The 57,671-nt window shown below is 68.0% G+C and carries 42 protein-coding genes and 1 riboswitch (1 of these 43 running past the window's edge); of the genes, 21 read left to right on the top strand and 21 right to left on the bottom strand.

Going from position 1 to position 57,671, the window contains the following annotated elements:
* Positions 1-600 carry the 3' portion of a TetR/AcrR family transcriptional regulator gene (locus tag NQ204_RS12715; RefSeq protein WP_079222832.1) on the top strand. Its footprint begins 3 nt before the window's first position, so 600 of the gene's 603 nt are visible here — the last part of the coding sequence; its start codon lies off the left edge, out of view; the stop codon is at positions 598-600.
* A gap of 159 nt (positions 601-759) precedes the next feature.
* Here the strand turns inward: NQ204_RS12715 and NQ204_RS12710 are convergent, their stop codons facing one another.
* The 3 genes from NQ204_RS12710 to hslO form a co-directional block, all read right to left on the bottom strand.
* On the bottom strand, positions 760-3,630 hold the full coding sequence (locus NQ204_RS12710; protein WP_116864695.1) for a TonB-dependent receptor plug domain-containing protein: 2,871 nt from the start codon (positions 3,628-3,630) through the stop codon (positions 760-762).
* A gap of 379 nt (positions 3,631-4,009) precedes the next feature.
* Positions 4,010-4,867, bottom strand: a complete 858-nt coding sequence (locus NQ204_RS12705) for an XOO1806 family protein (RefSeq protein WP_150455380.1) — start codon at positions 4,865-4,867, stop codon at positions 4,010-4,012.
* Between the two features lie 119 nt (positions 4,868-4,986).
* On the bottom strand, positions 4,987-5,880 hold the full coding sequence (gene hslO, locus NQ204_RS12700; protein WP_116864693.1) for an Hsp33 family molecular chaperone HslO: 894 nt from the start codon (positions 5,878-5,880) through the stop codon (positions 4,987-4,989).
* A gap of 77 nt (positions 5,881-5,957) precedes the next feature.
* On the opposite strand from hslO, the gene mtgA reads away from it, so the two are divergent.
* From mtgA to NQ204_RS12685, 3 genes are all read left to right on the top strand, one after another.
* Positions 5,958-6,713: a monofunctional biosynthetic peptidoglycan transglycosylase gene (gene mtgA / locus NQ204_RS12695; protein WP_256644042.1), complete on the top strand. Its 756-nt coding sequence runs from the start codon at positions 5,958-5,960 to the stop codon at positions 6,711-6,713.
* A 404-nt stretch (positions 6,714-7,117) separates the two neighbouring features.
* A complete protein-coding gene (locus NQ204_RS12690; protein ID WP_116865462.1) occupies positions 7,118-8,137 on the top strand; it encodes a glycosyltransferase family 2 protein in 1,020 nt (339 codons plus the stop codon).
* The gene (locus NQ204_RS12685; protein WP_116865463.1) at positions 8,097-8,528 is read left to right on the top strand and encodes a CBS domain-containing protein; all 432 of its coding nucleotides are present in this window, start codon (positions 8,097-8,099) and stop codon (positions 8,526-8,528) included. Before NQ204_RS12690 ends, NQ204_RS12685 begins: the two co-directional genes overlap by 41 nt.
* 484 nt (positions 8,529-9,012) lie before the next feature.
* Here the strand turns inward: NQ204_RS12685 and NQ204_RS12680 are convergent, their stop codons facing one another.
* The 4 genes from NQ204_RS12680 to NQ204_RS12665 form a co-directional block, all read right to left on the bottom strand.
* Complete coding sequence (locus NQ204_RS12680; protein WP_256644041.1) at positions 9,013-11,001, bottom strand: AsmA family protein; 1,989 nt, start codon at positions 10,999-11,001, stop codon at positions 9,013-9,015.
* Between the two features lie 83 nt (positions 11,002-11,084).
* Complete coding sequence (gene trhA / locus NQ204_RS12675; protein ID WP_256644040.1) at positions 11,085-11,723, bottom strand: PAQR family membrane homeostasis protein TrhA; 639 nt, start codon at positions 11,721-11,723, stop codon at positions 11,085-11,087.
* A gap of 161 nt (positions 11,724-11,884) precedes the next feature.
* A complete protein-coding gene (locus NQ204_RS12670) occupies positions 11,885-13,489 on the bottom strand; it encodes a peptide chain release factor 3 (protein ID WP_108769659.1) in 1,605 nt (534 codons plus the stop codon).
* 66 nt (positions 13,490-13,555) lie between these two features.
* Complete coding sequence (locus NQ204_RS12665) at positions 13,556-14,440, bottom strand: M23 family metallopeptidase (protein WP_305888397.1); 885 nt, start codon at positions 14,438-14,440, stop codon at positions 13,556-13,558.
* Between the two features lie 148 nt (positions 14,441-14,588).
* A riboswitch (SAM riboswitch) is annotated at positions 14,589-14,707 on the top strand.
* Between the two features lie 77 nt (positions 14,708-14,784).
* Here NQ204_RS12665 and metX point away from each other — a divergent pair.
* From metX to NQ204_RS12650, 3 genes are read left to right on the top strand one after another with little or no spacing between them, the layout of a single operon-like run.
* Entirely contained in the window at positions 14,785-15,816 is a 1,032-nt protein-coding gene (metX, locus tag NQ204_RS12660; protein WP_256644039.1) for a homoserine O-succinyltransferase MetX, read from the top strand.
* The gene (locus tag NQ204_RS12655) at positions 15,813-17,048 is read left to right on the top strand and encodes an O-succinylhomoserine (thiol)-lyase (RefSeq protein ID WP_079222820.1); all 1,236 of its coding nucleotides are present in this window, start codon (positions 15,813-15,815) and stop codon (positions 17,046-17,048) included. Before metX ends, NQ204_RS12655 begins: the two co-directional genes overlap by 4 nt.
* Positions 17,045-18,112 (top strand): homoserine dehydrogenase family protein, encoded by a 1,068-nt coding sequence (locus tag NQ204_RS12650; protein ID WP_256644038.1) that lies wholly within the window; start codon positions 17,045-17,047, stop codon positions 18,110-18,112. The genes NQ204_RS12655 and NQ204_RS12650 overlap by 4 nt, the downstream gene beginning before the upstream one ends.
* A gap of 156 nt (positions 18,113-18,268) precedes the next feature.
* Here the strand turns inward: NQ204_RS12650 and NQ204_RS12645 are convergent, their stop codons facing one another.
* Together NQ204_RS12645 and NQ204_RS12640 are read right to left on the bottom strand one after the other, a co-directional pair.
* The gene (locus NQ204_RS12645; protein WP_256644037.1) at positions 18,269-19,270 is read right to left on the bottom strand and encodes an alpha/beta fold hydrolase; all 1,002 of its coding nucleotides are present in this window, start codon (positions 19,268-19,270) and stop codon (positions 18,269-18,271) included.
* A gap of 110 nt (positions 19,271-19,380) precedes the next feature.
* Positions 19,381-20,763 (bottom strand): L-serine ammonia-lyase, encoded by a 1,383-nt coding sequence (locus NQ204_RS12640; RefSeq protein ID WP_010482751.1) that lies wholly within the window; start codon positions 20,761-20,763, stop codon positions 19,381-19,383.
* Between the two features lie 100 nt (positions 20,764-20,863).
* Between NQ204_RS12640 and NQ204_RS12635 the strand changes: the two genes are divergently transcribed.
* Positions 20,864-21,091 (top strand): glutaredoxin family protein, encoded by a 228-nt coding sequence (locus NQ204_RS12635; RefSeq protein WP_116864509.1) that lies wholly within the window; start codon positions 20,864-20,866, stop codon positions 21,089-21,091.
* 105 nt (positions 21,092-21,196) lie between these two features.
* Here the strand turns inward: NQ204_RS12635 and NQ204_RS12630 are convergent, their stop codons facing one another.
* From NQ204_RS12630 to NQ204_RS12620, 3 genes are read right to left on the bottom strand one after another with little or no spacing between them, the layout of a single operon-like run.
* Entirely contained in the window at positions 21,197-21,769 is a 573-nt protein-coding gene (locus NQ204_RS12630) for a YceI family protein (RefSeq protein WP_079222816.1), read from the bottom strand.
* A 3-nt stretch (positions 21,770-21,772) separates the two neighbouring features.
* Positions 21,773-22,345, bottom strand: a complete 573-nt coding sequence (locus NQ204_RS12625; RefSeq protein ID WP_256644036.1) for a cytochrome b — start codon at positions 22,343-22,345, stop codon at positions 21,773-21,775.
* The gene (locus NQ204_RS12620) at positions 22,342-22,986 is read right to left on the bottom strand and encodes a YceI family protein (protein WP_116864514.1); all 645 of its coding nucleotides are present in this window, start codon (positions 22,984-22,986) and stop codon (positions 22,342-22,344) included. Before NQ204_RS12620 ends, NQ204_RS12625 begins: the two co-directional genes overlap by 4 nt.
* 162 nt (positions 22,987-23,148) lie before the next feature.
* Here NQ204_RS12620 and NQ204_RS12615 point away from each other — a divergent pair, with 162 nt between their 5' ends.
* Positions 23,149-26,688 carry a hybrid sensor histidine kinase/response regulator gene (locus NQ204_RS12615; RefSeq protein ID WP_256644035.1) on the top strand — a complete coding sequence of 1,180 codons (3,540 nt, stop codon included), beginning with the start codon at positions 23,149-23,151 and terminating at the stop codon, positions 26,686-26,688.
* 98 nt (positions 26,689-26,786) lie between these two features.
* Positions 26,787-30,317, top strand: a complete 3,531-nt coding sequence (locus NQ204_RS12610; protein WP_256644034.1) for a hybrid sensor histidine kinase/response regulator — start codon at positions 26,787-26,789, stop codon at positions 30,315-30,317.
* 633 nt (positions 30,318-30,950) lie between these two features.
* Here NQ204_RS12610 and mdtD read toward each other — a convergent pair.
* The 6 genes from mdtD to NQ204_RS12580 form a co-directional block, all read right to left on the bottom strand.
* On the bottom strand, positions 30,951-32,399 hold the full coding sequence (gene mdtD / locus NQ204_RS12605) for a multidrug transporter subunit MdtD (RefSeq protein WP_488192362.1): 1,449 nt from the start codon (positions 32,397-32,399) through the stop codon (positions 30,951-30,953).
* 90 nt (positions 32,400-32,489) lie between these two features.
* Positions 32,490-33,572: a uroporphyrinogen decarboxylase gene (gene hemE / locus NQ204_RS12600; RefSeq protein WP_256644032.1), complete on the bottom strand. Its 1,083-nt coding sequence runs from the start codon at positions 33,570-33,572 to the stop codon at positions 32,490-32,492.
* A 26-nt stretch (positions 33,573-33,598) separates the two neighbouring features.
* The gene (locus tag NQ204_RS12595) at positions 33,599-33,838 is read right to left on the bottom strand and encodes a WGR domain-containing protein (RefSeq protein ID WP_106468857.1); all 240 of its coding nucleotides are present in this window, start codon (positions 33,836-33,838) and stop codon (positions 33,599-33,601) included.
* A gap of 120 nt (positions 33,839-33,958) precedes the next feature.
* The gene (aroB, locus tag NQ204_RS12590) at positions 33,959-35,071 is read right to left on the bottom strand and encodes a 3-dehydroquinate synthase (RefSeq protein WP_256644031.1); all 1,113 of its coding nucleotides are present in this window, start codon (positions 35,069-35,071) and stop codon (positions 33,959-33,961) included.
* The gene (locus tag NQ204_RS12585; RefSeq protein WP_116865309.1) at positions 35,068-35,610 is read right to left on the bottom strand and encodes a shikimate kinase; all 543 of its coding nucleotides are present in this window, start codon (positions 35,608-35,610) and stop codon (positions 35,068-35,070) included. The genes aroB and NQ204_RS12585 overlap by 4 nt, the downstream gene beginning before the upstream one ends.
* 83 nt (positions 35,611-35,693) lie before the next feature.
* On the bottom strand, positions 35,694-36,521 hold the full coding sequence (locus NQ204_RS12580) for a kinase (protein ID WP_256644030.1): 828 nt from the start codon (positions 36,519-36,521) through the stop codon (positions 35,694-35,696).
* Positions 36,522-36,561: 40 nt separating this feature from the next.
* Between NQ204_RS12580 and pdxH the strand changes: the two genes are divergently transcribed.
* Together pdxH and NQ204_RS12570 are read left to right on the top strand one after the other, a co-directional pair.
* Positions 36,562-37,161, top strand: a complete 600-nt coding sequence (pdxH, locus tag NQ204_RS12575; protein WP_256644029.1) for a pyridoxamine 5'-phosphate oxidase — start codon at positions 36,562-36,564, stop codon at positions 37,159-37,161.
* Positions 37,162-37,370: 209 nt separating this feature from the next.
* On the top strand, positions 37,371-37,529 hold the full coding sequence (locus NQ204_RS12570; protein ID WP_256644028.1) for a hypothetical protein: 159 nt from the start codon (positions 37,371-37,373) through the stop codon (positions 37,527-37,529).
* A 57-nt stretch (positions 37,530-37,586) separates the two neighbouring features.
* On the opposite strand, the gene prpR is transcribed toward NQ204_RS12570, so the two are convergent.
* Positions 37,587-39,170, bottom strand: a complete 1,584-nt coding sequence (gene prpR / locus NQ204_RS12565; RefSeq protein ID WP_256644027.1) for a propionate catabolism operon regulatory protein PrpR — start codon at positions 39,168-39,170, stop codon at positions 37,587-37,589.
* A gap of 153 nt (positions 39,171-39,323) precedes the next feature.
* Here prpR and prpB point away from each other — a divergent pair, with 153 nt between their 5' ends.
* The 8 genes from prpB (at position 39,324) to pbpC (ending at position 55,194) form a co-directional block, all read left to right on the top strand.
* Complete coding sequence (gene prpB / locus NQ204_RS12560) at positions 39,324-40,217, top strand: methylisocitrate lyase (protein ID WP_256644026.1); 894 nt, start codon at positions 39,324-39,326, stop codon at positions 40,215-40,217.
* A 36-nt stretch (positions 40,218-40,253) separates the two neighbouring features.
* Positions 40,254-41,411, top strand: a complete 1,158-nt coding sequence (gene prpC, locus NQ204_RS12555) for a bifunctional 2-methylcitrate synthase/citrate synthase (protein WP_256644025.1) — start codon at positions 40,254-40,256, stop codon at positions 41,409-41,411.
* A gap of 97 nt (positions 41,412-41,508) precedes the next feature.
* Positions 41,509-44,127 (top strand): Fe/S-dependent 2-methylisocitrate dehydratase AcnD, encoded by a 2,619-nt coding sequence (gene acnD / locus NQ204_RS12550; protein ID WP_256644024.1) that lies wholly within the window; start codon positions 41,509-41,511, stop codon positions 44,125-44,127.
* A gap of 94 nt (positions 44,128-44,221) precedes the next feature.
* Positions 44,222-44,926: a hypothetical protein gene (locus tag NQ204_RS12545; protein ID WP_256644023.1), complete on the top strand. Its 705-nt coding sequence runs from the start codon at positions 44,222-44,224 to the stop codon at positions 44,924-44,926.
* Positions 44,927-44,957: 31 nt separating this feature from the next.
* Positions 44,958-46,136: a 2-methylaconitate cis-trans isomerase PrpF gene (prpF, locus tag NQ204_RS12540; protein ID WP_256644022.1), complete on the top strand. Its 1,179-nt coding sequence runs from the start codon at positions 44,958-44,960 to the stop codon at positions 46,134-46,136.
* 71 nt (positions 46,137-46,207) lie between these two features.
* On the top strand, positions 46,208-47,668 hold the full coding sequence (locus tag NQ204_RS12535) for a bifunctional 2-methylcitrate dehydratase/aconitate hydratase (protein WP_256644021.1): 1,461 nt from the start codon (positions 46,208-46,210) through the stop codon (positions 47,666-47,668).
* Positions 47,669-47,825: 157 nt separating this feature from the next.
* A complete protein-coding gene (locus NQ204_RS12530) occupies positions 47,826-52,733 on the top strand; it encodes an alpha-2-macroglobulin family protein (RefSeq protein ID WP_256644020.1) in 4,908 nt (1,635 codons plus the stop codon).
* Positions 52,734-52,812: 79 nt separating this feature from the next.
* The gene (gene pbpC / locus NQ204_RS12525; RefSeq protein ID WP_256644019.1) at positions 52,813-55,194 is read left to right on the top strand and encodes a penicillin-binding protein 1C; all 2,382 of its coding nucleotides are present in this window, start codon (positions 52,813-52,815) and stop codon (positions 55,192-55,194) included.
* 45 nt (positions 55,195-55,239) lie between these two features.
* Here the strand turns inward: pbpC and NQ204_RS12520 are convergent, their stop codons facing one another.
* Both NQ204_RS12520 and NQ204_RS12515 read right to left on the bottom strand, forming a co-directional pair.
* Positions 55,240-55,812: a ferritin-like domain-containing protein gene (locus NQ204_RS12520; protein WP_150455411.1), complete on the bottom strand. Its 573-nt coding sequence runs from the start codon at positions 55,810-55,812 to the stop codon at positions 55,240-55,242.
* Positions 55,813-55,858: 46 nt separating this feature from the next.
* On the bottom strand, positions 55,859-56,341 hold the full coding sequence (locus NQ204_RS12515; protein WP_116864652.1) for a peroxiredoxin: 483 nt from the start codon (positions 56,339-56,341) through the stop codon (positions 55,859-55,861).
* A gap of 226 nt (positions 56,342-56,567) precedes the next feature.
* Between NQ204_RS12515 and NQ204_RS12510 the strand changes: the two genes are divergently transcribed.
* Entirely contained in the window at positions 56,568-57,461 is an 894-nt protein-coding gene (locus tag NQ204_RS12510) for a DnaJ C-terminal domain-containing protein (RefSeq protein WP_116864651.1), read from the top strand.
* The last annotated feature ends 210 nt before the right edge of the window (positions 57,462-57,671 follow it).

The following is a 57,671-nucleotide window of genomic DNA, read 5'->3' as shown; positions in this document are numbered from 1 at the left end:
AATCAACCTGACGCTTCTGCCGGCGAACCGCGTGCCGGCCGCAACAGCCGCCTCAGTGCCGAAGACTGGGCACAGGCGGCCCTCGATCTGATCGCTGAACAAGGTGTGGGCGCCGTCGCCGTGGAGCCGCTGGCGCGCCGCCTGGGCGTGACCAAGGGCAGCTTCTACTGGCACTTCCCCTCGCGCGATGCACTGCTGCAGGCCGCGCTTGAACGCTGGGAACTGTTCGAACAGGAGCAGGTCTTCGGCAGCCTCGAAGACGTGCCTGATCCGCGTGCGCGCCTGCGCCAGCTGTTCCAGATGGTGGCGCACGAAGTGCAGCCGCACATCATCTACAGCGAGCTGCTGAAGGCGCTGGACCACCCGATGGTGCGGCCGGTGATCGACCGGGTCTCGCAGCGGCGCCTGGATTACCTGGTGGCCTCGTTCCGCCAGGCCGGGCTCAGTTCGACCGATGCACGCCATCGCGCCCGGCTGGCCTACGCTGCCTATGTCGGCTTCCTGCAGCTGTCGCTGCAGCTGCAGCAGCCGAAGCAGGCACGCGAGGATTTCGAAGCCTACGTCGAGCACCTGATCGAGACGCTGATCCCGAACGGCTGAGTCGGGCGCGCCGGGTACCCGCACGAGGCCGCAGTTCCGCTGCGGCCTTTTTCGTGCCTGTCGTTTCTGCCACGTGTCCTGCGTGGCCGGGGCCCCCCAACAGAAACAGGGCCCCGAAGGGCCCCGTCCTGGTGTTTTACTACGCTTGCCCGGCCTTGATCAGAAGCGCTGGGTGTACTGCATGAACAGGTAACGGTCGTAGTCCAGCATCGGGTCGATCGACGACGAGCTGTTGTTGGTCAGCGAGATGGTGATCGGCGGCTGCTTGTTCCAGATGTTGCGGGCACCGACGGTGACCGAACCATTCCAGGGGGCAGCCCAGGTCAGCGAAACGTCCTGGAAGCTGATCGAACCCTTCTTGTTGGCGCCCACGCCACCGCCCCAACCGTTGTTCGGGGTGCGGTAATCCGGGTCGTTGCACGAGTCATCGTCGTAGCAGAAGTCGCGGTAGCCGCCGTAGTAGCGCAGGTTCCAGCTGGCCGACAGGTCGCCCTTGGCCCAGTTGACGCCGAGGGTGGCGCGCACGCGCGGCGAGTTCCAGTAGCCGGCGTACTCATCCCACGGTGCGCCGTTGTCGGACTGCTGGCGCAGCGAGACCAGGTAGTTGCTGTCCAGGCGGAGCGAGAACTGGCCGGCTGCGAACTCCGGCAGGCGGTAGTTGGCGACGAAGTTGTAGCCTTCGGTTTCCAGGGCGCCCAGGTTCGCGTTGCCGCGGCTCAGGGTCACGATCTGGCCGGTGGTGGCATCACGGCTGTAGTTACAGAACGAGGTCACGCCGTTGTAGCACTGGTTCAGCACGTAGGTCGCGCTGACCGCAGTGATCACATTGGAGATGCTGATCTTGTACCAGTCCAGCGAGAAGTCCAAGCCCTGCACCCAGCGCGGGCTGAAGACCAGGCCCACGGTACGGGTCTTGCTGTATTCCGGCTCGAGGTCGGCGTTGCCGACGCCGGCCTGGAACGGCGCATTGCCCTGGGTTTCACGCGCGGCAACCGGCACGCCAGCGTTGTCGGTCTGGCGGAAGGTCGGTGCCAGGCCTTCGCCGGCGCAGCGGGCAGCTGCAACCGGGTTGTCCAACTGCCCGAAGCGGGCATCGCACGGATCGGTCAGGTCATCGAAGGTCTGCGAGCCGCCACCGAAGGTGTCATCCAGGGTCGGGGCACGGAAACCCTTGCCGTAGGTGGCACGGACCAGCAGGTCTTCAACCGGCTTCCAGGTCAGGCTGAACTTGCTGTTGGTGGTGTCGCCGAAGCGGTCGTAGTCCGAATAGCGGGAAGCGACGTCGAACGACAGCTCCTTGGCGAATGGAACGTCCTTCAGCAGCGGGATCATCAGCTCCAGGTACACCTCGTCGGTCTTGTACTTGCCGGACGTGGCACCTGCAGCCAGATCGGTGGTGTAACCGGCGGCCGACAGCTGGTCCGGGTTGTCGTAACCGGACACTTCACGGTGCTCGACGCCTGCCGCGAAGGCGAACTCGCCTGCGTCGCCCGGCATGTCGAACAGACCACCGGTGATGTTGGCGAAGTACTGCTTGCTGACGCTCTGCTGGGTCGCCTGGCCGAGCGTGTTGATGTACTTCAGCGCGTCGGCGGTGGAGGCCGACGGGCCGCCCAGCACGTCGAACGGGGTGCACTGGCCGGCCGACAGGCTGGTGCCCAGCGCGATCGGGTTTGCAGCGGTACCGCACTGGACCACGCCCTGTGCATTGAGGAACGACGGGCCCAAGGCCTTTTCCAGTGCCAGCAGGTTGAGATTGCCGGTGCTGATCTGGGTGACATCGAACTTGTTGTAGTTGATGCCTGCATCCCAGTTCCAGCCGTGGGTGCCCACATCGAACGCGCCTTCCAAGGCGGCATCGAAGTGGTAGCTCTTCACGTCGTTGCGCGAGATGCGCGGGATTTCGATCGTGCGGCGGAACCAGTTGGTGATGTCCTGGCCGACCGGGTTGTAGTAGCTCTGGCCGCTGATGTAGACCGGATAGGTCGGCTGCGCGTTGGCGCTCATCGGGTAGCCGGCGACCTGGCGCTCGGAGTTGCGCTCGGAGTACATGACCGTGGACTTGAAGGTCACGTAGTCATTGATCTCGAAGCTGCCGGCGGTGAAGATCGACTTCGTTTCGGTCTCCTGGGCCAGCATCATCTGCTGGGTGGAGTTGAAACGGTCGTCAACCGTCACGGCGTTGTGGTAGTTCGCAAGATCGCGCGAATCAGCGCCCACGCCCTGGCCGTCATACGAGCCGGTGTGGTTCAGGATGTAGGTATTGCCACCGAACGTGAAGCGGCCCCACGGGCCGGTGGCGCTGAGCGCATCCAGCGGATGATCCGGACCGTAGGTGGTGCGGGTCAGCGCACGGTCCTTGGAGAAGACCGGGTCTTCCTTGGTGTAGCTGGCGCCTAACAGGATCGAAGCGCGATCGCTGGAGGCACCCATGGTGAAGGAGTAGGCTTCCTTCTGACCGTCGCCACGGCCGTTCTGGCCGATCAGGGCCGAGACTTCCGCACCTTCGAAATTGGTGCGCAGGATGATGTTGACCACACCGGCGATGGCGTCGGAGCCGTAGATCGCCGAGGCGCCGTCCTTCAGCACTTCGATGCGCTCGATGAGCGAGGCTGGGATGGTGGACATGTCGGTGAAGCCAGCCAGGCTGGACGTCCAACGCTTGCCGTTGACCAGCACCAGGGTGCGCTGCTCGCCCAGGTTGTACAGGTTCACGTACTGGCCGCCCTGTTCCGGGTTGGAGGTCAGCACGGCGGCCTTGCTGAAGGTCTGGGTGCCGGAGACGGTGAGGTTCTGCAGGATGTCGCCGACGCTGACCAGACCGGACTTCTTGATGTCCTCGGAGGACACCGTGAAGATCGGCTGGGCGGTTTCGACGTCAACCGAGCGGATGCGCGAACCGGTGACCTGGATGCGATCCAGGTTGGTCGCACCCGAGGTGGCCTCCTGCGCCTGTGCGGTCGCGACGGATGCACCGGCGACCAGCGCGATGACGACCGCATCACGCAGCTTGTTGGACTTGAAGTTCATTGGCTCTCTCTCTCCAAGGAAATCTTGGCTGGGTTATTGCCTGCGTGCGGAACGCAAAATGTCGTTCCAAAAAAACGCGAGGCTGAATCGATAGTAACGGCGCCCTCCAGAAAATTAAAGCTACGTTAACTTCAGCTGTGCCAGTCCGTGTCAATGCCCGGGAATCTTTACGATTCAATGACTTGTGGTACATGACTGGGACACTCGGCTCATTTGAGTATCGTTTAGTCTGAAAAAATGTTTGTGTTGATACATTTCGTAATATTTCGATATGTAACGACGTGCGGGCGTTTAACGAACACGTTACCTGCGGAAACAGGAAGGGCGCCCGCAGGCGCCCCTTCTTTCATCCAGTCGATGTCGTACGACGTTGGACCGCTTACAGGTCCTGCTCGTAGCGAACGTACGGCACGGTGCCGTCGTCGTTGCTTTCGTTGCGCGGGGAGAACGGATTCTTGCCGCGGCTGACCACGTTCTCGGCGCCGACGGTCAGCTGGCCCGACCACGGAGTACGCCAGGTGAGGCCGATGCCCAGGCCTTCCCACTTGCCCGGCTTGCCGGGAACGTCGACCACGCGGCCGATGATGCTGCCGGTGAAATTGCCGTAGCCGGCACCCAGGCTCAGGCTCTTGCTGTCCCAGCGGTCGACCAGGGCGGGCGATGCATCGGAGATCGGCACCAGGCGCGCCTTGGCGTAGGTACCGGCGATGGACACGAAGCCTTCGCGGCCGATGTTGCGCTGGGCGAACACGGTCAGGTCGTTCTGTTCGCCACGCAGGGCCGGGGTCTTGTTCGGCGAGGCCAGCCAGGCCGGCAGGGTCTCGCGGCTGGTACCGGCGGTGATTCCCAGGCGGTTGTTGCCGCGGTTGAGTGCGGCGGTACCGGTCAGGCGGCGGTTGTTGGCACCGATTGCGTCATCGTCATCGCCCAGACTGGCCAGCATGCAGTGGCTGGCCAACCCGCTGATGCTGCTGCCGCTGCTGTTGCTGCACAGCAGGCCCAGCGAATCGCCGGAGGACAGGCCGAAGGCAGCGTCCAGCGAGTTGCGGCCGAAGTGCCAGCGGGCACCTGCGGCCTGTTCGCCGGTCGGTTCCAGGTACAGCAGGGCCTCGACCTTGCCGCTGCCCTTGTTCCAGACCGGCAGCACGGTGCGGGTGTCCTTGCTCTGCGCATGCGCGCCCGTGATCGCGCCAAGGGCGATCAGCAGGGCCAGCGGTAGACGCAGGAAAGTACGCATCGGACCAGTTCAGACAGTGACGGACAACGGAAGTTCCCGCTGGGGCGGGAACTCGATCCTAGGGTGTTTATGAAATCTTAACAAGCCTTGATCCTCCCCAGAACACAAGACCTGCCCATTCATTGAAGTCGTTCAGGTGCCGGTACAGTCCCCTCGGCACCGTGGAACAGTATGCCGAACTCCGTCAACGGAAAGTGATACTCCCGTCCGCAGAATTCGCAGCGGACTTCCACCGCGCCGGTGTCTTCGGCGGCCGCGCGGGCTTCTTCCTCGCCCAGGGAGACCAGCATCGAGGCGACCCGCTCGTGCGAGCAGGAGCAGCCGAAGGCCAGCGGCTTGCTGCCCATCAGTTCCGGCTTCTCCTCGTGGAACAGGCGGTGCAGCATCTGCTCGGCCGGGGTGGCCAGCAGTTCGGCCTTGCCCAGCGTGTCGAACAGGGCGCTGGCGCGAGCCCAGCCGTCGTCGTCGCCTTCGTCGCCGGGCAGCTTCTGCAGCAGCAGGCCCACGGCGCCGTTGCGGTCAGCGGCCAGCAGCAGGCGGGTCGGCAGCTGTTCGGACTGGCGGAAGTAGTCCTCGAAGGCCTCATCCAGCGCTGGCGCGGTCAGGCCGACCAAACTCTGGTAGCGCTGCGGTTCGCGCGGGTCCAGGCCGGGGTTCTCGATGGTGATCGCCAGCAGGGCGTCGCTGCCCAGGCTGGACAGGTCGCGCGGCGCGTCGGCGCCTTCGGCCAGCTGGGCGATGCCGCGCAGGGTACCGACGGCGGTGCACTCGGCGAACAGGGTGCGCAGGCCGGTGTTGCTGCGCAGCTGGATGGACAGGCGGCCGTCCACCTTCGTGTGGCCGGTGAACAGGGCCGAGGCCACGCAGGCCTCGCCGAGCAGTTCGGCGGCATTGTCCGGGTATACGGCGTGGGACAGGATTTCCTGCCAAGTGGCCTTCAGTTGCACGTGCACGCCACGGACGCCGGCGTCGGGCAGCAGGAAGCGGATCAGGGAATCGGTTTGGGCGGTCATCGGCTCACATCGCGCGTAAACAGGGGCGGTTGCCGGATAATGCGCCGACAACCAGGCATGAGAAGGATGCACCAGTAATGGGGGCAGGGGGAGAGCAGGACAAGGTGGAGGCCGTGCAGGCCGTGGTGACCACGCCGGCCCGCCGACGCTGGCGCTGGAAGCGGCTGCTGTGGCTGCCGGTACTGTTCGTGGGCTTCAGCTGCCTGCAGGTGCTGGTGCTGCGCTTCATCGACCCGCCGCTGTCCACGGTGATGCTGTGGCGCTATGGCGAGGCACTGGGCGAGGGCGACTGGTCCTACCGGCTGCATTACCAGTGGCGCGACCTGGGCCAGATGGCGCCGAGCCTGCCGATCTCGCTGGTAGCCGCCGAGGACCAGCGCTTCCCCGAGCACAACGGGTTCGACCTGCAGGCCATCGAAAAGGCGCGTGACCACAACGCCAAGGGCGGGCGGCTGCGCGGGGCCAGCACGATCAGCCAGCAGGTGGCCAAGAACCTGTTCCTCTGGCAGGGCCGCAGCTGGATCCGCAAGGGACTGGAGGTCTGGTACACGGTGCTGATCGAGGCGTTCTGGCCGAAGGAACGCATCCTGGAGATGTACGCCAACATCGCCGAGTTCGGTGATGGCGTGTATGGCGCGCAGGCGGCGGCGCAGAAATTCTGGGGCAAGGACGCGGCGCGGCTGGCACCAAGCGAAAGTGCCCGCTTGGCGGCGGTGCTGCCGGCGCCGCGGCGGTACAACGCGGCCAAGCCGGGGCCGTACGTGCAGCGGCGGGCGACGTGGATACAGCGGCAGGCCCGGCAGCTGGGTGGGGCGGGGTATCTGGAGGAGTAACGGTTGATCGTTACGCGGCGCCTACGGTCCTGCCTGCGGTAGCCCTCCGCCTCCGGACAGTTTCCTGCGCGCGCGGAACGAGAGCGGAAATTCAAAAGAAAGAAGCAAAAAGCAGAATCAAAAGCTGTGCCAACCAAGGTTGGCAGCTACCAGGGGCGGGTGATCGGCGCTGAAGCGCACCGCGCTCGCGGGAATATGTCCAGAGGCGGAGGGCATGGCCGTGCAGGACCGTAGGCGCCACGGACGGCGCCTACGAGCTACATGGACGTATTTACCGCGTGTCCTGCACGGCCATGCCCTCCGCCTCCCCCCGTATCAGGAAGGCGCTGCAGTTGCTCTCGATTTGGCCGTTGCCTTTAGCGGGCCGGCGGGCTGCAAGCCCGCCAGCGACGTACAATCCAGGCATGAGCCGCCAACGCCTGACCTTCGTCATCGCCGCCCACAACGAGGAACTGGCGCTGCCCCAGCTGCACCCGCGCCTGTGCGCGGTGCTCGACGCGCTGGACGATGTCGACGGCCACATCCTGTATGTCGATGACGGCAGCACCGACGCCACCTGGGCGGTGATCGAACACCTCGCCCATCCCGACCCGCGTGTCTCGGCCCTGCGGCTGTCGCGCAACTTCGGCAAGGAGGCCGCGTTGACCGCCGGCCTGGACCAGGTGCGCGAGGGCGCTGCGATGATCCTCGATGCCGATGGCCAGGATCCGCCGGAACTGGTGCCGACCTTCGTCGCGCACTGGAAAGAGGGCTATGACAACGTCTACGGCACGCGCAAGGTGCGCGACGGCGAAAGCTGGAGCAAGCGGGCCACGGCGGCCATGTTCTACCGGGTGATCGGCCGCCTGTCGCGCACGCCGATCCCCGCCGACACCGGTGATTTCCGCCTGCTGTCGCCGCGGGCGCTGAGTGCGTTGCGCGAGATGCGCGAGCGCCATCGCTTCATGAAAGGCCTTTTCAGCTGGGTCGGCTTCCGCCGCGTGGCCGTGCCCTACCACCGCCACGCGCGGTTGGCCGGCAACAGCAAGTTCAGCCTCTGGAACCTGTGGAACTTCGCACTGGAAGGCATCACCGGGTTCTCGACCGTGCCGCTGCGGGCGGCCACCTACCTGGGCCTGGCGACCGCGGCGGCGGCGTTCGTGTTCGGCGTCTGGGTGATCATCAAGGCAGCGCTGTACGGCGACCGCGTGGCGGGCTGGCCGACGATGATGGCGGTGATCCTGTTCCTGGGCGGCGTGCAGCTGATCGCGCTGGGGCTGATCGGTGAGTATCTGGGCCGCCTGTACGAGGAGTCCAAGCAGCGGCCCCTGTACCTGGTTGACGCGTGGCTAGCACCTTCCGTGGCAGACTCGGCCCTGCAACCCACCCTGGGAGGGCAGGCAGATGACGTCGGTACGGCAACTGTTGGACGGCAAGTCCCCTGAAGTACACGCGGTCGCGCCCGGCGCGGCGGTGATCGATGCGATCCGGCTGATGGCCCAGAAGGGCATCGGCGCGGTGCTGGTGATGGACGGGCCGCGACTGGTCGGCATCCTGTCCGAGCGCGATTACGCGCGCAAGATCGTGCTGCACGATCGTTCCTCGCGCGATACGGCGGTGTCCGAGATCATGACGGCGAAGGTGGTGACGGTGTCGCCGGGTGAGCAGGTGGAACATTGCCTGCAGCTGGTGACCGACTACCGCATCCGCCACCTGCCGGTGGTGGAAAGTGGGTCGGTGCTGGGGGTGATCTCCATCGGCGACCTGGTGAAGGCGGTGATCGACGCGCAGCGGCGGGAGTTGGATCAACTGCAGCAGTACATCGTGGCCGGGTGAGTTTTTCGCTGGCGGGCTTGCAGCCCGCCGGCCCGCCTAAAGCAACGGCAACGGCAACTGCAGAAGCAGCGCCTTCCTGACATGGGGGGAGGCGGAGGGCATGGCCGTGCAGGACACGCGGTAAATACGTCCATGTAGCTCGTAGGCGCCATCCTTGGCGCCTACGGTCCTGCACGGCCATGCCCTCCGCCTCTGGACGCGTTCCTGCGAGCGCGGTGCGTATCAGCGCCGATCCTCCGCTTCTGGTAGGTGCCAACCTTGGTTGGCACAGCTTTTGATTCTGCTTTTTCTTTTGATTTTGAATTCCTGCTCTCGTTCCGCGCGCGCAGGAAACTGTCGGGAGTGGGACGGGTGGGCCAGGCAGGACCGTTGGCGCCATGGATGGCGCCATCGAGCCCCCATGGACGGGTTTACGGCGTGTCCTGACTGGCCCACCCGTCCCACTCAAACCAGGATCAACAGAGGCGCCGCAGAACAACCGCTTTTACTTCGCGTACTGCCCACCGCAATTGGCATCCTTGCCCGGCCCCAGCTCAATCGTGGCCAGCAGCGCTGCCGGCGGGGCGATGCTCCCCAGTGCCAGGGCCACCGCGCCGCGCAGGCCGAGCGCCTTGAAGTCCGGTCGGAACGACGGATCCTTGAATGTGCCGCCGATGCGCAGTGGCGAGCGCAGCACCAGGATGCTCTTGTCTTTCGGTCGCGGCTTCAGCAGCAGGTCCATCTGCTCATCGCGCAGGCTCACCGCGCCTTCGCCGATGATGATCGTGTCGGTGGTATCCACCGCCAACGCACGGCTGGTCATCAGGCCATCGCGCACGCCGAAATCAGCGAAGGCGCAGCGCAGCGGAATCTGCCGGTCACCGGTGAACAGGAATTTCAGCGACTCGGTGATGTCCAAGCCGGCCAGCTCCATCACCAGGTTGCCAACATGGCCACGGCCCATCGCCACGCCGACGTCGCCGCTGCTGCCGCCGAGCATGGCGGCAATGGAGTTGCCGCGGCCGGTCAGGTCGATCTGGCCGCTGATGCCACCCTTGGCCTGCTTGGCCAGATTCGCATCCGGGAACAGCTGGCCCAGCTGCACGCCGCGCACGCTGGCTTTCAGCGCCGTGGAAATCTGCGGCTGGCGTGCGTCCATGCGGATGGTGCTGCGGATGTCACCGCCGGCCACGCCGAAGTTCAGCGGATCCAGGCGCAGCACGCCGTCGTCCAGCAGCAGGTGCGCGTCCATGTCATCCAGCGGCAGCGAGGGCGCGTTGATGCGGTGGGCCTTCCAGCGGACGTCGGCATCCATCGCGCGCAGCTTGCCCAGGTTGTACGGGGTGTCCGGCAGTACGTGCGGGCTGGCGGCGACCTGTGCGGCCTGGGCTTTCTGCTCGGCATTGGCAGTCTCGCCGCCGCCGGTCTTCGGCGGGGCGCCAACGAAGCCCGCGAGGTCGTCGAAATCGAGTCGGCGTGATTCCAGCGTGGCGGTCAGGCGCGGACGGTCGCGGCCCACCTCGAACTGCAGGTTGCCGCCCAGGTCGCTGTCGCCGACCTTGCCGGTGAACCCTTCGTAGCGCCACACGTTGTGGTCGCGCTTGAGCCGGCCATCGAGGGCGTACGGCGGCGAGGGCGGGATGGCGATGCCCAGCAGCGGGTAGAGGTCGGCGAGGTCCTGGCCACTGAGTGCGAACTGCAGATCGAACACCTGCAGCGCGAACGGGTTGGTCAGTGTACCGGTGGCCACGGCATGGGTACTGCCGGCACGGCCATCGAGGTGGATGCGGAAGGGATGCGCGCTGTCGGTCAGCTGCAGGGGTGATTCGGTGCCACCGCTGAGGGTGAACGGATTGCCCTGCCAGCGGCCCTGTCCCTTCACCAGCAGCGGCGGGGCGGTGTCGGCCTGTTTGTGAGCAGTGGTGGTCGCTTCGCCACTGCGCACGCCGACGCGGATGTCGGTGCGGCCCAGGGCATCCAAGTACTGCAGGCGCCCGTCATCGATGCGCAGGCCCTTCAGCTGCAGCGAGCTTTTGCCATCGCTGGCCGGCAGGAAATTCCAGTTGCCGGCCTCGCCCTTGCGCGGGGCGGCTTCCAGAAGCACGTCGGGGCGGGTCAGGCGTACTTCGGGCAACTGGATGCTGCCACGGAGCAGGGGCCAGACGCGGACGTCGATTTCCACGCGGTCGGCATTGGCCATGGTGGCCTGCTTCGACCACGACGCATTGGCGAAGGTGATCGCATCGGCGCGGATCGTGCTGGTCCGGCCGAGGTCGACATCCAGGTGGCCGATGTGCAGGGCGCGGCCGGTGCGGGCCTGCACCGCGCGTTCCACCGGCCCCTTGAACCAGTTCCAGTCCCACAGTGCGATGAGGATGAGCAGTGCGGCCAGCAGGAACACCAGCACGGCCAGCCAGCGCTGGCCACGTGGACCGGGGCGGCGGAGGCGCCAGCGCGAAGCGCGCGGTGCAGCAGGGGCAGGGGCAGCATTCACACTGCCATGGTTGCCCCAATCCGGGTGGACGGGGCGCGAAGCGCTCATGTGCATGGTGTGCACATGGGCGTCCGGCGGCAGGGTTACAGGACCTGCATGGTTACCGCGACGAAGTGGCAGACGCTGCCGCCGATGACGAACAGGTGCCAGATCGCGTGCGAATAGGGGATCGATTCGCGATGGTAGAAGTAGGTGCCCAGCGTGTAGGACAGGCCGCCGGCGAACAGCCAGGCCAGGGTCCCGCCGTCGATGGAGGCCCACATCGGCTTGATCGCCACGACCACCAGCCAGCCCATCGCGATGTAGATGCCGGTGGAGAGCGCCTTGAAGCGGCCGGTATAGAACAGCTTGAACACCACGCCGCCCAGGGCCAGCGCCCAGATGGCGGTGAACAGGCCCCAACCCCAGGGCCCGCGCAGGCCGATCAGGGTGAACGGCGTGTAGGTGCCGGCAATCAGCACGTAGATTGCGCAGTGGTCGAAGACCTTCAGCCGGCCCTTGGCCGTGGGGTGCTGGATGGCGTGGTACAGAGTGGAGGCGGTGTACAGCAGCAGCAGGGCGATACCGAACACGATGGCGCTGGCAAGCTGCCAGCCGTCGCCGTAGATGGCGGCCAGGGTGATCAGGACGGCGCTGGCGGCCAGCGCGAACACGGCGCCGAGCCCGTGGGTCAGGGCGCTGGCGATTTCTTCACGGATGGAGGCAGCAGTCGTGGAGGACATGGTGATGACGTGGTTAGCGGGGAGGGGGACCCGCAGCCCCCCTATCATCGCCGCGATGGCGGGCGCTTGCACCCCCGTCACCGTATGGGGGATGAATCCGGCCGCCTCCAAGCGACGGGGTCAGAGCCCTTTCCTGCGGAAAGGGATCCGACCCCTGGCTTTCAACCCGCCGGGACGGTGTGCGCTGCTTCGCGGGTGGCCGAGAAGCGCACGTCCGGCGAGCGTTCCTGGGCCAGCTGCAGGTTCACCCGGGTCGGGGCCAGGTAGACCAGGTGGCCGGCGGCGTCCAGGGCCAGGTTCAGCGCGTTCTTCTCGCGGAACTCTTCCAGCTTCTTCTCGTTGCTGCAGTGGACCCAGCGTGCGGTGGAGACGCTGACCTGCTCGAAGGTCGCTTCCACGCCGTACTCGTCCTTCAGGCGGTAGGCAGCCACGTCGAACTGCAGCACACCCACCGCACCCAGGATCAGGTCGTTGCTGGTGAGCGGGCGGAAGAACTGGGTCGCACCTTCCTCGGACAGCTGGGCCAGGCCCTTCTGCAGCTGCTTGAGCTTGAGCGGATCGCGCAGGCGCGCGCGGCGGAACAGTTCCGGGGCGAAGTTGGGGATGCCGGTGAAGGTGACCGCTTCGCCTTCGGTGAAGGTATCGCCGATGGAGATGGTGCCGTGGTTGTGGATGCCGATGACATCGCCCGGCCACGCTTCGGCCGCGATCTCGCGGTCGCTGGCCATGAAGGTCAGTGCGTTGGCCAGTTTCATGTCCTTGCCAGTGCGCACGTGGAAGGTCTTCATGCCGGCGCTGAAGCGGCCCGAGCAGATGCGCATGAACGCCACGCGGTCGCGGTGCTGCGGATCCATGTTGGCCTGGATCTTGAACACGAAGCCGCTGAGCTTGTTCTCTTCCGGCGCGATGATGCGACCGGTGGTGGTGCGCGCCTGCGGCGGCGGTGCATGCTCGACGAAGAAGTCCAGCAGCGGCTGCACGCCGAAGTTGTTCACGCCCGAGCCGAAGAACACCGGGGTCTGCTTGCCGGCGCGGTAGGCGTCGAGGTCGAACGGGTGGCTGGCGCCCTGCACCAGCTCCAGTTCGTCGCGCAGTTCGGCCAGCATCTGTGCGCCGATCTTCTCGGCCAGGCCGGGCGCATCGATGGACGGGAAGATGGTCGAATCCTGGCGGGTGAAGTTGCGGCCCGGTTCGTACAGGTGCACTTCGCCGGTCAGCAGGTGGACCACGCCCTTCAGGCGCTGGCCCATGCCGATCGGCCAGGTGACCGGGGCGCACTGGATGCCCAGCACGGTCTCCACTTCATCCAGCAGCTCGATCGGGTCCTTGCCCTCGCGGTCGAGCTTGTTGATGAAGGTCATGATCGGGGTGTCGCGCAGGCGGCAGACTTCCATCAGCTTGATGGTGCGCTCTTCCACGCCCTTGGCCACGTCGATCACCATCAGCGCCGAGTCCACCGCGGTCAGCACGCGGTAGGTGTCCTCGCCGAAGTCAGCGTGGCCGGGGGTGTCGAGCAGATTGACGATCTTGCCTTCGTACGGGAACTGCATCACCGAGGAGGTGACGGAGATGCCGCGCTCCTTTTCCAGCGCCATCCAGTCGGACGTCGCGTGGCGGGCGGCCTTGCGGCCCTTCACCGAACCGGCCATCTGGATCGCACCGCCGAACAGCAGCAGCTTTTCGGTCAGCGTGGTCTTGCCGGCGTCAGGGTGGGAAATGATGGCGAAGGTGCGGCGACGCGACGCTTCGTTGGCGACTTCGGACATGGCAGTGGCGCCCGCCCGGGGCGCTTTTCAAAGAGATAAGCGCCTGATTATACCGGCCGGGGCCGGTCAGCGCCCGATGCCACCGTCGGCGTCGCCCTGGCGGGCGAACTGCAGCTGGCCCTGCGCGGTGAAAATGCGCACCGGCACCGAGCGCAGGCCCATGCCGCGGTTGACCTGGACCACGAAGTGCAGGTGCGGGGCGGTGCTGTAGCCGCTGTTGCCGGACAGGCCGATCGGCTGCCCGGCCTGCACCGCCTGGCCCGGACGCACGCGCATGCCGCCGGCCTGCAGGTGGCCATACAGCGCCATGCTGCCGTCGCTGTGCAGGATGCGGATGAAGTTGGCGCGACCGGCATCGCGTTCGCGGTCCTGGCCATTGGCCTTGAAGCCATCCTGCACCTGCATCACGGTGCCCTCGCGCGCGGCCATCACCAGGGTGGCCTCGGGCAGGGCGAAATCCACCGCGTCGCGGTTCTCTTCGTCCTCGTGGCTGAAGCGGCCGTTCGGGGCCTGGTCCACGCGCAGGTGCGGTGCTTCGAACGGCAGCCGGTAGGCGACGTCATCGGCCTGCGCGGCAGGATTGCCCGGCACCGACTGCAAGCGCACGTCCAGGCTGCGTCCCTCGGCGGGGGCCGGCAGGTGGCCGATCACCAGGCTGCCACCGCCCTGGACCAGTGAACGCACCGGCAGGCCCTCGATGGCGCCACCAGGCGCCGACCGCAGTTCGATCTGCACCGGGCCGGCCAAGGGATTGTCGATGCGTGCCTGCCATTGCCCGCCCATCGCCTGCAGTCGCAGCTGGGTCGTCGGCGCGGCCTGCGGGGCGTCGTCGCCGGCCGCAGCGGAGCCGGACTTCGGCACCAGTCCCCAGCCCTGGCGCCAGTCGCTGGCGTGGACGGTTGCGCTGGCCAGCAGCGGCAGCAGCAGGCAGGACAGGGGCAGGCGGGGCATTGATGAATCCAGCGGAAAGGGCGCTGGGGACTGTAGCGGATCCTGAACACGGGGACCGGGCGCAGTTCGCGGAATGGCGGTTCAGTTATTCCATCGCTTTATCCGCATGAAGGGATTGACAGTGGCGAAAAGGGCTGGCATCGTGGCTCTACCATCGAGACCGGCAGAGGGACAGGCCCTTTGAAGCCGGGGCAGCCCGCAGACGCGAAAGCGTCTGCGTAGGTGCCAAATCCTGCGGGGACCGTGGCGTCCACCGAAAGATGGTTCGAACCATGCACCGCACGTGCATCTCGAACGCGAGCCCCGCGAAGGCTCGATGGCCGATTCCCCACACGGATCCCGCCATGAGCTTCGCCCCCAGCACCGCCGCCCGTCCCGAATCCTTTGTCCCCGTCAGCGTGCCGGTCGATGACCGCGTGCATGCCGAGCGCGGCGAGTTCGCCGCCGTGCTGTCGATGCGCCACGCCGGGGCCAGCCCGGTGCGCCTGCGCTACGAGTGGGTGGGGCCGGCCAACGCGCCGGTGGTGGTGCTGGCCGGTGGCATCTCCGCCCATCGCCACGTCGCCTCCAATGCACAGTTCAGCGAAAAGGGCTGGGCCGAAGGCCTGGTCGGCAGCGGACGCGCGCTGGATCCGCAGCGGCTGCGCGTGCTGGCCTTCGATTTCATCGGTGCCGATGGCGCGCTGGACGTGCCGATCGATACCGCCGACCAGGCCGATGCGCTGGCGCTGCTGCTGGACCATCTCGGCATCCGCGTGCTGAAGGCCTTCGTCGGCTATTCCTATGGCGCGCTGGTCGGCCAGCAGTTCGCGATCCGCCACCGCAGCCGCGTGCGCCAGCTGGTGCTGGCCAGCGGCGCCCACCGCCCGCATCCGTATGCCGCCGCCTGGCGCGCGCTGCAGCGCCGTGCCGTTGCGCTGGGCCAGCTGCAGTGCGGCGAAGACCACGGCCTGGCCCTGGCCCGCCAGTTCGCCATGCTCAGCTACCGCACCCCGGAAGAGTTTGGTGAGCGCTTCGACGCGGCGCCGGAAGTGGTCAACGGCCGCGTGCGCGTGGCCGCCGAAGACTACCTCGATGCCGCCGGTGCACAGTACGTGGCGCGCACGCCGGTGACCGCCTACCTGCGCCTGTCCGAATCGATCGACCTGCACCGCGTGGACCCCGCCGCCATCCTGCCGCCCACCGTGGTGGTGGCCGTGGAAGGTGACCGCCTGGTGCCGCTGGCCGACCTGGTCGGCCTGGTCGAAGGGCTGGGCCCGCGCGGCAGCCTGCGCGTGCTGCGCTCGCCCTACGGCCACGACGCCTTCCTCAAAGAAACCGATCGCATCGACGCGATCCTTGCTACCGCCTTCCGCACTTCTGGAGAGTCCGCATGAGCCTGTACGCCAACGAGCCGTCCTGTAGCCGCACCACTGCCGCTGTCCGCGCCGGCATCGACCGCGACACCGCCCACGGTGCGGTCACCCCGCCGATCGTTCTGTCGTCCAACTTCAGTTTCGATGGCTTCGGCAACAAGCGGCAGTACGACTACACGCGCAGCGGCAACCCGACCCGCGACCTGCTGGGCGAAGCACTGGCCGAACTGGAAGGCGGCGCTGGCGGCGTCATCACCGCCACCGGCATGGGCGCGATCAACCTGGTGCTGAACGCACTGCTGGAGCCGGGCGACACCCTGGTGGTGCCGCACGATGCGTACGGCGGCAGCTGGCGCCTGTTCAATGCACTGGCCAAGAAGGGCCACTTCACCCTGGTTACCGCCGACCTCACCGACCCACGTGCGCTGGCCCAGGCGCTGGCCAGCCAGCCGAAGCTGGTGCTGGTGGAAACGCCGTCCAACCCTCTGCTGCGCATCACCGACCTGCGCTTCGTCATCGATGCCGCGCACAAGGCCGGTGCGCTTGTCGTGGTGGACAACACCTTCCTGTCGCCGGCCCTGCAGCAGCCGCTGTCGTTCGGTGCCGACGTGGTGCTGCATTCGACCACCAAGTACATCAACGGCCACAGTGACGTGGTCGGCGGCGCGGTGATCGCGCGCGACCCGGCGGTGCACGAGCAGCTGGTGTGGTGGGGCAACGCGCTGGGCCTGACCGGTTCGCCGTTCGATGCCTTCCTGACCCTGCGCGGCCTGCGCACGCTGGATGCACGCCTGCGCGCGCACCAGGAGAACACCGCCTCGATCGTGGCCCTGCTGGATGCGCATCCGGCCGTGGCACGCGTCTACTATCCGGGCCTGGCCGACCATCCCGGCCACGCCATCGCCGCGCGCCAGCAGAGCGGTTTCGGCGCCATGCTGTCCTTCGAACTGGCGGCCTGCGAGGGCGAGGATCCGCACGCGGCGGTGCGCGCCTTCGTCGATGGCCTTCGCTACTTCACCCTGGCCGAATCGCTGGGCGGCGTCGAAAGCCTGGTCGCGCACCCGGCCACCATGACCCATGCGGCGATGACCGCCGAAGCACGTGCCGCGGCCGGTATCAGCGAAGGCCTGCTGCGCCTGTCGGTGGGCATCGAAGCCGAGCGTGACCTGCTGGCCGATCTCGACGCCGCGCTGCAGCGCGCCGAAGCGGTGATCGGCGCTGCGGTGCGCCGCAAACAGGTGGTGGATGCATGAGCGCGCTGGCTGCTGACATTCCCGCGCTCGGCGGTGGCCGCCTGGCCCTGCTCGGCACCGGCACGGTGGGCACGGCCTTCGTGCAGCGCTACCAGACGCTGCAGGCGCGCGGGCTGGACCTGCCCAGCGTGCAGTGGCTGGCCAACTCGCGCACGGCGCTGGCCATCGACCGCGACCTGGCGCTGCCGCTGGAACTGGCCCGACGCGCGCCACGTGATGGCCAGAGCTCGCCGCCGTGGGCCAGCGCCGAAGGGCTGGAGCGCGGCGACGTGGTGGTCGATGCCACCGCAAGCGAGGACGTGGCCGCGCGCCACGTGCAGTGGCTGGCCCGTGGCGTGCACGTGGTGACCGCCAACAAGCTGGGCCGCGGTGCGCAGCTGGCACGCGCGCAGGCCATCGCCGAAAGCTGTGCCGACAGCGGTGCGCGCTACGGTGACAGCGCCACCGTGGGTGCCGGCCTGCCGCTGCTGAGCAGCCTGCGCGCGCTGGTGTCCGGTGGTGACCACATCCATGCAATCGAAGGCGTGCTGTCCGGATCGCTGACCTGGCTGTTCCATCGCTACGACGGACGCTCACCGTTTTCGCTGGCGGTGCGCGAAGCTCTGGACGCTGGCTATACCGAGCCCGATCCGCGCGTGGACCTGTCCGGCGAGGACGTGCGGCGCAAGCTGCTGATCCTCGCCCGCAGCAGTGGGCTGGCGCTGGACGCCGCGCAGGTGCAGGTGGGGTCGCTGGTGCCGGCGGCGCTGGCAGACGTGCCGCTGGCTGAAGCATTGGCCGCGCTGGAACAACTGGACGCGCCGCTGCAGGCGCGCTGGCAGCAGGCGCACGCGCAGGGCCGGGTGCTGCGCTTCGTCGGTCGTGTCGATGCAGATGGTGCACAGGTGGGACTGCGTGAACTGCCAGCCGATCATCCGCTGGCACAGGGGGCGGGTACGGATAACCGCGTGGCCATCCACAGCGATCGCTACCGCCAGCAACCGCTGCTGATCCAGGGCCCGGGCGCCGGTGCGGAAGTCACCGCTGCGGCGCTGCTGGATGACGTGCTGCGGATCGCGGGCTGACGGCCTGCCGCTGCGCTCGCCGGGCATGGCCCGGCGCTACCGCCCGTAGATCTACAGCTTCGTAGAGCCGAGCCCATGCTCGGCTGCGTATTGCCTGACCGGCCCTGCGCGATGAGCCGAGCATGGGCTCGGCCCTACAAAGTGGAACCCGGCAGGTCAACGCGTCTTCAATACCTTCAACAGCGCCGCGTTGAACTGCTTCGGGTCCTGCACCTGCGGCGAGTGCCCGAGTTCGGCGAACTCGACCAGAGTTGCACCGGGAATCGCCTGCGCGGCGGCCTTGCCCAGTGCGGGGTAGTTGCCCAGCGTGGCCTTCAGTTCCGGTGAGGCGCGGTCGCGGCCGATAGCGGTGCGATCCTTCTGGCCGATGAACAATGCGGTCGGTACCTGCAGGTGTTTCAGTTCGTAGACCACCGGCTGGTTGAACACCATGTCCGAGGTCAGTGCCTGGCTCCAGGCCACCGCCTGCTTGCCGGCGCCTTCGTACATGCCCGACTGCATGCGTGCCCAGTGCTCGTAAGCGGTCTTCCACTGGCCGTCGTAGTACACGTCCAGCTGGTAACGGCGGATGCTGTCATAGCTGGTCTTCAGTTCGCCGGCATACCACTCATCGACGCTGCGCCACGGCACGCCCAAAGCCTTCCAGTCTTCCAGACCGATCGGATTGACCAGCGACAGGCTGCGCAGCGCCTGCGGGTACATCAGCGCGTAGCGGATCGCGAGCATGCCGCCCATCGAATGGCCGACCAGGTGCACCGGCTGGTCGCCGAGCTGCAGCTGCTGCAGCAGGGCGTGGGTGTTGGCGGCCAGCTGGCCGAACGAATACTGGTAGCGCTCGGGCTTGCTGGCCTTGCAGAAGCCCACTTGGTCCGGTGCGATCACCCGGTAACCCGCGGCCACCAGCGGCGCGATGGTCTGCTGCCAGGTGGCCGCGCAGAAGTTCTTGCCGTGCAGCAGCACGACCACGCCAATTGCCTTCTTCTTCGGCGTGACGTCCAGGTAGGTCATTTCCAGCGGCTGGCCCTGCGATTGCAGGGCGAAGGTCTTCACCGGATAGCCGTAATCAAAGCCTTCCAGGCGCGCGCCGTAGTTCGGTGGCGGCACGGCGAGGGCGGACAACGGCAGGCAGGCAAAAAGGGCGGCGGCAATCACGCGCATGGGACAGTCCGGGGCAGGGGAACCCCGAGCCTAACCGGAACACGATGACGATGTCGTCCGGCGCGGTCGCGTCGGACGGCACCATCGCGCCGGCCGCGCCGCCGAAGCACTCAGCACTCGATGACGTTCACCGCCAGGCCGCCACGGCTGGTTTCCTTGTACTTGTCCTGCATGTCGCGGCCGGTATCGCGCATGGTCTTGATGACCTTGTCCAGTGAGACCTTGTGCTTGCCGTCGCCGCGCATGGCCATGCGCGAGGCGTTGATCGCCTTCACCGCGCCCATCGCGTTGCGCTCGATGCACGGAATCTGCACCAGCCCGCCGATCGGGTCGCAGGTCAGGCCGAGGTTGTGTTCCATGCCGATTTCCGCGGCGTTCTCGATCTGGCTGGGGTTGCCGCCCAGCGCTGCCACCAGGCCACCGGCAGCCATCGAGCAGGCCACGCCCACTTCGCCCTGGCAGCCCACTTCGGCGCCGGAGATCGAGGCGTTTTCCTTGTACAGGATGCCGATCGCCGCCGAGGTCAGCAGGAAGTCAAACACGCGCTGCTCGTTCGCCCCCGGGCAGAAGCGGTCGAAGTAATGCAGCACCGCCGGCAGCACGCCGGCCGCACCGTTGGTCGGCGCGGTGACCACGCGGCCACCCGCAGCGTTCTCTTCGTTCACCGCCAGTGCGTACAGGTTGACCCAGTCAAGCGTGGTCAGCGGGTCGCGCATCGCGGCTTCCGGTTTGGAGGACAGCTCGCGGTACAGCGCCGGTGCGCGGCGGCCGACCTTCAGGCCACCCGGCAGCACGCCTTCCTCGCGGATGCCACGCGCCACGCACGACTGCATCGCGCTCCAGATCTCGCGCAGCTGGGCACGGATCTCGTCCTCGCTGCGCCAGCACTTCTCGTTCTCGAACATCAGCTGGGCGATGCTCAGGCCGCTGCGCGCGGTCTGCGCCAGCAACTCGTCGCCGCTCTTGAACGGGTAGGGCAGCGGGGTTTCATCGGGCACGATGCGGTCATCGGCCGCGTCGTCCTGGTTGACCACGAAGCCGCCGCCCACCGAGTAGTAATCGCGGGTGGCGATCACTTCGTCCTCGGCGTTGTAGGCGGTGAAGCGCATGCCGTTGGTGTGGTACGGCAGCTTCTGGCGCTTGTTCATGCCGAGGTCGCGCTTCTCGTCGAAGGCGATCTCGTGCTGGCCCATCAGCTGGATGCGCTTGCTGCTGCGGATGCGCTCCAGGGTGGCCGGGATGATGTCCGGGTCGATCAGGTTCGGGCGCTGGCCCTCCAGGCCGAGCAGGATCGCCTTGTCGGTACCGTGGCCGCGGCCGGTCAATGCCAGCGAGCCGTAGACGTCGGCGCGGATGCGCGCCACTTCGTGCAACCGGCCCGGGTCGAGCAGCCAGCGGTGGATGAAGCGCTCGGCGGCCTTCATCGGCCCGACGGTGTGCGAGGAACTCGGACCAATGCCGATCTTGAAAACGTCGAACGTGCTGACAGCCATGGTTGCCGTACTGCGGGTACCGGAAGAGACCGCTATTCTAGCGGTTCATTGCCGCAACCCATGGCTGCGGCGCAGCATTTCCAGCAAGGGGCCCGAACCGGTGTTGACCCTGTTCCAGCGTGACGACTGCCACCTGTGCGACATGGCCCTGGCCGAGCTGGCCAAGGCGCAGGCGCCGGAGTTCGAATCAGTGTTTCTGGACGACCAGCCCGGGCTGGAAGCGCGCTATGGCGCGCGGGTGCCGGTGCTGCGTGATGAGGCCGGCGGCCGCGAGCTGGACTGGCCGTTCGATGCGGCCGGTGTGCGGGCCTGGCTGGCTGCGGGGTGAATCCGCCGGGCATGGCCCGGCGGCAGATTCGGTCGCGGCGCGCGCAGCAGCCGAGCATGGCTCGGCTCTACAGAATGCGGCCGGGGCGGTGCCCCGGCCCATTGCTCATTTCGCGTCGAACTTCACGATCGTGCTGATCGAGGTCTCGTCCGGGATGGTCTTGGTGTCGGCCCAGTCGCCGCCGCCCACGCCGAAGTCCAGGCGCTTGACCGTCGCCTTGCCGGTCAGCACCGGCTGGGTGCCTGGCTTCCAGGTGAAGGTGAGGGTGACCGGCTTGCTGACGCCGCGCAGTTCCAGCGTGCCGTCGGCGGCGTACTGGTCGTTGCCCACGGCGCGGAAGCCCTTGGCGGTGTAGTGCGCGGTGGCGAACTTGCCGACGTTGAAGAAGTCCGCGCCCTGCAGGGTCGAGTCACGGTCGCTGTTGCCGCTCTTGGCGCCGGCCAGCGGAATCACCACGTCCAGCGAACCGGCGGCCGGGTTGGCCGGGTCGAAGCTGAGTTTGGTGGCAAAGCCCGGGAAACTGCCGGTGAACACTTCGCCGTCGTACTTGGTGGCGAACACAAGGATCGAGCCGGCACCGGGGGCCTGCGCGTAATCGGCGGCCAGCACCGGGGCGGTGGCAAGCATGCCGGCCAGGGCGGCGGCCACGGCGGCCGGGGTGGTCAGTTTCAGGGTCATCGGTCAGTCCTTCTGGGGGGAGGCGAGCCAGCCGCGCGGCAACATCCGCGAGAGGGTGGCATCACGCTGGAACAGGTGGTGGTAGAAGGCAGCGCCGGCATGGGCCAGCACCACCGCGATCAACAGCCAGAAACCGTATTCGTGGATGGCATGGGACACCGCGACGGTCTGCGGGTCTGGGCCGCTCAGCTTGGGCACGTCGACCAGGCCGAACCAGCGGAACGGACGCAGGCCACTGGCCGAGTCGTACAGCCAGCCGGACAGCGGGATGGCGAACATCAGCACGTAGAGCAGCACGTGGGTGGCGCCGGCGATGCGTTCCTGCCAGCTGGGCACGCCCGGCACCGGCTTCGGTGCGCCGGCATACAGGCGCCATCCGAGGCGGAACAGCACCAGGGCCAGCACGGTGATGCCGATCGACTTGTGCGCGGTGTAGACCCAGAAGTATTTCGGGGTCTTCGGCAGTTCACCCATGGTCAGGCCGACGATGCCCAAGGCGAGGATCAGCAGGGCGATCAACCAGTGCAGGGTCTGGCTGACACTGCCCCAGGCGGCGGGCGTGTTCTTGGCGGTCATCGGGAATCCTTGGGGGCCGTCGTGCTGTCGGAGTGGGAATCAGGGGCGGGAGTTCCCGGGGCATCGCTGCGGTCGAACGCCGCTTCGGCCTCGATCCTCACCTGTACGGCATCACCGATCACGCCCGGCCAGGCCGTGATGCCGAAGGCACGGCGGCTCAGCATGGTGGTGGCCGAGAAGCCGACGGTGCGGCGGAACGGCGGCAGCGGATAGCGCTTGACCGCGTTGAGGGTGACGTCGAGTACCACCGGCTGGCTGACCCCGCGCAGGGTCAGGGTGCCGGCAACCTGTGCATGCTTCTCATCGATCGGCTCCACGTGGGTGGAGACGAAGCGTGCAGTGGGGAAGCGTTCCCCATCGAGCAGGCTGCGGGCGAGGGTGGCCTGGTTCCATTTGTCATCACCCAGGTCCAATCGCGACACGGGAATCTCGACGTCCAGGGTCGCTTCCCGCCAGTTGTCGGGATCGAACCGCAGCTGTCCCGCACTGCCGGAAATCGTGCCCATCGCCTGCGAGTAACCAGCGTGGTCGATCGAGAACAGCACGCGGGTATGCACCGGATCTATGCGCCACGCATCGTTGCCGGCCCAGGCCGGGACGGCGGCGAGCAGCAGGGGCAGCAGGGCCAGGCAGGAACGCATCGGCAGGGCTCGGCGGAAAGGTGCCTCGATCATACGCACAGGCCCTGTGCTGCGCTGTGTGCACGGCTGCAACAGTTCGTGGCGGCAATGCGGCTGGAAACAGCCTGTTGCAGCGATGACCCCGGCCCTGTGTGACAATCGGCGCAGGACAGGGGGTTCAGGATGAAGAGCGGCTGGCGCCGGTACTGGCGGTGCATCGCAGGGGCAGGTCTGTTGCTGGTGGCGTTGGCCACCTCCGCGGCGACCTTGGACATGGCAGGTGAAACACCGCGCCTGCGCCGTTTCGGTGCGGCCGAAGGCTTGCCCTCGCGCATGGTGCTGGCCCTGGCTGAAGACCGCACCGGGCACATCTGGGCGGCCACCGATGGCGGCCTGGCACGCTATGACGGCGGCACCCTGCGGGTCTGGCAGCATGATCCGGAACAGCCCGGCTCGCTGCCCGGCAACGAGATCGAAACGCTGATGGTCGATCCGCTCGACCGCGTCTGGGTCGGCATCAACGGCAAGGGCGTGGCACGACTGGATGCCGACCGCGAGCGCTTCAAATCCTTCGACGCACTCAACAACGAATGCCAGGGCCAGGCCTGGACCCTGGCCTATGCCCAGGATGCGCTGTGGGTCGGCAGCAGCACCCATGGCGTCTGCCGCATGGGCGAGGACGGCAGCCTGCGCTTCTTCCGGCAGTCGGCGGGCGGGCTGCCCAGCGACACCATCTACAGCAGCCTGGTCGACGCGCAGGGCCGCCTGTGGCTGGGCACCGAGGCGGGCCTGGCACGCTGGAACGGCACGGCCTTCGAAGCGGTGGCCGCGCGCGAACTGGGCGCGGTAAGCGTGCTGCGGCTGAGCCGTGACGCCGAGGGCGCGATCTGGATCGGCACCCAGAACGATGGCCTGTACCGGATCGATGCGCAGGACCGGGTCAGCCGGCCGCGCTGGGCCGACAGTGCCCAGCTGCGTTCGGCCATCGTGCTGGCCGACCGCCAGGGCGGTTACTGGGCCGGTACCTCCGATGGCCTGCTGCGCGGCGATGCGGCCCAGCTGCGGCGGCTGGAAGGCGACCGCGGCAGCGGTTTCCTGACCAGCCACAGCGGTGTGCTGGACCTGCTGCAGGACCACGAGGGTGGCATGTGGGTGGCACTGCTGACCCAGGGTCTTGCCTATCTGCCGCCGGACTGGCGGCGCTTTTCCACCTGGTACCAGCTGGATGGACGCCCGCTGGACAGCCAGTACCTGCTGAGCGCGGCCAGCGACGGCCGCAACTACTTCGTCGGCTCGGCCCACGGCGTTTACCAGGTCAACGCGCAGGGCACGCTGAGCCTGCTGGCCAGCGACCGCGAGCTGGGCAGCGGTGCGGTGTGGTCGGTGCTGCCGCGCCCGGATGGCAGCCTGTGGTTGGGTCGCGCGGGGCGCCTGAGCGTCTACGACCCGGCGCGGCGCACGCTGCGCGACTGGCCCATTGCCGGTGGCGCCGACCTGCGCCAGCGCATCGACCTGATGCGCGAGGCGCCCGACGGCACGGTCTGGATCTCGGTGATGAACCTCGGCCTGCAGCATCGCGCCAGCGATGGACGGGTGCTGCGCACCTTCGATCTGGCCGCGCTGCGCGGCGAAGGCGATGCGCCGGTGGAGCAGATCCGCTTCGATGCGCGCGGCCAGGCCTGGCTGGTCGGTGCGCTGGGCATCTGGCGCGAACAGGCCGACCGCTTCGTCGCCGTGCCAGGGGTGTCGCAGGGGCAGATCTTCGATCTGGTCTGGATCGACCCGCAGCAGGTGTGGCTGGCGCGGCAGGGAGCGTTCGAACGCTACCAGTGGGATGGCCTGGGCCTGCGCCTGATCCAGCGCGTCGATGCCACGCACGGCATGCCGCCGGTCAGCATGGGCGGCCTGGCGCTGGGCCGCGATGGGCGGGTGTGGGCGACCACGCCGCGCGGGCTGCTGCGCTGGGATCCGCAGACGCGGCGCGTGCAGCAGTTCAACGAACGCGATGGCCTGCCCGATGCCGAGTTCACCGGACGGCCGCCGGCGATCGGTGCCGACGGCCGGGTGCTCGCGGTCACCCAGACCGGCCTGGTTGGCTTCGATCCCGATGCGCCCGACGTGGAACTGCCGCCCTCGCAGCTGGTGATCGCGCAGGTGCGAGTGCGCCGCGACGATGCAAGGGGCTGGCAGCCACTGCCGGCCACCGGCACGCTGCTGCTGGGCCCGGATGATCGCGACCTGCAGATCGACGCGCGCCTGCTGTCCTACGCCAACCCGCAGGGCAACCGCTACCGGTTCCGTGTTGAAGGCTATGACCAGAACTGGGTGGAGCAGGGCGGTGATGGCCAGCGCACGCTGTCGCGGCTGCCACCAGGGCTGTACTCAATCGAAGTGCAGGCCGCCACCGCCAGCGGGCCGTGGACGGCTTCGCAGCGGCTGCAGGTGAAGGTGCTGCCGCCGTGGTGGCGTAGCGGCATGGCCATCTTCGGCTACCTGATGCTGGGCTCGCTGTTGTTGCTGGTGATGGTGTGGTCGATCCGCCGGCGCCTGCGGCGGCGCCAGCAATGGCAGTTGACCGTGCACAAGCAGCAGCTGGCCGAACAGGCCTCGCAAGCCAAGAGCCGCTTCCTGGCCACGCTGGGCCACGAGGTGCGCACGCCGATGACCGGCGTGCTGGGCATGAGCGAGCTGCTGCTGGCCACCGAGCTGGACCCGGTGCAACGCAGCTATGCCGGGTCGATCCAGCAGGCCGGCAGCCATCTGCTGCGGCTGGTGAACGACGCGCTGGACCTGGCCCGCATCGAAGCGGGTCGCCTGGAACTGGATATCCGTCCGTTCGATCTGAACGGCCTGCTCGACCAGGTGCAGGCGCTGATGCAGCCGATGGCCCAGCAGCGGCAGCTGGCGTTCCGGCGCGAAGATGCGCTGCCGGGTCCGGTCTGCGTCAGCGGCGATGAAATGCGGGTGCGGCAGATCCTGCTGAACCTGCTCGGCAACGCGGTCAAGTTCACCGATCGTGGTTACGTGGGGCTCGGCGCGATCCTCGACGAGGATGGCAATGGCGTGACCTTCGAGGTCAGCGACAGTGGGCCGGGCATCAACGCCGAGCAGCAGCGCCGGCTGTTCCATCGCTTCGAACAGGCCGACGGGCCGCGCACCGCCTCGCGCTACGGCGGCAGTGGGCTGGGTCTGGCGATCTGCCAGGAACTGGCAGTGGCGATGGGCGGACGCATCGATGTGGACAGTCAGCTGGGCCGGGGCGCGCGTTTCCGCGTATGGGTTCCGCTGCCCTGGACCCGCCAGGCGGCGTCGGCGCAGAGCGAGGTGAGCACGGTGCCGGTGCTGCCGGCCCTGCGCATCCTGCTGGTGGAAGACGATGTGACCGTGGCCGAGGTCATCGCCGGCCTGCTGCGCGCACGCGGGCACCAGGTCGTGCATGTGCTGCACGGGCTGGGCGCGCTTTCGGAGATCGCCACCGACTGCTTCGATGTCGGCCTGCTCGACCTGGACCTGCCGGCGCTGGATGGCACCGCCATCGCCCGCCAGCTGCGTGCGATGGGCTATGAGCTGCCGCTGGTGGCGGTGACCGCGCGGTCCGATGCGTATGCAGAAACCCAGGTGCTCGCCGCCGGTTTCGACGGGTTCCTGCGCAAGCCGGTGACCGGCGACCTGCTGGTGTCGGCAATCCAGCAGGCCCGCGCAAAACGCCAGGTGGATGTCTGATTGAGGCACTGGCAGACGTGAATGCCCTGACTTTCGGTTTACCATGCCGACGCCGCACAACGCGGGGTTCATCAACAGGCAGCGTGAGGAGGCAATCGGTGGCGTATCTGCGGGCGGCGACGCTGCTGCTGATCCTCCTGTGCGTCCTGGCGCCCGTGGCCGCGCAGCCGGTGCCGCCGACACCGCGGCAGGTGACCGTGTTCGACGGCCTGCCGTCCAACACCGTCAACCGCATGGCCGAAGACCGCTACGGCTACCTGTGGATCGCCACCAATGACGGCCTCGCCCGCTACGACGGGCGCAATTACCGTGTCTGGCGTTCCGAGGACGGGCTGCGTGACAACCGCATCTGGACCGTGCTGGTCGATGCCCAGAACGAGCTGTGGATCGGCACCGAGAATGCCGGCCTGGTGCGGATGTCGGCCGACCGCCGGCAGCTGCGCTTCTACGACCGCAGCAGCCAGCCGCTGATGGCCAGCAACACGGTGTGGAGCCTGGCCTCCACCCCGGACGGCTCCATCTGGTTCGGCACCTATGGCGGCGGCCTGTACCGGCTGGATGACAAGGACCGCCTGCAGCGCTTCCTGCCTGAAGAGGACAACCCTCGCAGCGTGCCGGCCGCCTCGATTCCGTTCTTGGCGACCCTGCCCGATGGCACCCTGTGGGTGGGGACGAAGCACGGTCTCGCGCGCTGGACCGGTACTGATTTCGAACGCGTCGACGCGGATGCGCTGCCCAGCCAGCTGGTCATCGGCATGACCGCCGAGCCCGACGGCAGCCTGTGGATCAGCACCGTGGCCGGCGCCACCGTGCGCCGGCCCGACGGCCACTTCGAGGCACCGCAGTGGCAGCTGCCCGCCGGTGACGAAGTGCTGGGCATGATGCTGCGCGATGAGCAGGGCGGGCACTGGCTGGATACGCGCAGTGGCCTGGGCCGCGCGGTGAATGGCCAGTACCAGACCGTGCCGCTGTACAGCGCCGTGGCGCGTGGCCAGGTGCGGCCGAACTGGGCCGGCGCCTATGAAGACCGCGAAGGCGGCATCTGGCTGGCCAGTACCAATGCCGGCCTGTGGCACCTGCTGCCGCGCTGGTGGCAGTTCTCGGTGTTCTCGCGGCTGGAGGATGATCCGTCGTCACTGCGCAATGCCTACGTGCTGGGCACCAGTCCGTCCGCCAATGGCGGCGTGTGGACGGTCGGCAGCCACGGTGCGCTGGACCGCTTCGACCCGCGCAGTGGTGGCATCGAGCAGCACCGCACCTTCCTCAACGGCATGCACTGGCTGACCTCGGTACGCGAGGATCAGCACGGCCAGGTCTGGGTTGGTTCGACCGATGCGCTGCTGCGTTACGACCCGCGCACCCGCGCGCTGCGTCGCTGGGATGGCGGCAGCGGCGCCGATGCCACGATGGAAGGCAACATCGACGCGATGATGACCTGCGACGGCGACAGCCTGTGGCTGATGCTTCCGTCGGGCCTGCAGCAGCGCGATCTCGACGGACACCTGCGCCGGCAGCTGGAAAATGGCCGCGACGGCCTGCAGGCCGGCCAGCTCAACATGGATGTCGAATGCGGTCCGCAGGACCGGATCTGGCTGGCCAGCAGCCGCGGCCTGCTGCAGTGGCAGCCGGACGCACAGCGCTTCCAGCCCGTGCCCGGGGCGCCTGCCACGCCGGTGTATGCGATCGACGTGGGCGCCGATGGGCAGGTCTGGCTGTCCGAGGATGGACGCCTGTCGCGCTACCTCTGGCGCAACGGGCGCCTGGAGCGGCAGGCGGTGATCGGCAGCGAGCAGGGCTACCCGGCCATCGCCGCGACCGGCCTGGTGGTCGACGCGCGCGGCGTCGCCTGGGCCAGCGGTGCGCGCGGCCTGGTGCGGGTGGGTGCCGATGGCCAGAGCGTGCGCCTGTATGGCGTGCATGACGGCCTGCCCAGCCAGGAATTCCGCGACCACACGCTGATCGCCACGGCGAGCGGGCAGCTGGTGGCCGGTACGCCGGCCGGTGTGGTGGCATTCGATCCCGACCTGGTGCGACCTTCGACCCGGCGCGCGCCGCTGGTGATCGAGCGGGTGGAGGTGCGCCGCAACGAACAGGTCCTGGACCTGACCCACGACACACCGCTGCAGATCACCGACGGCGATCGCGACCTGCGCATCGTCGCGCGCCTGCTGTCCTTCGCCGATTCAGCGTCCAACAGCTACCGCTACCGGCTGACCGGTTACGATCCGGACTGGGTGGAAGTGGGGGCGGGGGGCGAGCGACTGTTCTCGCGCCTGCCGCCGGGTGCGTACCGGCTGGAAGTGCAGGCGCGCTCGGCCGACCACGTGTGGTCGCGGGTGGAAGCGCTGGAGTTCCATGTGCTTCCACCGTGGTGGCGCAGCCTGTCCGGTTTGCTGGTGCTGACGTCCATCGCACTGCTGCTGACCAGCTGGTTCGCCTGGTTGTACCGGCGCCGCCTGCAGCGCAAGCACGCCTACCAGCTGGCTCTGCACAAGCAGGAGCTGGCCGAACAGGCGTCGGCGGCGAAGACGCGGTTCCTGGCCAACCTGGGCCATGAGATCCGCACGCCGATGACCGGCGTGCTGGGCATGAGCGAACTGCTGCTGGCCTCGCCGCTGGACCCGCAGCAGCGCGGTTACACGCAGTCGATCCGCCATGCCGGCGAGCACCTGCTGCACCTGGTGAACGATGCACTGGACCTGGCCCGGATCGAATCCGGTCGCCTGGAGCTGCAGTCGCGACCGTTCGCGCTGAACGGCCTGCTGCAGGACCTCGCCGCCCTGATGGGGCCGCTGGCCGCGCAGAAGGGCCTGCGCTTCGTGCTGGACAACCAGCTGCCTGCGGGCCTGCAGGCGACCGGCGATGCGATGCGGGTGCGGCAGATCCTGCTGAACCTGCTGTCCAACGCAGTGAAGTTCACCAGCCGCGGCACCATCACCCTGCTTGTGCGCTGCGAGGACGGCCCGCGTGGCCTGCATTTCGAAGTGCACGATACCGGCCCGGGCATCAGCCAGGAACAGCAGCAGCGCCTGTTCCGTCGTTTCGAGCAGGCCGACGGCGCACGCACGGCCGCGCAGTACGGTGGCAGTGGCCTGGGCCTGGCGATCTGCCGCGAACTGGCGCAGGCCATGCAGGGCCGGATCCGCGTGGAGAGCCAGCTTGGCAGAGGCACCCGCTTCGAGGTGAGCCTGCCATTGCCGCTGCAGCAGGATGGCGCGAGCGAAGACGGCGAGGCGATGGCGGGCGAGGACGCGGTGGCGAACATGCCGGCGCTGCGGATACTGCTGGTGGAAGACGATGCCACCGTGGCCGATGTGGTGATCGGCCTGTTGACCGCGCGCGGCCATGAGGTGGTGCATGCCGGCCATGCGCTGGCGGCACTGCGCGAGATCAGCGCGGGCGATTTCGATGTCGGCCTGCTGGATCTGGACCTGCCGGGCCTGAGTGGTTTCGAGCTGGCCCAGCACCTGCGCAACCAGGGCTACATGTTGCCGCTGCTGGCGGTGACTGCGCGTACCGATGCGGACCTGCAGGAGCAGGTGGAGGCCGCGGGCATCGGCGGGTTCCTGCGCAAGCCGGTGACCGGTGAGCTGCTGGTTGAAGCGATCGCATGCGTGTTGGGTAGGTAGGGTTTTCTGCAGGGCTTGCAGCCCTGCACCTGCTTCAAGCCAGAGCAACGTCAAGGTCAACGGCAGGAGCTGGTTTCCTGCGGGATGGCGGGGTGGGTCCGGTGGCAGGGGACGCTGCAAGTACGTCCCTGTAAGCTCGGTCGCCGCTTGCTCGTGTGCGCTGTCCTGCGCACACGGCAAGACCGGGGTTGGGCGTCCTGCCCAACCCGCCCGAGGCATGCCTCGGGCCCATGCGGCTCACGCCCCTGCCACCGGACCCACCCCGCCTTCGACAGTTGGCCGCGATCTGTCGGAACGGCACGGGGTCGGATCCCGTTGCTGCGCAACGGGCTCCGACCCCAGATGAATTTCGATATCTGAGAGAAAAGTCGTGTCGACCAAGGTCGACACCTACCAAGAGCAACAACAACAGCCGCCGTTACCAACCGCCGCGGGAAACTGTCGGGGGTGGGGCGGTGTGGGTGGGCAGGACCGCAGGCGCCATGGATGGCGCCTACGAGCCCCCAAGGACGGGTTTACGGCGTGTCCTGCCCACCCACACCGCCCCGCCCAACCAGCAGAAAACCAGAGCCGCCTTTGACGTTGACGTTGACGTTGCTTCCGCAGGTGCAGGGCGCAGCCCTGCAAAAAAACCTACTCCGCCACAGACTCGACCTGCCGCGGTTCCGGCCTCGTATCCGGCAGCTGCCAGAAAATCATCGTCGAGGTCAGCGTGATCGCCCCCACGCAGATGAACGTCGCATGCAGCGCCGCCGTCGCACCATGGCCTTCCAGGTGCGTGCCGAACGCCGCCAGCAGGCTGCCGGCCGCCGCCGCGCCGAAGCCGGCCGCGAGCATCATCACCATCGACAGCAGGCTGTTGCCCGAGCTGGCGTACTCGCGGTCCAGGTCACGCAGGGTCACGGTGTTCATCACGGTGAACTGCAGCGAATTGACCGCACCGAAGAACGCCAGCTGCACCAGACGCCAGGCGAGGTGCTGGCCCGGGTCCATCAGGATGAAACTGGCCATCGCCAGGCCCACCAGCACCGTATTGATCATCAGCACGCGGCGGTAGCCGTACTGTTCAACCAGCTTCACCGCCAGCTTCTTCGACACCATGCCTGCCGCGGCCACCGGCACCATCATCAGGCCCGCGTGCATCGGGCCCAGGCCGAGGCCGACCTGCAGCAGCAGCGGGATCAGCATCGGCATGGCGCTGCTGCCGATGCGCGAGAACAGGTTGCCGAGGATGCCGATGCGGTAGCTTGGCACGCGGAACAGTGCCAGCGAGAACAGCGGCGCGGTGGAATTGGCCGCGTGCAGCCAGTAGCCGACCAGCGCGGCCAGGCCGGCCACGGTCATCAGCATGATCAATGCGTGCGGCGTGCCAAGGCCGGAGATGCCGTCCAGCGCCAGCGACAGTACCACCATCGCGAAGGCCAGCATGATGTAGCCGCGCAGGTCGAAGCGGGTGCGGTGGCTGGCGTAGTGGTCGGGCATGATCTTCATCGCAGCGATGAAACCGATAACGCCGATCGGCAGGTTGATCAGGAACACCCAGTGCCACGAGGCGATTTCCACCAGCCAGCCGCCGAGGGTGGGGCCGATCAGCGGGCCGATCAGGGCGGGGATGGCGATGAAGCTCATCGCCCGCAGGAAATCCTCGCGAGGCACCGAGCGCATCACCGCCAGGCGGCCGACCGGCAGCAGCATCGCGCCGCCGATGCCCTGCAGCACGCGCGCGCCGACCAGTTGGTGCAGGTGCTGGGCCAGTGCGCAGGCCAGCGAGCCGAGGGTGAACAGGATGATCGCCACCAGGAAGGTGCGGCGGGTACCGTAGCGGTCGGCGATCCAGCCGGAGGCGGGGATGAAGGTGGCGACCGCCAGCGCGTAGCTGAACACCACTGACTGCATCTGCAGCGGGCTTTCGCCCAGGCTCTTGGCCATCGCCGGCAGCGCGGTATTGACGATGGTCGAATCGAGCATCTGCATGAAGATCGCCAGCGAAACCAGCCATAGAAGCGGGCGGAAACGGGCGTATTCGGCGGCGGATGCGGCGGTGTCGGGTGCGGGCGTGCCTGCGGGCGACGGTTCGGACATGGCGTGGGGGCCGGTGCAGCATGGGGCCGCCATGATCGCGCACTGCGGGTCACGGCGCGATCAATGCCGCGCCGTGGCCCGTGCCGGGGTTCAGCGCTGGCTGTGCGCGTGCACCGCGTCGACCAGCACCTGCACGTGTGCCGGGTCCATGTCCGGCGACATGCCATGGCCGAGGTTGAACACATGGCCCTCGCGCGAACCTCCGTTGCCGGCCGCATAGGTGTCGAGCACGCGTGCAGCGGCCGCGGCGATGGCGTCGGGCGAGGCGTACAGCGTGGTCGGGTCGAGGTTGCCCTGCAGGGCAACGCGGCCGCCGGTGCGGCGCAGCGCCTCGTCCAGGTCCAGGGTCCAGTCCAGGCCCAGCGCATCGGCGCCGGTCTGCGACAGTGCTTCCAGGTGCAGGCCGGTGCCCTTGCCGAACAGGATCAGCGGCGTACGCTCGCTGCCTTCGCCGCGTTCCAGGCCTTCGGCGATGCGCTGCAGGTAGCGCAGCGAGAACTCGCGGTACATCGCCGGCGACAGCACGCCGCCCCAGGTGTCGAACACCTGCAGGGCCTGTGCGCCAGCCGCGCGCTGTGCGCCGAGGTAGGCGATGACCGCGTCGGTGGTGACGTCCAGCAGGCGGTGCAGGGCCTGCGGGTGGTTCAGCGCCATCGCCTTGATGCGCGCGAAATCCTTGCTGCCCCCGCCTTCCACCATGTAGCAGGCCAGCGTCCACGGGCTGCCGGAGAAGCCGATCAGCGGTACCTGGCCGTCCAGTTCGCGGCGGATCAGGCGCACCGCGTCCATCACGTAGCCCAGGTCCTGTTCCATGTCCGGCACCGCCAGCCTGGCAACGGCGGCTTCATCACGCACCGGGTGGCGGAACTTCGGGCCTTCGCCTTCAACGAAGTACAGTTCCAGGCCCATCGCATCGGGAACGGTGAGGATGTCCGAGAACAGGATGGCCGCGTCCAGCGGGAAGCGGCGCAGCGGCTGCAGGGTGACCTCGCAGGCGATCTCCGGGTTCTTGGCCATGGCCAGGAAGCTGCCGGCCTTGGCCCGGGTCGCGCGGTACTCCGGCAGGTAGCGGCCGGCCTGGCGCATCAGCCAGACGGGGGTGCAGTCCACCGGTTCGCGGCGCAGGGCGCGCAGCAGGCGATCGTTGCGGAGGGGGCTGGTCACGATGGGCATTCCTTGGGCGAAAGTTGGCAGCGGCGTCAGTCGCCGTGCGAAAGCATCTGGAAGCCGCGATGCAGTTCGGCATCGCGGGCTTTCTCGAAGGCGTGGCGGGCTTCGTCTGCCTGCAGGAACAGCTCGCGCCGCAGCTGCGAGCGCGCACCGACGCGGCCGCTCTCGCGCAGCAGCTCCCAGCCGCCGAACAGGTCCGGCTGCAGGCTCAGGCGCAGGAAGCGCGGTGCCTGCGCACCGGCATCGGGATGTTGCAGGTAGACGTGCATGAGGCCGATTGTATCGCCCCGGGGGCGACACGGACCTGTAGAGCCGAGCCCATGCTCGGCTGCGCTTCATGCCGCGAAGGCCCGGTAGCGCCGGGCCATGCCCGGCAGACGCGCGCGGTGTCAACCCGCGCCCAGCACCTTCAGCACCGCCGCTTCATCCACGTCCGGCACCACTTCGGCCCGGCCCATGCCGCGCCACAGCACCAGGCGCAGGCGGCCGGCCACGTTCTTCTTGTCCAGCCGCATGCGGCCGAGCAGGGCCTGCGGGTCGAGCCCGGCGGGGATCGCGACCGGCAGCTGCAGCTTTTCCAGCAGCGCCTGCAGGCGCACGCGGTCGGCATCCTCGGCCAGGCCCAGGTCGGTGGACAGCTTCGCCGCCAGCACCATGCCCACGGCCACGGCCTCGCCATGGTTCAGTGCATCGCGGCCCGGGGCCGAATAACCCTGCTCGGTCTCGATGGCGTGGCCGAAGGTGTGGCCCAGGTTGAGCAGGGCGCGCTCGCCCTTCTCGAACGGGTCGCGCTCGACGATGGCGGCCTTGTGCCGGCAGCTGCGCGCGATGGCTTCGGCCAGCGCGGCGTCTTCGCCGGCCAGCAGCGCCTCGGCGTGCTGCTGCAGCCATTCGAAGAACACCGCATCGCCCAGCGCGCCGTACTTCACCACTTCGGCGAGGCCGGCACGCAGTTCGCGCGGCGGCAGGGTGGCCAGCACGCCGGTATCGGCGATGACCGCACGCGGCGGATGGAAGGCGCCGACCAGGTTCTTGCCGGCCGGGATGTCCACGGCGGTCTTGCCGCCCACCGAGGAATCGACCATCGCCAGCAGGGTGGTCGGCAGCTGCACGCAGTCCACGCCGCGCATCCAGCAGGCCGCGGCGAAACCGGCCAGATCGCCGACCACGCCGCCGCCGAGGGCGAACACGCAGGCATCGCGGGTGGCGCCCAGTGCGGCCAGTGCTTCGATGGCGCGGCCGAACTCGGCCAGGGTCTTGGACGCCTCGCCGGCCTGCAGCACGTGCTCGCCGACGATCAGGTCCGGGCGCGCGGCCAGCAGGGCCTGTTTCACGACGGCCAGGTAGCGCGGGGCGACTTCGCTATCGCTCAGCAGCAGCACGTGGCGGCCGCGCACATGCGAGGCCAGCGCAGCGCCGTCGGCCTGGGCACCGGCGCCGATGGTGATGGAATAGGGGCGGTCGCCGCCAACGGCGACCTGCAGCAGGGCGGGGGAGGTCATGCAGTCAGGTCCTGGCGCTGCCATTGCGTGGCCAGCTTGACGACAAGCTGGGCGGTGGCGTCGGCAGCGGTAAACGGGTCGGTGTCGAGGGTGAGGTCGGCCAGCTCGCGGTACAGCGGGTCGCGCAGCGCGGCCAGATCGTGCAGCACCTGCTCGCGGTCCGGGCGCTGCAGCAGCGGCCGGCCCTTGTCGCGGGCCAGGCGTTCCAGCTGGGCCGCCACGCTCACGCGGAGGTAGACCACGAAGCCGCGCTGGGCGATCAGCGCACGGTTGCCTGCTTCCAGCACGGCACCGCCACCGGTGGAGACCAGCTGGCCCCGACCTTCCAGCACGCGGGCCAGTGCCTCGCGCTCATGGCCACGGAAGCCGGCTTCGCCGGAGTGTTCGAAGATCGTGGGAATGCTGGCCCCCGCCGCGTCGACGATGGCCTGGTCGACATCGACGAAGTCCAGCGTGAAGCGCTCGGCCAGGCGGCGGCCGATGCAGGTTTTGCCGGCGCCCATCGGGCCGATCAGGATCAGGTTCGGAGCAGGATTCATGCTCTCTGATCCTACCACTTCCGCACCCCCGGCCTGGCACGATGGTTGCTGTTGGAAGCATCCGTCGTGCCGCAGCGGCGGCCTCAGCGCACCGCCTGTACCTGGCGCTGGCCGTCCAGCACCACCACATGGTCGGCGCGGTCGGGCAGGGCACGCAGCGCCTGCCGGCTGACCCGTTCGTAATACTGCACGAAGCGCTCCAGCTGCGGACGGCTCATGCCGTGCCGCCCGGGCTGGGCAGCCTGCAGGTTCTGTTCCTGCTGCCAGCGCCAGCGCGGCACCACCGAGAAATCCGGTGGCTGCAGGAACCACAGGCGGTCGCAGCGCTGCCACAGCACCGGGTAGTCGCGGGCCAGGGCCTGGTTGCACCAGCGCCGCCAGCGGCCATCCGGGTCGGCCTCGCGCTCCAGCGCGTTCAAGGGGCTGTCCAGCTCGGCATCATCCTGCGCGGGCGTGCCGAGGAACCAGCCTTCGAACACCACCAGGTCCAGCGGGGCGTCCAGCGCTGGCCATTGCGCCTCGGGCAGGCGCTCATCGGCCAGTTTGTCGAAGCGCGGCAGTGCCAGCGGCTGGCGTGCGGCCACCGCGTCGAGCACGGCATGGGCCAGCGGCAGGTCGTGGGTGCCGGGCGGGCCGCGGGTGATCAGCAGCGGGTGGACCCGACGGGCCAGGCGCTGGCGCTGCGCGCGGGTCAGGTAGACATCGTCGATGGAGAGCGTTGCGGCGTTCAGCCCACGGGCCTGGGCACGGGCCACCACCTGCGCGGCCAGCGTCGATTTGCCGCTGCCCTGCAGGCCGCTGATCGCCAATACTGGCACCGTGGCGCCGCTGGCCAGTGCATCGTCAAGCGCCTGCTCGGCAAGCGCATCCGGGAATCCTTTCACCTGGGGCATGTACGCAGCAGCAACCATGCCGCCACAATAGCCCAATCCTTGTGAGAAGAAGCGAACCATGAGCGACCTTTACGCTGAAGCCCTGTCCACCTTTGCCGCCCTGTTCGAAGAGGCGAAGCACAGCCGCGAGGTCGAGCCCAACGCGATGACCGTGGCCACTGCTGATACGCAGGGCCGGCCGTCGGCGCGCACCGTCTTGTTGAAGGCGTTCGACGAGCGCGGCTTCGTGTTCTACACCCACCTGGGCAGCCACAAGGGCAACGAACTGCAGGCCAATCCACAGGCGGCGCTGCTGTTCCTGTGGCGCAGCCTGCGCGAGGCCGGCATCCAGGTGCGCATCGAAGGGCGCGTGGAGCAGGTGGCCGATGCCGAGGCTGATGCCTATTTCGCCAGCCGCCCGCGCATGAGCCAGATCGGCGCATGGGCGTCGCTGCAGTCGAAGACGCTGGCGACGCGCGAGGAGTTCGATGCGCGCGTGGCCGAGGTCGAAGCCCGTTTCGAGGGCAGGGACGTACCGCGTCCGGACGGCTGGAGCGGCCTGCGCGTAGTGCCGGACCGCATCGAGTTCTGGTACGGCGCGCAGTTCCGCCTGCACGAGCGCTGGTGCTACGACGCCGGTGCCGAAGGGCGCTGGAGCAAGCGGCTGCTGTATCCCTGAGGCAACCCGATGCAACGCCTGCCGCTGTACCGCGTGGTGGTGTTCGTGCCGCCGGCAGCATTGGACGCGGTGAAGCAGGGTATCCTCGCAGTGGACGCGCTGGCGGCCGGCGACTACGAGCGCGGTATGTGGTGGTCGGCGCCGGGTGCGAGCAGTTCCGCCCGCGGGTGGGTGCGTCGCCCGTCCAGGGGGAGGAAGGACGCACCGAAGTGGTCGACAGCGTGCGCCTGGAGTTCTGTCTGCCTCGGGATACGCAGCGGCTGCAGCGCATCTTGGAGCAGGGCATCGTGCCGCATCATCCGTGGCGGGTGCCGGTGGTGCAGGTGGAGGAGATCGAGCTGCTGCTGGCCGGCGGGCTGCCGTTGTAGAGCCGAGCCCATGCTCGGCTGCTTCCGCGGGAATATCAGCCGAGCATGGGCTCGGCTCTACAACCCCTCCGCGCGCAGCCAGCGCCACAGCGTGGTGCGTGATACGCCCAGCGCCTGCGCCATGCCCTCGCGGTCATTGCGGTGTTCCTGCAGCAGTGCCTCCAGCTGCGCACGCGGCGGGCGCTTGCCGTTGATTTCCACCAGCAACGCGGCGGCACCTTCATTCACCAGCTCTGGCGCCAGCTGCAGCAGGCGCGTGGCATCGATGAGCCCTTCGCCCGGCTGCCAGTGGATGCGCAGGCGATCCACCAGGTTGCGCAGTTCGCGCACGTTGCCGGGCCACCCGGCGGCGGTCAGTACGCTCATTGCCGCCTCGTCCAGCGGTGCATCGACGCCGCGCAGCTGGCGGAAGAAGTGCTGTGCCAGCAAGGGGATATCCGCGCGCCGCGCACGCAGCGAGGGCAGGGCGATGCGCAGCGCGGCCAGGCGGTAATACAGATCGCGGCGGAAGCTGCCAGCCGCGGCGCGCTGTTCCAGCGATTGCAGTGTCGCGGCAACCACGCGCAGGTCCACCGGCGTCGGTTCGGTGGCACCTACGCGCAGGACCTCGCGCTCCTCCAGCACCCGCAGCAGGCGGGTCTGCAGTGGCAACGGCAGCTCGCCGATCTCATCGAGGAACAGGGTGCCGCCGTCTGCGGCCTCGACCAGGCCGACGCGACCACCGCGCCGCGCGCCGGTGAAGGCGCCATCGCTGTAGCCGAACAGCTCCGCTTCCAGCAGCGACTCGCTGATCGCACCGCAGTTCAGCGCGACGAAGCGGCCTCGGCGGCCGCTGGCCGCGTGCAGCTGGCGCGCAACCAGTTCCTTGCCGGTGCCGGTTTCGCCGGTGACCAGCACGGTGCTGTCATGCGGTGCATACAGCGCGATCTGCGCGCGCACCTGGGCCATCGCCTCGCTGTCGCCGAGCAGGGCGTGCGCATCGCTGCGCGGGGCAGAGCGGCGGCGCGCGACCGGGCGGCTGCCGCCGGAGCGGGCCAGCGCCTGGGTCAGCTCCAGCGCATGTTCAAACGCGTGCCGTACCGAATCGGCCGAGTACAGCAACACGCCGGGCAGGCCCATCTGTTCGGCGTGGTCGATGGCCATGCCGGTGCCGACGATCACCTCGATGCCGTTGGCGCGCAGGTCGGCGATGCAGTCGCGCGCATCTTCGCGGGTGACGAAGCGGCGGTGCTCGATATCCAGGCCGAAGCTGTGCTGGAAGTTGCTGAACACCGGCACGTCGCTGGCGTGGGTGACCAGGCCGATGCGCGGGGCGATGCGACGGGCGCGGGCCAGTGCCTCCATCAGGTCGAAGCCGTTGGCCTGGATCGGCACCAGCGGCAGTTCCAACCGGCCGCGCAGCCAGGCCGCGTTGGAGCCGCCGGCGATGACCACGTCGCAGTGCTCGCGGCGCAGGCGCTGGCCGATTACATCCACCGCTTCCTCGAAACCGAGGTTGATCTGCTCGATGCGCGCGCGACGGTCGAACTCGGGGATGACATCACCGAGCAGGCCGGTCAGGCGCGAGACGCTGACCGTCCAGATGACCGGGCGGCCGGGGTCGGCATCAGCGTGGCGCAGGGGCGAGCGGGGCACGTACATGGCGGCGGCAATGGGTAACGATGTTTCATGATACATCCGTTTCAATGTTTCATTTGTTTCATGTTTGCGGCATGGTCATGCCTTTGAAATCAACCGCTTGCAGCTTGGCATGGTGTTTGCGCTCCCTATCCCGTTCCCAACCTGGATTGCCGCATGACCGCTTCCGCTCCTTCTTCCGCCGGTGCCCGCTTCCGTGAGGCGCTGGCTGCCGAATCGCCGCTGCAGGTGATCGGCGCGATCAACGCCAACCACGCCCTGCTGGCCAAGCGCGCCGGCTTCCGCGCCATCTACCTGTCCGGCGGCGGTGTCGCTGCGGGTTCGCTGGGCCTGCCGGACCTGGGCATCAACACCCTGGAAGACGTGCTGATCGACGTGCGCCGCATCACCGATGTCTGCGAGCTGCCGCTGATGGTCGACATCGACACCGGTTTCGGCCCGAGCGCGTTCAACATCGCCCGCACCGTGAAGTCGCTGATCAAGGCCGGCGCGGCCGCCTGCCACATCGAGGACCAGGTCGGTGCCAAGCGCTGCGGTCACCGCCCGGGCAAGGAAATCGTCTCGCAGAGTGAAATGGTCGACCGCGTGAAGGCCGCCGCCGATGCCAAGACCGATCCGGACTTCTTCCTGATCGCCCGCACCGACGCCATCCAGGTGGACGGCGTGGACAAGGCCATCGAGCGCGCCATCGCCTGCGTCGAGGCCGGTGCAGATGGCATCTTCGCCGAGGCCGCCTATGACCTGGACACCTACCGCCGCTTCGTCGATGCGGTGAAGGTGCCGGTGCTGGCCAACATCACTGAATTCGGTGCCACCCCGCTGTTCAGCCGCGACGAACTGGCTTCGGCCGGCGTGGCCATCCAGCTGTTCCCGCTGTCGGCCTTCCGCGCCGCCAATAAGGCGGCCGAGAACGTCTACCAGTCGGTGCGCCGCGACGGCCACCAGCGCAGCGTGGTCGATGCCATGCAGACGCGTGAAGAACTGTATGACCGCATCGGCTACCACGCCTTCGAACAGCAGCTCGACGCCCTGTTCGCCGCCAAGAAATAAGCAGTACCCTGCACCATCAGTTTTCGGAGGGAAAACATGAACGATACGACCGCAACCCCGACCTTCAAGCCGAAGAAATCCGTCGCCCTGTCCGGCACCGCCGCCGGCAACACCGCGCTGTGCAGCGTCGGCCGCAGCGGCAACGACCTGCATTACCGCGGCTACGACATCCTGGACCTGGCCAGCACCAGCGAGTTCGAGGAAATCGCCTACCTGCTGGTGCACGGCAAGCTGCCGACCCGCGCTGAGCTCAAGGGCTACAAGGCCAAGCTGAAGTCGCTGCGCGGTATTCCGGCCGCGGTGAAGGCCGCGCTGGAAGAACTGCCGCCGTCGGCGCACCCGATGGACGTGATGCGCACCGGCGTGTCCGTGCTCGGCTGCGTTGCGCCGGAAAAGGATGACCACAACCATCCGGGCGCGCGTGACATCGCCGACAAGCTGATGGCCTGCCTCGGCTCGATGCTGCTGTACTGGTACCACTGGAGCCACAACGGCCGCGCCATCGATGTGGAAACCGACGACGACTCCATCGGTGGCCACTTCCTGCACCTGCTGCACGGCGACAAGCCGCAGGATTCGTGGGTGAAGGCGATGCACACCTCGCTGATCCTGTACGCCGAGCACGAGTTCAACGCCTCGACCTTCGCCTGCCGCGTCATCGCCGGCACCGGCAGCGACATGTACAGCGCGATCTGTGGTGGCATCGGCGCACTGCGCGGCCCCAAGCACGGCGGCGCCAACGAAGTGGCGTTCGAAGTGCAGAAGCGCTACGACAACCCCGATGAAGCCGAGGAAGACATCAAGGCCCGCGTCGAGCGCAAGGAAGTGGTGATCGGCTTCGGCCACCCGGTCTACACCGTGTCCGATCCGCGCAACAAAGTGATCAAGGACGTGGCCCGCGAGCTGTCCGAAGAGCAGTCCAGCATGAAGATGTACGACATCGCCGAGCGCCTGGAGACGGTGATGTGGGACATCAAGAAGATGTTCCCGAACCTGGACTGGTTCAGCGCCGTCAGCTACCACATGATGGGCGTGCCGACCGCGATGTTCACCCCCCTGTTCGTGATCGCCCGCACCGCCGGCTGGAGCGCGCACATCGTCGAACAGCGCATCGACGGCAAGATCATCCGACCGAGCGCCAACTACACCGGCCCGGAAGATCGCGAGTTCGTCGCCATCGACAAGCGCGCCTGATCCACCTGCTGTACCCATCCGGCCGGCCGCGCGCCGGCCGGATGCCTTCGTTGCCGCTTCGACGGCACCCGGCCCGCCTCAAGTACTCCGCCAGCCCATGAATACCGATTACCGCAAGAACCTCCCCGGCAGCACGCTGGACTATTTCGACGCGCGCGCCGCCGTCGACGCGCTCCAGCCCGGCGCCTACGCCACGCTGCCGTACACCTCGCGCGTGCTGGCCGAGAACCTGGTGCGCCGCTGCGATCCGGCCACGCTCAGTGACTCGCTGGCGCAGCTGATCGAGCGCCGCCGCGACCTGGATTTCCCGTGGTTCCCCGCGCGCGTGGTCTGCCATGACATCCTCGGCCAGACCGCGCTGGTGGATCTGGCCGGCCTGCGCGATGCGATCGCCGACAAGGGCGGCGACCCGGCCAAGGTCAATCCGGTGGTGCCGGTGCAGCTGATCGTCGATCACTCGCTGGCGGTGGAATGCGGTGGTTTCGACCCGCAGGCATTCGAGAAGAACCGCGCGATCGAAGATCGCCGCAACGAAGACCGTTTCCACTTCATCGACTGGACCAAGCTGGCGTTCCAGAACGTGGACGTGATCCCGCCGGGCAACGGCATCATGCACCAGATCAACCTGGAGAAGATGTCGCCGGTGGTCTACGTGCAGGACGGCGTTGCTTTCCCCGATACCTGCGTGGGCACCGACAGCCACACCCCGCACGTGGACGCGCTGGGCGTGATCGCCATTGGTGTTGGCGGCCTGGAGGCGGAGAACGTGATGCTGGGCCGCGCCTCGTGGATGCGCCTGCCCGACACCGTCGGCGTCGAACTGAGCGGCCGCCCGCAGCCGGGCATCACCGCCACCGACGTGGTGCTGGCCCTGACCGAGTTCCTGCGCAAGGAACGCGTGGTCGGCGCCTGGCTCGAATTCTTCGGCGAGGGTGCGGCGGCACTGACCATCGGTGACCGCGCCACCATCTCCAACATGTGCCCCGAATACGGTGCGACCGCCGCGATGTTCTACATCGATGCGCAGACCATCGATTACCTGCGCCTGACCGGTCGCGAGGAATCGCAGGTGGCGCTGGTGGAAAACTACGCGCGCACCACCGGCCTGTGGGCCGATGACCTGGCCACCGCGAAGTACGAGCGCGTGCTGCACTTCGACCTGTCCAGCGTGGGGCGCAACATGGCCGGCCCGTCCAACCCGCACAAGCGCGTGGCCACCGCCGAGCTGGCCGAGCGCGGCATCGCCGACGAAGCCAAGCTGGAAGCGGGCAGGGCCGAGCAGGCGCAGGGCCTGATGCCCGATGGCGCGGTGATCATCGCCGCCATCACCAGCTGCACCAACACCTCCAACCCGCGCAACGTGATTGCCGCCGCACTGCTGGCACGCAACGCCAATGCGCGCGGCCTGCAGCGCAAGCCGTGGGTGAAGTCGTCGCTGGCGCCGGGTTCGAAGGCCGTGCAGCTGTACCTGGAAGAATCCGGCCTGCTGCCGGACCTGGAGCAGCTCGGCTTCGGCATCGTGGCGTTTGCCTGCACCACGTGCAACGGCATGAGCGGCGCGCTGGACCCGAAGATCCAGCGGGAAATCATCGACCGTGACCTGTACGCCACGGCCGTGCTGTCGGGCAACCGGAACTTCGATGGCCGCATCCATCCGTACGCCAAGCAGGCCTTCCTGGCATCGCCGCCGCTGGTGATCGCCTATGCCATCGCCGGCACCGTGCGCTTCGACATCGAGAAGGACGTGCTGGGCGTGGATGCCGACGGCAAAGAGGTGCGCCTGAAGGACATCTGGCCGAGCGACGCCGAGATCGACGCCGTGGTGAAGGCCTCGGTGAAGCCCGAGCAGTTCCGCAAGGTCTACAACCCGATGTTCAACGTGCGCGTGGAAAACGGCGCACCGGTCAGCCCGCTGTACGACTGGCGCCCGCAGAGTACGTACATCCGCCGTCCGCCGTATTGGGAGGGCGCACTGGCCGGTGAGCGCACGCTGTCCGGCATGCGCGCGCTGGCGGTGCTGCCGGACAACATCACCACCGACCACCTGTCGCCGTCCAACGCGATCATGGCCTCCAGCGCTGCGGGCGAATACCTGGCGAAGATGGGCCTGCCGGAAGAGGACTTCAATTCCTACGCCACCCACCGCGGTGACCACCTGACCGCGCAGCGCGCCACGTTCGCCAACCCGAAGCTGTTCAACGAGATGGTGCGCAACGACGACGGCAGCGTGAAGCAGGGCTCGCTGGCGCGCGTGGAGCCGGAAGGCAAGGTCATGCGCATGTGGGAAGCGATCGAGACCTACATGGACCGCAAGCAGCCGCTGATCATCATCGCCGGCGCCGACTACGGCCAAGGCAGCTCGCGCGACTGGGCCGCCAAGGGCGTGCGCCTGGCCGGCGTGGAGGCGATCGTGGCCGAAGGCTTCGAGCGCATCCACCGCACCAACCTGATCGGCATGGGCGTGCTGCCGCTGGAGTTCAAGCCGGGCACCACCCGCCTGACCCTGGGCATCGACGGCACCGAGACCTTCGATGTGGTCGGCGAACGCACCCCGCGTGCCGAACTGACCCTGGTCATCCATCGCCGCGACGGCCAGGACGTGATCGTGCCGGTCACCTGCCGCTTGGACAGCGACGAGGAAGTGGCGATCTATGAGGCGGGCGGCGTGCTGCAGCGCTTCGCCCAGGATTTCCTGGAAGGCGCCAAGGTGGCGTAAGGCAGCAGATAGCTGCCTCGTGTCGAGTTGCCGCCATGCTGGCTTCGGCCCGCATGGCGGTGGTCACGGAGGAGAGGGGCGTTGCCCCATCTGCATGGGAACTGCGTTCTACAACATCGCAGGTACGGTCAACTCCGCCTTCATCCTGCTGAGCCTGTTGGGTGTGGGCGCGCAGTTGCGCTTGGTGCGCAACCGTCGGGAACGTGCAGACGCGACTGACAGCGCCACCGCAGTGCTGTCGCTGAATCAATTCACGGTCAGCTTCCTGGCGTACCTGTCCTTCTTCGTCTATGGCTACAGCGTCACGCCGTTCAATCACTTCATCGTCTGGCCGCGCTTGTTCGCGTCGGTGCTGGTCATGGCCATCCTGGTGGAGATCTGGCGCGACCGACGGAATCGCTCCGCCACGACCAGCGTGTTGGCAGCCGTGCTGCTGCTGATCTGCGCGCTGGCCGGTCTGGCCTGGGGTGATCGTCACGTGGACGAGGGCAGGGGGGTGGCCAGCGCGATGATCGTGGCCATCACTGCCTTGCTGGCGCAGGGCTACACGCATCAGATCCTGTTGATCCTTCGCAATGGCCATACCGGTGCAGTGTCGCTGCGGATGAGTCAGCTGATCCTGCTGATGGACCTGTCCACGATCGTATTTGCCTTCGCCATGGGCATCCGGATGGGATGGCCGTTGCTGCTGCTGGCAGTGGTAAGTGGCAGTACCAAACTGGTCATCCTGTATCTGTTCCGATGGCAGCAAGGGACGTCCGCCGCGGATCGCCGTCGGCAGCGGGTTCAACCAGCGTAATGCGTGTGTTCCTTACATAATCGAGAATTCCATGACCTTCCTTCCCCAACTCCGTATTCCCGCCACTTACATGCGCGGTGGCACCAGCAAGGGCGTGTTCTTCCGCCTGCAGGACCTTCCCGAAGCCGCGCAGTCGCCCGGCGCCGCGCGTGATGCGCTGCTGATGCGCGTGATCGGTTCGCCCGACCCGTATGGCAAGCACACAGACGGCATGGGCGGCGCGACGTCCAGCACCAGCAAGTGCGTGATCATCTCCACCGCCTCGGTACCCGACCACGACGTGGATTATCTGTACGGCCAGGTGTCGATCGACACCGCCTTCGTCGACTGGAGCGGCAACTGCGGCAACCTCAGCACCGCCGTCGGCCCGTTCGCCATTGCCAATGGTCTGGTCGATCCGGCCCGCGTGCCGCGCGATGGCCTGTGCACTGTGCGCATCTGGCAGGCCAACATCGGCAAGACCATCATCGCCCACGTGCCGATGCGCGATGGCGAAGTACAGGAGACCGGTGATTTTGAGCTTGACGGCGTGACTTTCCCGGCCGCCGAGATCCAGCTGGAATTCATCGATCCGTCCGACGACGGCGATGCCGGTGCGATGTTCCCCACCGGCAACCTGGTCGATACCCTGGACGTGCCGGACGTGGGCAGCTTCGAGGTCACGATGATCACCGCAGGCATTCCGACCATCTTCCTCAACGCTGCCGACCTGGGCTACACCGGCACAGAGCTGCAGCCGGCGATCAACGAAGACAAGGCGGCACTGCAGAAGTTCGAGACCATCCGCGCCCATGGTGCGCTGCGCATGGGCCTGATCTCGAAGCTGGAGGACGCCGCCACCCGCCAGCACACGCCGAAGGTGGCGTTCGTGGCGCCGGCGCAGGACTACGTGTCGTCCAGCGGCAAGGCCATTCCGGCCTCGGCCATCGACCTGCACGCGCGCGCGCTGTCGATGGGCAAGCTGCACCACGCGATGATGGGCACCGCGGCCGTCGCGATCGGTACTGCCGCGGCCGTCCCGGGCACCCTGGTCAACCGCGCGGCCGGTGGTGGCGAACGCGAGGCGGTGACCTTCGGCCATCCCTCCGGCACGTTGCGCGTGGGCGCCCAGGCCGGGCGCGTTGACGGCCAGTGGACGGTGACCAAGGCCATCATGAGCCGCAGCGCCCGCGTGCTGATGGAAGGCAAGGTGCGCGTACCGGTCGAGTGATGCTTTGGGAGATGCCAACCTTGGTTGGCAGGGGGCACGGGCAACCGTGCACCCCAGCGAGGAGACCCACGATGTCCAGCAGCCACACCCCCTCCAACGAGCGTGCAGCATGGGATGCGCTGCTGGTGGACATCGTCGGTTACGTACGCGACGCCCGCATCGATTCGCCCGTCGCGTTCCAGACCGCGCACCACTGCCTGCTCGATACCCTCGGCTGTGGCCTGGAGGCGCTGTACTTCCCGGCCTGCAGCAAGCTGCTGGGGCCACTGGTGCCGGGCATCCACGTGGTCAATGGCGCGCGCGTGCCCGGCACGCATTACGTGTTGGACCCGGTGCAGGCTGCCTTCAACATCGGCGCGATGGTGCGCTGGCTCGATTTCAACGACACCTGGCTGGCGGCCGAATGGGGCCATCCTTCGGACAATCTCGGTGGCATCCTCGCCGTCTGCGACTGGCTGGGGCGCAATGCGCTGGCCCTGCGCCGGCCGCCGCCGACCATGCACGTCGTGCTGCAAGCGATGATCAAGGCACACGAGATCCAAGGTGTGCTGGCCCTGCAGAATTCCTTCAACCGGGTCGGGCTGGACCACGTGGTGCTGGTCAAGGTCGCCACCACGGCGGTGGTCGCGCACCTGCTGGGGCTGGACCGCGAGCGCATGCTCAATGCGCTGTCGCTGGCCTGGGTCGACGGCCAGGCCCTGCGCACCTACCGGCATTCGCCCAACACCGGTTCGCGCAAGAGCTGGGCGGCCGGGGATGCCACCAGCCGCGGCGTGCGCTTGGCGCTGATGGCGGCCAGTGGCGAGATGGGCTACCCCAGCGTGCTCAGCGCACCGGCCTGGGGTTTCGAGGCGGTATCCATGCACGGCCAGCCGCTGCTCCTGGGCCGCCCGCTGGGCAGCTATGTGATGGAGAACGTGCTGTTCAAGATCAGCTACCCGGCCGAGTTCCACGGGCAGACTGCCGTAGAAGCGGCGATCACCCTGCACCAGCAACTGCGGGCGCTGGGGCGTACGGCCGAGGACATCGCGCACATCGACATCCGCACCCAGGAAGCCTGCATTCGCATCATCGACAAGCAGGGGCCGCTGCATAACCCCGCCGACCGCGACCACTGCGTGCAATACATGGTCGCCATCGCCCTGCTGCACGGGCGGCTGACCGCCGAAGATTACGAGGACGACATGGCCGCCGACCCGCGCATCGATGCGCTGCGCGCGAAGATGGCCTGCCACGAAGATCCGCAGCTGAGCGCCGACTACCTGGACCCGGACAAACGCAGCATCGCCAACGGCCTGAGCGTGTGCCTCAGCGATGGCAGTGAATTGCCCGAGGTGCTGGTGGAGTACCCGCTGGGGCATGCGCGGCGCCGGGAGGAGGGCATCCCGCTGCTGATGGACAAGTTCCGTCGACACCTGGCCCACCGGTTCCCGACCGCCCAGCAGCAGCGCATCCTGGCCGCCTCGCTGGACCCGGTGGCGCTGGCCGCGATGCCGGTGACCGATTACATGGACCTGTACCTGCCCGGGTGAGGCCGCTTTGGTAGATGCCAACCGTGGTTGGCATTGGAGGGCGCCAACCAAGGTTGGCGACTACCGGGTTCCGGGTCGCCCGCGATTCCGACCGCCGGGGCGTCAACACGTTGACGCGGCGCGCCTATAATGGCCGCCTCGATCAAGGAGTGACGACATGAGCGGTCCGGCACGGCAGAAGCGGTGGGGTTGGGCGGCGGCTGTGCTGGCAGGAGGCCTCTTGCTGGGCCTGGCCGGTTGTCGCAATGACAGCGGGCAGCTGCCCAAGGCCAGCGGCGAAGCCATCGCCACCAAGGCCGAGCAGGTGAAGGACTTCACCCTGCTGCGCGCGTACCCGGACCAGAAGAGTGAGGGGCTGTCGCTGGCGCTGGAGTTCTCGCGCCCGCTGGTCGGCACCCAGGACTTCGACACGCTGGTGCGCTTCGAACAGAAGGTCGGCACCGACGACAGCAGCTGGACCCTGTCCGACGACGGCCTGACCCTGCGCTATCCCTTCGTTGAAGCCGGCAAGGAATACAGCCTGGTCGTCTCCGAAGACCTGCTGGCCGCCGACGGCAGCCGCCTGGGCAAGGAACTGAAGCAGAAGGTGTTCAGCGGCGAGCTGAAGCCGGTGGCCGGTTTCGCCTCGCAGGGCAGCGTGCTGCCGGCCAAGGACAGCCGCGGCCTGCCGGTGGTGTCGGTGAACGTGCCGGAGGTCGACGTCGAATTCCTGCGCGTGCGCGAGAAGGACCTGCCGACCTTCTTCAGCCAGTACCAGCGCGGCGGCCGCCGTGGCAGCTGGGAGCTGAGCAGCGACTACGAGCGCAGCCCGATCAACAAGCTGGCCGAGCCGGTCTACGTCAACCGCTTCATCCTGGGTGGCAAGCAGAACGAGCGGGTGCTGACCTACCTGCCGACCCAGGACATCAAGGAGCTGCAGGAGCCGGGCCTGTACTTCGCCCTGCTCAAGCGCACCGGTGACTACGAAGGCGAGTTCGATACCGCCTTCTTCTCGGTCAGCGACATCGGCCTGCACACCCGTGCCTACAAGGACAAGCTGTTCGTCCATACCGCCGCGCTGAAGGACGGTGCGGCGCTGAAGAACGTCAACCTGCGCGTGCTTGACGCCAAGGGCGAGGTGGTGCTCAAGGGCAGCACCGACAGCAACGGCAACGCGCTGCTGAACTACACCCTGGACGCGACCCAGGTGCTGGTGGCCAGCAGCGGCAAGGACACCAGCTTCCTGCCGTTCAACCAGCCGGCGCTGGACCTGAGCGAATTCGCCGTGGCCGGTCGTGACAATGCCTGGTTCGACGTCTACGCCTGGTCCGGTCGCGACCTGTACCGCCCCGGTGAAACCGTGCGCCTGTCGGCCCTGCTGCGCGACAACGACGGCAAGCCGGTGAAGGCCCAGCCGGTGTTCCTGCGCCTGAAGCAGCCCGACGGCAAGACCTTCCGCGAGACCCGTCTGCAGCCCGGCGACCAGGGCTACATCAACTTCGAGCAGACCATTCCCGCCGAGGCGCCGACCGGACGCTGGCAGGTGGAATTCCGCACCGACCCGGCCAGCAAGGAAGCGATCCAGGGCATGACCCTGCGTATCGAGGAATTCCTGCCCGAGCGCATGAAGCTGGACCTGGACAGCGCGCAGAAGACGCTGAAGCCGGGCGAGGAGCTGCGCCTGCAGGCCAATGGTGCCTATCTGTATGGCGCCCCGGCCGATGGCAACCGCTTCACCGCGCGCCTGGCCGTGGCCGCCGAACAGCAGCCGGTGGAAGGCCTGCCGGGTTATTTCTTCGGTGACCCGACCCTGCAGCTGCCGCGTGAAGCAAAGGACGTGGTCGACACCACGCTGCCGGACAATGGCCAGCTGCGCGAAGACGTGGCGCTGCCGGAAGAGGCGGCCAAGGCCAAGGCGCCGATCGCCGTGGTGCTGTCGGGCAGCCTGTACGAAACCGGTGGCCGCACGGTCACCCGCACCCTCAAGCGCGTCATGTGGCCGGCCAATGCGCTGGTCGGCGTGCGCCCGCTGTTCAACCCCGAGGACGGTGCCGATTCCAACGGCAACGCGCGCTTCGAGCTGATGCGCGTCGATGCCGCCGGCAAGCCGCAGCCCGCCAAGGGCCTGAAGGTGACCCTGGTGCGCGAACTGCGCGACTACCACTGGACCTTCAACGACAACCGCTGGGACTACGATTTCACCCGCCGCTTCGAGAACAAGGAAACCCGCACCGTCGATGCCGGCAGCAGCGCGGTCGCCTTCGATTTCCCGGTGGAGTGGGGCGAGTACCGGGTGGACGTGTTCGATCCGTCCACCGGCCTGACCAGCCGCTATCCGTTCCGCGCCGGCTGGAGCTGGGGCGATGACAACCGCGGCCTCGATGCACGCCCTGACAAGGTCAAGCTGGGCCTGGACAAGACCGGCTACAAGGCCGGCGACACCCTGCAGGTGACGGTGACCCCGCCGCACGCCGGCAAGGGCATCCTGATGGTCGAGAGCGACCGCATGCTGTACGTGCAGGAGATCGACGCCAGGCCGGGTGCCACCTACAAGATCCCGGTCACCGCTGACTGGGAGCGCCACGACGTCTACATCACCGCGCTGGTGTTCCGTGGCGGCAGCGCGCCCAGCAAGATCACCCCGGCCCGCGCCGTGGGCGTGGTGCACGTCCCGATGGACCGCAAGGGCCGCACCGTGGCCGTGGGCCTGGTGGCGCCCAAGCAGATGCGCCCGGAACAGGACCTGCCGGTGACGGTCAGCGCACCGCAGCTGGCCGGCAAGACCGCGCACGTCACCGTGTCGGCGGTGGACGTGGGCATCCTCAACATCACCCGCTTCCCGGTGCCCGATGCCGGTGCGCACTTCTTCGCCCAGCGTCGCCTCGGCATCGATGCCTACGACATCTACAGCCGGGTGATCGAAAGCTTCGACGGCAGCAGCGGCAAGCTGAAGTTCGGCGGCGACATGGCCCTGCAGGCGCTGCCGCAGGCCAAGCGTCCGACCGCGCGCGTGCAGACCGTGGACCTGTTCTCCGGCCCGGTGCAGCTCGATGCCAAGGGCAATGCGCGCATCCGCCTGAAGGTGCCCGATTTCAACGGCACCCTGCGCGTGTCGGCGCTGGTCTACAGCGATGACCAGTACGGCAAGCGTGATGTGGAAACCATCGTGCGCGCGCCGATCCTGGCCGAGGCCAGCATGCCGCGCGTGCTCGCCCCGGGTGACCGCAGCACCGTCACCCTGGACGTGCAGAACTTCACCGGCAAGCCCGGCCAGTTCAACGTGCAGGTGGACACCGAAGGCCCGCTGGGCTTGGGCGAGGGCAGCCGCAGCGTGCAGCTGAACGTCGATGCCAAGACCACGCTGAGCTTCCCGCTGTCGGCGCGCGAGGGCAACAGCGTGGCCAAGGTGCGGGTGCGCGTGGATGGCAACGGCTTCAAGGCCGACCGCCGCTATGACCTGCCGGTGCGTGCGGCGTGGCCGCAGGTGATCCGTTCGCAGGTGCGCACGCTGGATCCGCTGGCCGCGGTCAGCCTGGATGGCGGCCTGGCCGATGGCCTGATGGCCGAGTCGGTCAACGCGCGCCTGCTGGTCAGCCCGCTGCCGCCGATCCCGTTCGCCAGTGCCCTGCAGGGCGCGCTGAACTATCCCTACGGCTGTGCCGAACAGACCACCAGCAAGGGCTACGCCGCGCTGATCCTGGACCAGGCGACGTCGTCGATGCTCGGCACCGACGGCCTGGATGCCAAGACCCGCCGCGAGCGCATGGAAGGCGCGTTCGGCCGCCTGGCGTCGATGCAGGTGGCCAATGGCAACTTCTCGATGTGGGGTGACGACGGCTACGTGAACCCGTGGCTGACCCCGTACATCACCGAGTTCCTGCTCGATGCCAAGGACGGTGGCTTTGCCGTGCCGGACAACGTGCTGCAGAAGGCGCTCAACCGCCTCAGCGAGGACCTGCTGTCCGGCGGCAACCAGTTCTACGGCCAGGATGACCGCGAGAAGCTGAAGTTCGCCAACCAGGCGTATTCCGGGTACGTGCTGGCCCGCGTCAACCGCGCGCCGCTGGGCACCCTGCGCACGCTGTACGACAACGAGCGCGGCAAGGCGGTCGGTGGCCTGTCGCTGGTCCACCTGGGCGTGGCGCTGTCGCTGCAGGGTGATGCCAAGCGTGGCCAGGCGGCGATTGCTGCCGGCTTCGCCAAGTCCAGCAGCGAACGTCCGTCGTACTTCGGCGATTACGGCAGCGCCATCCGCGATGACGCGCTGATGATCGCGCTGACCCATGAAAACAAGCTGGCCAAGCCGGCCTGGGATGCACGCGCGGTCGATCTCGGCCGTGGCCTGGATGCACGCCGCAATGCCGGCTGGATGTGGCTGAGCACCCAGGAGCAGGTGGCGATCGCCCGCCTCGGCAAGGCCCTGGCCGCCAACCAGAAGGCACTGGTGGCCGGTGAACTGGTGATCGGCGGCAACAGCGAAGCCATCGGCGAGCGCAAGCTGTTCGGCCGCAACTTCACCGGCAGCGAACTCGCCAGCGGGGTGCGCTTCACCCCGCAGGGCCAGCCGCCGATGTTCGCCAGCATCGACGTGGCCGGCATCCCGCGCAGCGCGCCGGCACCGGACAACAGCGTGCTGGGCGTCGAGCGGACCTACTTCGGCACCGATGGCAAGCCGTGGACGCCGCGCCCGCTGAAGGAAGGCGAAGCGCTGATCGTGCGCATCACCATCAGTGCCGATACGCAGATGCCCGATGCGCTGCTGACCGACCTGCTGCCGGCCGGCCTGGAGATCGAGAACTTCAACCTGGGCGACGCCAAGCAGTGGGCCGACGTGGTGGTCGATGGCATCACCATCAGCGACCGCAGCTCGGCCGCGGACACCAAGCACGAGGAGTTCCGCGACGACCGCTACGTGGCCGCGCTGAAGCTGTCGCGTGGTGGCAAGGCCAACGTGTTCTACCTGGTGCGTGCGGTGACCCCGGGCACCTACTCGGTGCCGCCGCCGCTGGTGGAAGACATGTACCGCCCGCAGCTGCGTGGCGTGGGCCGCAGCAACCCGACCACGATCACGGTGGTCCAGCCGTGACCGCGCGGACGGGCCGCGACGGCGCGGCCCGTCCCTCCGACGAGCTGCAATCAGGCACGCTCCAATCCGGCACGCTGCAATGAAGAACGACGGGACGACCCGGCGGGCGGCCCTGCGCCGCCGGCTGCAGCCGCTGTGGCCCTGGCTGCGCTGGGGCACGGCGGCGCTGCTGGTCCTGCTGCTGGGCCTGGATTTCGCGTTCCCGCCGCCGCTGCCGAAGCAGCGCGATACCAGTACCCTGGTGGTGGCCGCTGATGGCAGCCCGCTGCGCGCCTTCGCCGATGCCGAAGGCGTGTGGCGTTACCCGGCCTCGGCCGACAGCGTCTCGCCGCTGTACCTGCAGGCGCTGCTGACCTACGAAGACCGCTGGTTCTGGCAACACCCCGGCATCAACCCGCTGGCGATCCTGCGTGCCAGCGGCCAGCTGCTGCGCGGCGGCCGCATCGTGTCGGGCGGTTCGACGCTCACCATGCAGGTGGCGCGCATCCTCGATCCGCATTCGCGCACCCCGTGGGGCAAGCTCAAGCAGATGCTGCGCGCGGTGCAGCTGGAAGTGCACCTGTCGAAGGCGCAGATCCTCGCGCTGTACCTGGAACGCGCGCCCTACGGCGGCACCATCGAGGGCGTGGAAGCGGCCAGCTGGGCCTATCTGGGCAAACCGGCCACCCAGCTGTCGCATGCCGAAGCCGCGCTGCTCGCGGTGCTTCCGCAGGCGCCGAGCCGGCTGCGCCCGGACCGCCATCCGGAAGCGGCGCAGAATGCGCGCGACAAGGTGCTGGCGCGCATGGCCGAGCTCGGCGTGTGGACGCCGGAAGAGGTGGAGGACGCGCGTATCGAGAACGTGGTCGCGCGCTCGCTGCGTCCGCCGATGCATGCGGCACTGCTGGCGCAGCGGTTGCATTCCGCGCACCCGGGCCAGGCGCGCATCCAGAGCAGCATCGACCTGGACCTGCAGCGCACGCTGGAAGAGCGCGTGGCCAGCTATTTCTCCACGTTGCCCGAACGCACCTCGGCCGCCCTGCTGGTGGTCGACAACCAGACCCTGCAGGCCCGTGCCTATGTCGGCACGCTGGCCTTCGGCGACCGCCAGCGCCTGGGCCACGTCGACATGGTGCAGGCTTGGCGCTCACCCGGCTCCACGCTCAAGCCCTTCCTGTACGCGATGGCGCTGGACGATGGCCTGATCCATTCGGAAAGCCTGCTGGTGGATGCGCCGCAGAGTTTCGGCAGCTATCGGCCGGGCAACTTCGATGAAGCCTTCAACGGGCCGGTCGGTGCATCGAGCGCGTTGCGCCTGTCGCTGAACGTGCCAGCGGTGGACCTGCTGCAGCGGGTGGGCTCGGCGCGTTTCGCCGCGCGCCTCTCGCACGCGGGCATCCAGCTGCGCTTCCCGCCAGGCAGTTCGCCGAACCTGTCGCTGATCCTTGGCGGCACCGGTGCGCGGCTGGAGGATCTGGTCGGCGCCTTCGCCGCGCTCAATCGCAACGGCATCGCCGGGCGCGTGCGCTACACCGACCACGAGCCGATGATCGAGCGGCGCCTGGCCTCGCCCGGGGCCAGCTGGATCGTGCGCGAGATGCTCGAATCCAATCCGCGCCCGGGCTATGGCGTGGGCACCTTCGATGTCGGCGGCCGCCCGCGCGTGGCCTGGAAGACCGGCACCAGCTACGGCTACCGCGACGCGTGGGCGATCGGCAGCACGCGCCACTACACGGTAGGCGTGTGGGTGGGGCGTCCCGATGGCACGCCGCTGCCGGGTCAGTACGGCGCGGTCACTGCATTGCCGCTGATGTTCGAAGTAGTGGACAGCCTGCCGCGCCATCCCGGCGATGCCGCCGCCGCGCCGATGCCGGCCAGCGTCAGCCGCGCCGATGTGTGCTGGCCCACCGGCGGACTGGCCGAATCGTTGCCGGCCGCGCTGTGCCAGCGTCGCATGCCGGCCTGGCTGCTGGATGGTGGCGTGCCGCCGACCTTCCCTGAGCGCGAGGCGCGCCGTTGGCAGCCGGGCCGCCAGCGTTACATGGCCGACGCGCGCACCGGCCAGCGGCTGTCTGCCGACTGCAGCACGCCGCACACGGAAGTCGAGCGCGAGATCGCGCGCTGGCCGGCGCTGCTGTCGCCGTGGCTGCCCAAAGCCACGCGTGATGCCTCGCAGCTGCCGCCTCTGGCTATCGACTGCCGCGACGATGGCCGCGACGCAAGCGTGGCTCTGCACGTGGATGGTCTGAACGATGGCGCGGCATTGGCGCGGGCACCCAATGCCGAGCACGGCGTGCGCCTGCAGCTGCGCGCGTTGGGCAGCGAACAGGCGGTGGACTGGTTGCTGGATGGCCGCTGGATTGCCCGCACCCACGGTGCGCAACTGATGCAGCGCGAGTTCGCCGATCCTGGCGCGCACACGCTGACCGCACTGGCCACCGATGGCGCGTGGACGCAGGTGCGGTTCACGGTCATCCGTTGACGCCGGGCATGGCCCGGCGCTACCGGCGTGACCGCGTTTACCCGATCATTCCCCGATCCAGCCTTCCAGCAGGTCGGCAAACTCGTCGGCATGCTCCTCCTCCTGCGCCAGGATGTCCTCCAGGATGCGCTTGGTGGTGGTATCGCGGTCGCCGATGAAGTTGATCATCTCGCGGTAGCTGTCAATGGCGATGCGCTCGGCCACGAGATTTTCACGCACCATGTCGCGGAGGTCGCTGCCCTCCTTGTACTCGGCATGCGAGCGCGCGGTCAGTGTGTCCGGGTTGAAGTCAGGTTCGCCACCCAGCTGCACGATGCGCTCGGCCAGCTTGCCGGCGTGGTCCTGTTCCTGATGCGCGTGTTCGAGGAACTCGGCCTTGACCGCATCGGCCAGCATTCCCTTGGCCATGTAGTAATGGCGGTAATACCGCAGCACGCAGACGTATTCAGTGGCAAGGGCATCGTTCAGCAGCTTGATGACCTCTTCGCGGTCCGCGCTGTAGCTCTCGGTGATGGCACCATCCTCGATATTCCGGCGCGCGCGTTCACGCAGGGTTTCACGATCGGTGATGCCATTGGGCTTTGCGGGGTGGGGCTGGTTGGCTGGCTTTTTGGACATGGCTGGCCGATTTCCTTTTATCTGTGGGGGGTAAACGTGGATGGGATCAAACGGGGAGGTGCTCCAGCACATGGTCGGCCGAGGACACCTCGAACTGGCCGGGCGCCTCGATCCAGGCGGCGCGGACCACGCCGTCGTCGACGTACAGGGCGAACCGACGCGAACGGATGCCCATGCCCGAGGCGCTGGCATCCAGCTCCAGGCCCAGTGCACGGGTCAGTTCGGCATTGCCGTCGGACAGCATCAGCAGGCCCTCGGGCACGTGCTGGTCGGCGGCCCAGGCTTTCATCACGAACGGATCGTTGACCGCCATGCAGTACACGTCGATGCCACGCTGGCGGAATGCCGCGAACTTTTCGACGAAGCCGGGCAGGTGACGGGCGGAGCAGGTCGGGGTAAAGGCGCCGGGCACGGCGAACAGGACCACCCGGCGCCCGTCGAACAGGGCACGGGTGTCCAGCGTTTCGATGCCCTCGCCAATGCGCTTGAGGGTCACTTCCGGAATACGGTCGCCGACGTGGATCGTCATGGGAACTCCTTGCTGCGGACAGGCTAGTGGGGCAGATGGGACGGTGGCGTCAAGACATTGGAAACCGGGTGTGCCCACCCCATCCTGGGGCAGGGCCACAGCAGCTGCATTGCGCTGGATCAGTCGGCGTCACCGGCGCCGCACGGGCAGCGGCGTAGCATGCCGGCGCGTAGAATGAACCCGGGGCGGCGCCACCGGCGCGGCCGAAGCAGATCGAGGTAGCTGGATGGAATTCAAGGATTACTACGCCACCCTGGGGGTGGAACCGAGTGCGGGCGAGGCCGAGATCAAGACCGCCTACCGGCGGCTGGCGCGCAAGTACCACCCGGACGTGAGCAAGGAGGCTGGCGCCGAAGACAAGTTCAAGGCGGTCAACGAGGCCTACGAGGCGCTGCGCGATCCGGAAAAGCGCGCGGCCTATGACCAGCTGCGCGCGCAGGGCTACCGCCCGGGCGAGGAATTCAACGTGCCGCCGAACTACGGCGGTGCCGGTGGCTTCAATTTCGAGGAAGTGTTCGGCGGCGGTGGTGCCGGCGGCGGCTTCAGCGATTTCTTCGAAAGCCTGTTCGCGCGCCAGCGTGGCGGCCAGGGCGCGGGCCCCGGCCCGGGCTTCAGCAGCCACGGCCAGGCGCCCAACCGCGATACCCGGGCCAAGCTGTCGGTGCCGCTGGAAGCGGCCTACGGCGGCGACAGCCTGCGCATCACCGTCAACGGCAAGCAGCTGGACGTGCGCGTGCCCAAGGGCATCCACCCGGGCCAGGTGATCCGCCTGTCAGGGCAGGGCACCCACGGTGGCAACCTGCTGCTGGAAGTGGAATACGCCGCCCACCCGCAGTTCGAGGTCGATGGCCGCAATATCCTCTACACCCTGGCGGTGACGCCGTGGCAGGCGGCGCTGGGCACCAGCATCAGCGTGCCGACCCTGGGCGGTGCAGTGGAACTGAAGATCCCGGCCGATTCCGATGCCGGCCGCAAGCTGCGCCTGCGCGGCCGCGGCCTGCCGGGCAGCCCGGATGGCGACCAGATCGTCGAGCTGGAGATCGTGGCCCCGGCGGCAACCGACGAGGCGCAGAAGAAGGCGTACCGGAACCTGGCAAAGGCCTTCGGCGAAACGATCTGACAGGCCGGAGGAGCGCCGGCGGCGTGCGCCGTCGGCGAAACGATCTGAGGGTAGCGCCGGGCCATGCCCGGCGGTTTTGGCATGTAGAGTCGGGGGGGGGGGGGGGGCGGGGGGGGGGGGGGGCGGCGGCGCCCGGCGCCCCCCCACCCCCCTGCCTACACACCCCCGCCCCCCCCCCCCCCCCCCCCCCCCCCGCCCGCCCGCCCCCCG

The sequence above is a fragment of the Stenotrophomonas testudinis genome (assembly GCF_024499815.1).
Classification (GTDB): domain Bacteria; phylum Pseudomonadota; class Gammaproteobacteria; order Xanthomonadales; family Xanthomonadaceae; genus Stenotrophomonas.
This window is presented reverse-complemented; position numbering and strand designations above follow the sequence as displayed.

Coding starts and splice junctions, on each gene's coding strand:
- NQ204_RS12710 (WP_116864695.1), bottom strand. CDS start 3,630: ATGAACTTCAAGTCCAACAAGCTGCGTGATGCGGTCGTCATCGCGCTG.
- NQ204_RS12705 (WP_150455380.1), bottom strand. CDS start 4,867: ATGCGTACTTTCCTGCGTCTACCGCTGGCCCTGCTGATCGCCCTTGGC.
- hslO (WP_116864693.1), bottom strand. CDS start 5,880: ATGACCGCCCAAACCGATTCCCTGATCCGCTTCCTGCTGCCCGACGCC.
- mtgA (WP_256644042.1), top strand. CDS start 5,958: ATGGGGGCAGGGGGAGAGCAGGACAAGGTGGAGGCCGTGCAGGCCGTG.
- NQ204_RS12690 (WP_116865462.1), top strand. CDS start 7,118: ATGAGCCGCCAACGCCTGACCTTCGTCATCGCCGCCCACAACGAGGAA.
- NQ204_RS12685 (WP_116865463.1), top strand. CDS start 8,097: ATGACGTCGGTACGGCAACTGTTGGACGGCAAGTCCCCTGAAGTACAC.
- trhA (WP_256644040.1), bottom strand. CDS start 11,723: ATGTCCTCCACGACTGCTGCCTCCATCCGTGAAGAAATCGCCAGCGCC.
- NQ204_RS12670 (WP_108769659.1), bottom strand. CDS start 13,489: ATGTCCGAAGTCGCCAACGAAGCGTCGCGTCGCCGCACCTTCGCCATC.
- NQ204_RS12665 (WP_305888397.1), bottom strand. CDS start 14,440: ATGCCCCGCCTGCCCCTGTCCTGCCTGCTGCTGCCGCTGCTGGCCAGC.
- metX (WP_256644039.1), top strand. CDS start 14,785: ATGAGCTTCGCCCCCAGCACCGCCGCCCGTCCCGAATCCTTTGTCCCC.
- NQ204_RS12655 (WP_079222820.1), top strand. CDS start 15,813: ATGAGCCTGTACGCCAACGAGCCGTCCTGTAGCCGCACCACTGCCGCT.
- NQ204_RS12650 (WP_256644038.1), top strand. CDS start 17,045: ATGAGCGCGCTGGCTGCTGACATTCCCGCGCTCGGCGGTGGCCGCCTG.
- NQ204_RS12645 (WP_256644037.1), bottom strand. CDS start 19,270: ATGCGCGTGATTGCCGCCGCCCTTTTTGCCTGCCTGCCGTTGTCCGCC.
- NQ204_RS12640 (WP_010482751.1), bottom strand. CDS start 20,763: ATGGCTGTCAGCACGTTCGACGTTTTCAAGATCGGCATTGGTCCGAGT.
- NQ204_RS12630 (WP_079222816.1), bottom strand. CDS start 21,769: ATGACCCTGAAACTGACCACCCCGGCCGCCGTGGCCGCCGCCCTGGCC.
- NQ204_RS12625 (WP_256644036.1), bottom strand. CDS start 22,345: ATGACCGCCAAGAACACGCCCGCCGCCTGGGGCAGTGTCAGCCAGACC.
- NQ204_RS12620 (WP_116864514.1), bottom strand. CDS start 22,986: ATGCGTTCCTGCCTGGCCCTGCTGCCCCTGCTGCTCGCCGCCGTCCCG.
- NQ204_RS12615 (WP_256644035.1), top strand. CDS start 23,149: ATGAAGAGCGGCTGGCGCCGGTACTGGCGGTGCATCGCAGGGGCAGGT.
- mdtD (WP_488192362.1), bottom strand. CDS start 32,399: ATGTCCGAACCGTCGCCCGCAGGCACGCCCGCACCCGACACCGCCGCA.
- hemE (WP_256644032.1), bottom strand. CDS start 33,572: ATGCCCATCGTGACCAGCCCCCTCCGCAACGATCGCCTGCTGCGCGCC.
- NQ204_RS12595 (WP_106468857.1), bottom strand. CDS start 33,838: ATGCACGTCTACCTGCAACATCCCGATGCCGGTGCGCAGGCACCGCGC.
- aroB (WP_256644031.1), bottom strand. CDS start 35,071: ATGACCTCCCCCGCCCTGCTGCAGGTCGCCGTTGGCGGCGACCGCCCC.
- NQ204_RS12585 (WP_116865309.1), bottom strand. CDS start 35,610: ATGAATCCTGCTCCGAACCTGATCCTGATCGGCCCGATGGGCGCCGGC.
- NQ204_RS12580 (WP_256644030.1), bottom strand. CDS start 36,521: ATGGTTGCTGCTGCGTACATGCCCCAGGTGAAAGGATTCCCGGATGCG.
- pdxH (WP_256644029.1), top strand. CDS start 36,562: ATGAGCGACCTTTACGCTGAAGCCCTGTCCACCTTTGCCGCCCTGTTC.
- prpR (WP_256644027.1), bottom strand. CDS start 39,170: ATGTACGTGCCCCGCTCGCCCCTGCGCCACGCTGATGCCGACCCCGGC.
- prpB (WP_256644026.1), top strand. CDS start 39,324: ATGACCGCTTCCGCTCCTTCTTCCGCCGGTGCCCGCTTCCGTGAGGCG.
- prpC (WP_256644025.1), top strand. CDS start 40,254: ATGAACGATACGACCGCAACCCCGACCTTCAAGCCGAAGAAATCCGTC.
- acnD (WP_256644024.1), top strand. CDS start 41,509: ATGAATACCGATTACCGCAAGAACCTCCCCGGCAGCACGCTGGACTAT.
- NQ204_RS12545 (WP_256644023.1), top strand. CDS start 44,222: ATGGGAACTGCGTTCTACAACATCGCAGGTACGGTCAACTCCGCCTTC.
- prpF (WP_256644022.1), top strand. CDS start 44,958: ATGACCTTCCTTCCCCAACTCCGTATTCCCGCCACTTACATGCGCGGT.
- NQ204_RS12535 (WP_256644021.1), top strand. CDS start 46,208: ATGTCCAGCAGCCACACCCCCTCCAACGAGCGTGCAGCATGGGATGCG.
- NQ204_RS12530 (WP_256644020.1), top strand. CDS start 47,826: ATGAGCGGTCCGGCACGGCAGAAGCGGTGGGGTTGGGCGGCGGCTGTG.
- pbpC (WP_256644019.1), top strand. CDS start 52,813: ATGAAGAACGACGGGACGACCCGGCGGGCGGCCCTGCGCCGCCGGCTG.
- NQ204_RS12520 (WP_150455411.1), bottom strand. CDS start 55,812: ATGTCCAAAAAGCCAGCCAACCAGCCCCACCCCGCAAAGCCCAATGGC.
- NQ204_RS12515 (WP_116864652.1), bottom strand. CDS start 56,341: ATGACGATCCACGTCGGCGACCGTATTCCGGAAGTGACCCTCAAGCGC.
- NQ204_RS12510 (WP_116864651.1), top strand. CDS start 56,568: ATGGAATTCAAGGATTACTACGCCACCCTGGGGGTGGAACCGAGTGCG.